The organism is Akkermansia muciniphila, from assembly GCF_002884975.1.
GTDB lineage: Bacteria > Verrucomicrobiota > Verrucomicrobiia > Verrucomicrobiales > Akkermansiaceae > Akkermansia > Akkermansia muciniphila_C.
In genome coordinates, this window is record NZ_PJKB01000002.1 from 684107 (window position 1) to 741777 (window position 57671).

Annotated in this window: 47 protein-coding genes and 2 tRNA genes (2 of these 49 running past the window's edge); 11 read left to right on the forward strand and 38 right to left on the reverse strand. The window is 58.5% G+C overall.

The window, feature by feature from the left end; genetic code table 11:
• From CXU21_RS09010 to CXU21_RS09020, 3 genes are all read right to left on the reverse strand, one after another.
• Window positions 1-682 carry the 5' portion of a hypothetical protein gene (locus tag CXU21_RS09010; protein ID WP_102725794.1) on the reverse strand. 377 nt of this gene lie to the left of the window's left edge, so only the first 682 of its 1059 coding nucleotides appear in the window; it begins with the start codon at window positions 680-682; its stop codon lies off the left edge, out of view.
• Window positions 679-1248, reverse strand: coding sequence for a hypothetical protein (locus tag CXU21_RS09015; RefSeq protein ID WP_102725795.1), 570 nt, complete (start codon window positions 1246-1248; stop codon window positions 679-681). Before CXU21_RS09015 ends, CXU21_RS09010 begins: the two co-directional genes overlap by 4 nt.
• A 117-nt stretch (window positions 1249-1365) precedes the next feature.
• Window positions 1366-2139, reverse strand: a complete 774-nt coding sequence (locus CXU21_RS09020; protein WP_102725917.1) for an Hsp33 family molecular chaperone HslO — start codon at window positions 2137-2139, stop codon at window positions 1366-1368.
• Window positions 2140-2347: 208 nt separating this feature from the next.
• Here CXU21_RS09020 and CXU21_RS09025 point away from each other — a divergent pair, with 208 nt between their 5' ends.
• A complete protein-coding gene (locus tag CXU21_RS09025) occupies window positions 2348-2851 on the forward strand; it encodes a peptidylprolyl isomerase (RefSeq protein WP_102715143.1) in 504 nt (167 codons plus the stop codon).
• Between the two features lie 83 nt (window positions 2852-2934).
• Window positions 2935-4929, forward strand: coding sequence for an ABC-F family ATP-binding cassette domain-containing protein (locus tag CXU21_RS09030; protein ID WP_102725796.1), 1995 nt, complete (start codon window positions 2935-2937; stop codon window positions 4927-4929).
• Window positions 4930-5022: 93 nt separating this feature from the next.
• Here the strand turns inward: CXU21_RS09030 and CXU21_RS09035 are convergent, their stop codons facing one another.
• The 8 genes from CXU21_RS09035 to lepA form a co-directional block, all read right to left on the reverse strand.
• Window positions 5023-5673, reverse strand: coding sequence for a PEP-CTERM sorting domain-containing protein (locus tag CXU21_RS09035; RefSeq protein WP_102715147.1), 651 nt, complete (start codon window positions 5671-5673; stop codon window positions 5023-5025).
• Window positions 5674-5984: 311 nt separating this feature from the next.
• Window positions 5985-6920: a DMT family transporter gene (locus tag CXU21_RS09040; protein ID WP_102715149.1), complete on the reverse strand. Its 936-nt coding sequence runs from the start codon at window positions 6918-6920 to the stop codon at window positions 5985-5987.
• Entirely contained in the window at window positions 6917-7261 is a 345-nt protein-coding gene (locus tag CXU21_RS09045) for a cupin domain-containing protein (RefSeq protein ID WP_180972499.1), read from the reverse strand. Before CXU21_RS09045 ends, CXU21_RS09040 begins: the two co-directional genes overlap by 4 nt.
• Window positions 7262-7266: 5 nt before the next feature.
• Window positions 7267-8682 (reverse strand): cysteine--tRNA ligase, encoded by a 1416-nt coding sequence (gene cysS, locus CXU21_RS09050; RefSeq protein WP_102725797.1) that lies wholly within the window; start codon window positions 8680-8682, stop codon window positions 7267-7269.
• 122 nt (window positions 8683-8804) lie between these two features.
• A complete protein-coding gene (locus CXU21_RS09055) occupies window positions 8805-10361 on the reverse strand; it encodes a beta-N-acetylhexosaminidase (RefSeq protein WP_102725798.1) in 1557 nt (518 codons plus the stop codon).
• Between the two features lie 99 nt (window positions 10362-10460).
• Window positions 10461-12209, reverse strand: a complete 1749-nt coding sequence (locus CXU21_RS09060; protein ID WP_257997383.1) for a sulfatase family protein — start codon at window positions 12207-12209, stop codon at window positions 10461-10463.
• A gap of 378 nt (window positions 12210-12587) precedes the next feature.
• Entirely contained in the window at window positions 12588-13562 is a 975-nt protein-coding gene (locus tag CXU21_RS09065) for a thioredoxin family protein (RefSeq protein WP_102715157.1), read from the reverse strand.
• 97 nt (window positions 13563-13659) lie between these two features.
• The gene (gene lepA / locus CXU21_RS09070) at window positions 13660-15459 is read right to left on the reverse strand and encodes a translation elongation factor 4 (protein WP_102715159.1); all 1800 of its coding nucleotides are present in this window, start codon (window positions 15457-15459) and stop codon (window positions 13660-13662) included.
• A 259-nt stretch (window positions 15460-15718) separates the two neighbouring features.
• Between lepA and CXU21_RS09075 the strand changes: the two genes are divergently transcribed.
• Window positions 15719-15922 carry a hypothetical protein gene (locus CXU21_RS09075; protein ID WP_102715161.1) on the forward strand — a complete coding sequence of 68 codons (204 nt, stop codon included), beginning with the start codon at window positions 15719-15721 and terminating at the stop codon, window positions 15920-15922.
• 19 nt (window positions 15923-15941) lie between these two features.
• Here CXU21_RS09075 and CXU21_RS09080 read toward each other — a convergent pair whose 3' ends face one another.
• From CXU21_RS09080 to tig, 17 genes are all read right to left on the reverse strand, one after another.
• Window positions 15942-16577 (reverse strand): GyrI-like domain-containing protein, encoded by a 636-nt coding sequence (locus CXU21_RS09080; protein WP_102725799.1) that lies wholly within the window; start codon window positions 16575-16577, stop codon window positions 15942-15944.
• A 96-nt stretch (window positions 16578-16673) separates the two neighbouring features.
• A complete protein-coding gene (locus CXU21_RS09085) occupies window positions 16674-17381 on the reverse strand; it encodes a PEP-CTERM sorting domain-containing protein (RefSeq protein ID WP_102725800.1) in 708 nt (235 codons plus the stop codon).
• 757 nt (window positions 17382-18138) lie between these two features.
• Window positions 18139-22335: a DNA-directed RNA polymerase subunit beta' gene (rpoC, locus tag CXU21_RS09090; protein WP_102725801.1), complete on the reverse strand. Its 4197-nt coding sequence runs from the start codon at window positions 22333-22335 to the stop codon at window positions 18139-18141.
• 74 nt (window positions 22336-22409) lie between these two features.
• Window positions 22410-26348, reverse strand: coding sequence for a DNA-directed RNA polymerase subunit beta (gene rpoB / locus CXU21_RS09095; RefSeq protein WP_102715171.1), 3939 nt, complete (start codon window positions 26346-26348; stop codon window positions 22410-22412).
• A 202-nt stretch (window positions 26349-26550) separates the two neighbouring features.
• On the reverse strand, window positions 26551-26922 hold the full coding sequence (gene rplL, locus CXU21_RS09100) for a 50S ribosomal protein L7/L12 (RefSeq protein ID WP_022396951.1): 372 nt from the start codon (window positions 26920-26922) through the stop codon (window positions 26551-26553).
• A gap of 158 nt (window positions 26923-27080) precedes the next feature.
• Complete coding sequence (gene rplJ / locus CXU21_RS09105; RefSeq protein ID WP_102715173.1) at window positions 27081-27584, reverse strand: 50S ribosomal protein L10; 504 nt, start codon at window positions 27582-27584, stop codon at window positions 27081-27083.
• A gap of 21 nt (window positions 27585-27605) precedes the next feature.
• Window positions 27606-28307 carry a 50S ribosomal protein L1 gene (gene rplA, locus CXU21_RS09110; protein ID WP_102715175.1) on the reverse strand — a complete coding sequence of 234 codons (702 nt, stop codon included), beginning with the start codon at window positions 28305-28307 and terminating at the stop codon, window positions 27606-27608.
• 50 nt (window positions 28308-28357) lie between these two features.
• Entirely contained in the window at window positions 28358-28786 is a 429-nt protein-coding gene (rplK, locus tag CXU21_RS09115) for a 50S ribosomal protein L11 (RefSeq protein WP_102715177.1), read from the reverse strand.
• A gap of 63 nt (window positions 28787-28849) precedes the next feature.
• Window positions 28850-29419, reverse strand: a complete 570-nt coding sequence (gene nusG / locus CXU21_RS09120) for a transcription termination/antitermination protein NusG (RefSeq protein WP_012420087.1) — start codon at window positions 29417-29419, stop codon at window positions 28850-28852.
• 27 nt (window positions 29420-29446) lie between these two features.
• Complete coding sequence (locus CXU21_RS09125) at window positions 29447-29674, reverse strand: preprotein translocase subunit SecE (RefSeq protein WP_012420088.1); 228 nt, start codon at window positions 29672-29674, stop codon at window positions 29447-29449.
• Between the two features lie 33 nt (window positions 29675-29707).
• Window positions 29708-29783, reverse strand: a tRNA-Trp gene (locus CXU21_RS09130).
• A 95-nt stretch (window positions 29784-29878) separates the two neighbouring features.
• Entirely contained in the window at window positions 29879-31063 is a 1185-nt protein-coding gene (gene tuf, locus CXU21_RS09135) for an elongation factor Tu (protein ID WP_102715179.1), read from the reverse strand.
• A gap of 44 nt (window positions 31064-31107) precedes the next feature.
• Window positions 31108-31182, reverse strand: a tRNA-Thr gene (locus tag CXU21_RS09140).
• A 205-nt stretch (window positions 31183-31387) separates the two neighbouring features.
• On the reverse strand, window positions 31388-32470 hold the full coding sequence (gene tsaD, locus CXU21_RS09145; RefSeq protein WP_102715181.1) for a tRNA (adenosine(37)-N6)-threonylcarbamoyltransferase complex transferase subunit TsaD: 1083 nt from the start codon (window positions 32468-32470) through the stop codon (window positions 31388-31390).
• A 16-nt stretch (window positions 32471-32486) separates the two neighbouring features.
• Entirely contained in the window at window positions 32487-33857 is a 1371-nt protein-coding gene (gene clpX, locus CXU21_RS09150) for an ATP-dependent Clp protease ATP-binding subunit ClpX (RefSeq protein ID WP_102725802.1), read from the reverse strand.
• A 33-nt stretch (window positions 33858-33890) separates the two neighbouring features.
• Window positions 33891-34547 carry an ATP-dependent Clp protease proteolytic subunit gene (locus CXU21_RS09155; protein ID WP_102715185.1) on the reverse strand — a complete coding sequence of 219 codons (657 nt, stop codon included), beginning with the start codon at window positions 34545-34547 and terminating at the stop codon, window positions 33891-33893.
• Window positions 34548-34672: 125 nt separating this feature from the next.
• Complete coding sequence (tig, locus tag CXU21_RS09160) at window positions 34673-35983, reverse strand: trigger factor (RefSeq protein ID WP_102725803.1); 1311 nt, start codon at window positions 35981-35983, stop codon at window positions 34673-34675.
• 300 nt (window positions 35984-36283) lie between these two features.
• Between tig and bamA the strand changes: the two genes are divergently transcribed.
• From bamA to CXU21_RS09185, 5 genes are all read left to right on the forward strand, one after another.
• Window positions 36284-38668 carry an outer membrane protein assembly factor BamA gene (bamA, locus tag CXU21_RS09165; protein ID WP_180972501.1) on the forward strand — a complete coding sequence of 795 codons (2385 nt, stop codon included), beginning with the start codon at window positions 36284-36286 and terminating at the stop codon, window positions 38666-38668.
• A gap of 20 nt (window positions 38669-38688) precedes the next feature.
• On the forward strand, window positions 38689-39438 hold the full coding sequence (locus CXU21_RS09170) for a cell division protein ZapB (protein ID WP_102715191.1): 750 nt from the start codon (window positions 38689-38691) through the stop codon (window positions 39436-39438).
• Between the two features lie 35 nt (window positions 39439-39473).
• On the forward strand, window positions 39474-40409 hold the full coding sequence (gene metF / locus CXU21_RS09175) for a methylenetetrahydrofolate reductase [NAD(P)H] (protein ID WP_102715193.1): 936 nt from the start codon (window positions 39474-39476) through the stop codon (window positions 40407-40409).
• A 53-nt stretch (window positions 40410-40462) separates the two neighbouring features.
• Window positions 40463-41200 carry a tetratricopeptide repeat protein gene (locus CXU21_RS09180; RefSeq protein WP_102715195.1) on the forward strand — a complete coding sequence of 246 codons (738 nt, stop codon included), beginning with the start codon at window positions 40463-40465 and terminating at the stop codon, window positions 41198-41200.
• A gap of 254 nt (window positions 41201-41454) precedes the next feature.
• Window positions 41455-41727, forward strand: a complete 273-nt coding sequence (locus CXU21_RS09185) for a hypothetical protein (protein ID WP_022396938.1) — start codon at window positions 41455-41457, stop codon at window positions 41725-41727.
• 90 nt (window positions 41728-41817) lie between these two features.
• Here CXU21_RS09185 and CXU21_RS09190 read toward each other — a convergent pair whose 3' ends face one another.
• The 8 genes from CXU21_RS09190 to CXU21_RS09225 form a co-directional block, all read right to left on the reverse strand.
• Window positions 41818-42444 (reverse strand): TetR/AcrR family transcriptional regulator, encoded by a 627-nt coding sequence (locus CXU21_RS09190; RefSeq protein ID WP_102715199.1) that lies wholly within the window; start codon window positions 42442-42444, stop codon window positions 41818-41820.
• A gap of 133 nt (window positions 42445-42577) precedes the next feature.
• Window positions 42578-45736: an efflux RND transporter permease subunit gene (locus CXU21_RS09195; RefSeq protein WP_102725804.1), complete on the reverse strand. Its 3159-nt coding sequence runs from the start codon at window positions 45734-45736 to the stop codon at window positions 42578-42580.
• Between the two features lie 48 nt (window positions 45737-45784).
• Entirely contained in the window at window positions 45785-47203 is a 1419-nt protein-coding gene (locus CXU21_RS09200; RefSeq protein ID WP_102725805.1) for an efflux RND transporter periplasmic adaptor subunit, read from the reverse strand.
• A gap of 23 nt (window positions 47204-47226) precedes the next feature.
• The gene (locus CXU21_RS09205) at window positions 47227-48516 is read right to left on the reverse strand and encodes a TolC family protein (protein WP_102725806.1); all 1290 of its coding nucleotides are present in this window, start codon (window positions 48514-48516) and stop codon (window positions 47227-47229) included.
• A 144-nt stretch (window positions 48517-48660) separates the two neighbouring features.
• The gene (locus CXU21_RS09210; protein WP_146017036.1) at window positions 48661-49089 is read right to left on the reverse strand and encodes a hypothetical protein; all 429 of its coding nucleotides are present in this window, start codon (window positions 49087-49089) and stop codon (window positions 48661-48663) included.
• Between the two features lie 83 nt (window positions 49090-49172).
• Window positions 49173-50198, reverse strand: a complete 1026-nt coding sequence (locus tag CXU21_RS09215) for an ankyrin repeat domain-containing protein (protein WP_102725808.1) — start codon at window positions 50196-50198, stop codon at window positions 49173-49175.
• 12 nt (window positions 50199-50210) lie between these two features.
• Complete coding sequence (locus CXU21_RS09220) at window positions 50211-51692, reverse strand: MFS transporter (RefSeq protein WP_102725809.1); 1482 nt, start codon at window positions 51690-51692, stop codon at window positions 50211-50213.
• A 122-nt stretch (window positions 51693-51814) separates the two neighbouring features.
• Window positions 51815-52459 carry a hypothetical protein gene (locus CXU21_RS09225; protein WP_146017037.1) on the reverse strand — a complete coding sequence of 215 codons (645 nt, stop codon included), beginning with the start codon at window positions 52457-52459 and terminating at the stop codon, window positions 51815-51817.
• Window positions 52460-52567: 108 nt separating this feature from the next.
• On the opposite strand from CXU21_RS09225, the gene CXU21_RS09230 reads away from it, so the two are divergent.
• Both CXU21_RS09230 and CXU21_RS09235 read left to right on the forward strand, forming a co-directional pair.
• Entirely contained in the window at window positions 52568-54736 is a 2169-nt protein-coding gene (locus tag CXU21_RS09230; protein ID WP_102725811.1) for a sulfatase-like hydrolase/transferase, read from the forward strand.
• A gap of 131 nt (window positions 54737-54867) precedes the next feature.
• Window positions 54868-55491 carry a hypothetical protein gene (locus CXU21_RS09235; protein WP_102725812.1) on the forward strand — a complete coding sequence of 208 codons (624 nt, stop codon included), beginning with the start codon at window positions 54868-54870 and terminating at the stop codon, window positions 55489-55491.
• 15 nt (window positions 55492-55506) lie between these two features.
• On the opposite strand, the gene CXU21_RS09240 is transcribed toward CXU21_RS09235, so the two are convergent.
• Both CXU21_RS09240 and CXU21_RS09245 read right to left on the reverse strand, forming a co-directional pair.
• The gene (locus CXU21_RS09240; protein ID WP_102725813.1) at window positions 55507-56265 is read right to left on the reverse strand and encodes a tetratricopeptide repeat protein; all 759 of its coding nucleotides are present in this window, start codon (window positions 56263-56265) and stop codon (window positions 55507-55509) included.
• Between the two features lie 72 nt (window positions 56266-56337).
• The gene (locus tag CXU21_RS09245) at window positions 56338-57255 is read right to left on the reverse strand and encodes an ArsR/SmtB family transcription factor (protein WP_102715996.1); all 918 of its coding nucleotides are present in this window, start codon (window positions 57253-57255) and stop codon (window positions 56338-56340) included.
• A gap of 37 nt (window positions 57256-57292) precedes the next feature.
• On the opposite strand from CXU21_RS09245, the gene metK reads away from it, so the two are divergent.
• Window positions 57293-57671, forward strand: partial view of a methionine adenosyltransferase gene (metK, locus tag CXU21_RS09250; protein ID WP_102725814.1) — the beginning only. It continues 806 nt past the right edge of the window; 379 of the gene's 1185 nt are visible here — the first part of the coding sequence; its start codon is at window positions 57293-57295; its stop codon lies off the right edge, out of view.

Genomic DNA, 57671 nt, shown 5'->3' on the forward strand with positions numbered 1-57671 from the left:
CGGAGGCCATGTCCGCCTCTGTCCTCCTCGCCAGGGAGATCATGGCTTCAATGAGTTCGTCCTGCGGGTGGGTGAAGCGGGAGGCGTCCTGCTTTACCTGGTACAGGAGGTCCCGGCGGCCCGCATCTCCAAGCTGGGCGCTGAGGTCCGGGTCCAGCGCGATCTGGGCGCTTTTAATGTCACCCATGTGGAAATGGAGCAGCAGGTTGCGCTCCTTGTTCCTGAAAATCTGGCGGGCGATGGTGGGAGCATTGACGGAGGGGGGGACCTTCTGCCCGGCGGCGAAGATGCTGACAAACAGGTTGACGTTGTAACGGGACTTGATGAGCTTGATGAGTTCAATGACGTCATTGCTCTCCACTTCCGTGAGAAGCTTTTGGGGGTCGATCAGCCCGGTGGAGGTCCGGATGTAATCCGGAAGAAAATATTCGTTCACATCCGTGAAGTCTTCCGGAACGGGGTCCACGGCGGGGGAATCCGCACTGGCGGCGGGTTCCGGCACGGAGGGGGACGGGGCCGCCGCCGCGTCCACGGGGGGAAGCAGGGGGGCGTGGGCGTCCCACCAGGTTCCCTTCATCAGGGATTGCTGGTCGCGGGGCGTCCATTTCAGGGCCGGGAGCTCCTGGGCCGTGGCTGCACACACGGCCGCCGTCAGCAGGAAGGGGAGGAACGGGAATTTCATGCGCCGCCTCCTTTCCGGTCCGCGGGGGGAGGGGGCATCAACCCGTAGCGCATGGGGTGCCTGACCTTGGAGCGCGCTTTCCGGGCCACGAGCTGGACGGCATCCTTCATGATGGAACCCACGGCCTGGAGCAGCATGCTTTCCCGCAGGGGAATGCGGGCCTTCATGATGGATTTGTTGATCAGGTCCGGTTCCACGTACGGGTCCAGTTCATATCCCCACATGAAGCAGGCCGTATCCGTGCGCACGTCCAGCACCAGGATCAGGAGCCACTGCGGGTCCAGGGGACCCCGGTGGTTGGGGAAGCCGGCCTCGTCCACCGTCAGGTGGTTCATCATCCAGAAGCTGTGCGGGATGAGGGAGAAGGGCTCCAGGATGTTGGGGAAATAGACGGAAAGGAGGACGGGGGGGATGCGCCGTTCCAGCTTCTCCAGCAGGGCGTTCAGCTTCACGCGGTCCTGCTGCCGGAGGGCTCCGGCGTTGTCGCATACGCGGCGGTAGGGGATGGAATCCCTGCCGTATTTCCTGTCCAGGTTCTCCAGGGAAAAGCCGCAGTGAGGGCACAATGATTCCGCCCCGCGGTGGAAATTATGTAAACACTTCGGACAAGTCGGCACGGGGAAAGTTTAAGCACGAAATTCGCTGCCGAAAAGGCTAATTGTCAGAAAGAAATCATGTATGTCTCAATCTTCCAGATTTTCTTTTGTCACACGGTAAATGGCGGCGCACCTGGGACACGTGACTTCCAGTTCCTCTTCTCCCTGGAACAGGTCTTCCTCCCGTTCCTGAAGAGCCTTCAGCGTCGGCAGGATGCGGTCCAGCGTGCAGCCGCAATAAAAGCGGAACCTGCGCGTTTCAAGCACGCGCGTGTCTTCATTCTCTTCCAGATGGGCCAGTTTTTCACAGGTGAGGGAGGCCAGCCACTCTTCATCCGCGTCCGGCTGGGCCGTCACCATGGTGTAGCATTCATCCGGCAGTTCAATGCAGCGCGCGTTCCTCTGCTCGCTCTGCCTGTAGAATTCCTCCACCCACTGGGCCGGAGTGGTTCCGGGAATGGGAACCACGGAGTAACGCGGTTCAAAGCCCTTGCGGAGCATGGTGGCGTAAAGGGTGTTTTCCTCCGGCTCCTTGATATCCTGCGTGAAGATGCGCCCCACCACGGATTCCGTCAGGGAGGAGCCCGTGACAAACAGGTTGGCCACGGCGGGCGTCTTCAGGTTCACCGTCCAGGCGTGCTGTTCCGCCCAGGGGCGCGCCACCATGTAGAGGGTGAAATAGGCCATCAGCTCTTTCAGGAGGCTGTCGTAAGGCTCCTCGTTCCGCAGCCCGTACTGCATGAGATGGAGGTAGTAGTCCGTGAACAGGGGGGAGAATTTCGCCTTCAGCACCAGGCAGTTGCGCTCCCGGACAAAGATGGATTCAACCGTAACGAATTCTTCTACCAATTCTTCGCTCATATCATATAAATTCAGCTCTTTCCCGCAGAAAATCAACCGTTCCTCCTGTCATTAGCGGGGATCATGACAGGTAGCCGCCGCGCGGCTGTTCCCTTTACGTACCCGGTAAAAGAGTAAAAGGAAACTGGCGCGGAAATAACGGCGCAGGCCCGGCGACTGCACGCAATACAGTCTTTACCATGCCTTTCCGCGCGTTTAACATGCACCCATGGCAACCGACAAGAATATCACCATCCATACTTCCAAGGGCGACATCAAGCTCACGGTGTTCGCTTCCAAGACGCCCGTGACGGCGGCTTCCTTCCTGAACCTGGCTTCCAAGGGATTTTATGACGGGCTCAAGTTCCACCGCGTGATTCCGAATTTCATGATCCAGGGCGGCGACCCCACCGGCACGGGCATGGGCGGTCCCGGCTACCGTTTTGAGGACGAATGCCGTCCGGACCTCAAGCATGACGGCCCCGGCGTGCTTTCCATGGCGAACGCCGGCCCCGGCACCAACGGTTCCCAGTTCTTCATCACTCACGTGCCCACTGACTGGCTGAACGGCAAGCACACCGTCTTCGGCAAGGTGACGGAAGGACAGGACGTGGTGGACTCCATCGAGCAGGGGGATACCATTTCCGGTATCACCATGGAAGATGCTGCGGACGACTTGTTCACGGAGCAGGCGGACCGCATCGCCGCATGGGACAAGGCCCTCGGCAAATAAGGCTGCCTCCAACTCATTCAGGCGGCGGAAAGGCGTTTTTAACCGCGCCTTCCGCTGCTTTCTTCTCTCTACTCTTCCGGTACATGGTTCTGGCCGTTCAAAATCTGCGCGTACAGTATGGCGCGCGCGTTCTGTTTAATGATCTCTCCTTTACGATTGAGGATGGGGAAAGAATTGCCCTGGCGGGCCATAACGGCGCGGGCAAGTCCACGCTGATGAAGTGCATCGCCGGACTTAATGAACCGGATTCCGGGTCCATCATCAAGGCCAGGAACTCCCAGGTGGGTTATCTGCCCCAGGAGGGCATCCACGTCCGCGGGCGCAGGCTCATTGATGAAGCCATGTCCGCCTTTGCGGATTTGATGGAACTCCAGACGCGCATTGACGCGCTGACGAAGGAGATGGCGGAGCTGGACCCGCGCTCCGCCGCGTATTCCGAGGTGCTTAATGAGATCGGGGAGCTGGAGCTGGTGCTGCACGCCCATGATTCCGCCCGGCTGCGTCCCCGCACGGAATCCATCCTGCGCGGGCTGGGGTTCAAGGACCGGGACTTTGGACGGGACTGCGGGGAATTTTCCGGCGGCTGGCAAATGCGCATCGCCCTGGCCAAGCTGCTGCTCCGGGAGCCGGAAGTACTGCTGCTGGATGAACCGACAAACCACCTGGACATTCAGTCCCAGCGGTGGATGGAACAATATCTGCGTACCTACCGTGGCGCCATCATCCTTATTTCCCACGATGTGGCGCTGCTGGATTCCCTGGTTTCCCGCACCATCGCCTTTTACCATGGCCGGGCGGAGGAGTACGCGGGCAATTTCTCCTATTTCCTGAAGGAAAGCGTGCTGCGGAAGGAGATCCTGCTGCGCCAGAAAAAGGCCCAGGACCGGGAAATAGCCAAGACGAAGGAGTTCATTGACCGCTTCCGCTACAAGGCCACCAAGGCGTCCCTGGTGCAGTCCCGCATCAAGCAGTTGGAAAAAGTGGAGCTGATTGAGGTGGAGGAGGATGACGCCGTGATGAATTTCCATTTTCCCACCCCTCCCGCCGGAGCTCATTCCGTGGTCAGGCTGGAGAAGGTTTCCAAGCGTTACGGCCCCATTTCCGTCTTTGAGGATGTGGATTTTGAAATCGTGAAGGGGGACCGCATCGCCATTGTGGGGGTGAACGGCGCGGGCAAGTCCACGTTTTCCCGTCTTATTTCCGGCGGGGAGGAGCCCAGCTCCGGCAGCGTGGCGATGGGGCGCCATACGCAGATCGCCTTCTTCTCCCAAACGCATGCGGATGACCTGGACCCGGAAAAGACGGTCCTGGAATGCGTGGAGGCGGCCGCTACGCGGGAATCCGCGCCCATGGTGCGCAACCTGCTGGGCTGTTTCCTGTTCCGGGGGGATGACGTGCACAAGCGCGTGGGCGTGCTCTCCGGGGGTGAACGCTCCCGCGTGGCGCTGGTGTGCATGCTGCTGCATCCGGCCAATTTCCTGATTCTGGACGAACCGACGAACCACCTGGACATCCAGTCCCAGCAGGTGCTTCAACAGGCGTTGTCCGAATATCCGGGTTCCTACTGCATTGTTTCCCACAACCGCAGTTTTCTGGACCCCATCGTGACGAAGGTGCTGGAATTCGTGCCGGGAGAGAAGCCGCGCATTTACATAGGCAATGTTTCCGATTATCTGGAAAAGGTGGAGCGGGACCAGGCCCTGGCTTCCTCCGCCGCGTCTTCCGCCTCCGGGGCGGCTGACCCGGGAGCCGGAGTGGACCGCAGGGCGCGCAGGCGCCTGGAAGCGGAAATACGCCAGAAAAAGACGCGCCAGCTCCGCCCCCTTCAGGAGAAACTGGAACAGCTGGAAGCGGAGATAGCGCGTCTGGAAATGGAAAAGACGGAGATTACCTCCCGGCTGGAATGTCCGGAGGTGGCGGCTGATACGGAAGCCGTCATGGAACTTACTACCCGCTTCCAGCAGGCGGACCGCCAGTTGGAAACCTGCTTTACGCAGTGGGCCGATCTTTCAGAGAAGATTGAAGAAACGGAAGCCCGCATTGAAGAAGAGGCGGAAAGAAACTTTTCCGGAAGCTGAGGGAATTTTCAATGAAAAACAGGACCGTTTCCCGGTGGGGGAACGGTCCTGTTTTGATGCAGGAATCAATCGGAGATGAAGTGATGCCTGCGGCTATGCCCGGCGGCGCAGAAGCAGGGCGGCCAGACCGAGCAGGCTGAGGGAAGCTGCTGCCGGTTCCGGCACCACGTCCCCTTGCAGGCCCAATTGGGAAAGCCCCAGGAAGGTGCCTCCGGTATTGGGAGCCTTGGCGTTCACGGTAAGGGTGAAGGTTTCTCCCGCCTTGACGGTGACCGGGGTATTGAAGGAAGCTTGCTGGATATCCGCTGTCGGCGTGCCGTCCTTGTCGGCCTGGACGCGCTCGAAACTCAGGTCAGCCGTGGCGGAAGAATCTCCGGCGGTTAGCGTAACGGTAGCGGTTCCAGTCTTGGAGTCCGTATTGCCATGGCGTGCGCCGGTTCCGGTGACGAATTGGAAGCCCAGGTTAAGGGAAGAGAGGGTGATGTCCTGCGCGGCCGTGAAGGAAAAGGTGACGGTCCATCCGGCGTTGTTATTCTGCATCTGGGCATTGGGAACCAGGAGGTCCGCAGCCAGGTTGCCGGAAAGGGATGTGGAGGGATTGGAGAGCGTAACGGAAGCGCCGTCCAGAAAATCACTATCCACATTGATGGAGGTTTGGTGAAACCGGGTTTCATACAGGGTAGTCGCTGCCTGTACCCCGGAAATGCATACTAAAAAAGCTGAGATGGAAAGGAGCTTTTTCATGCATTTTATATTAGCGGATTAGATATCCGGTAAATGGGAAAAGGAAAATGGGAGTAAAGGAAGGAACACATTATCAAGGATTCATGAAAACGGAACTTCATTGCATCTTGGCCGTATTTCTGATTCTCCCTCTTTGCCTGCGGTGAAACTCGTTTTTTCTTAAAAAATTTTGTTGTCTGCGGATATCTAATCCGGTAACGGGAACCTTGCCATGGTGTAACAGAATGAATGTTTGGCTGAAACGGGGCATCGTGCGCCCGGAATGGGAAATTCTGCAATACTGGGAACGTCCTATCCGGGAGTGGGCGGAATCAGCTTTTTTGCAGGATGGCCTTTTCTTCCTTGGCTTTTGCGCTTTTCCGCGTTTTTTTCCTGTACTCGGAAATCATGACGCCGCAGAGGGTCAGCAGAATGCCCGTCAGGGAAATCCAGGTCAGGCGTTCTCCCAGGATGATGGAGGAAGCCACCACGGCCACGACGGGAACCATGTAGATGTAAACGCTGGATTTGACAGCTCCCAGGATTTCCACCACGCGGTTCCAGGACAGGAAACACAGGGCGGAGGCGAAGAGGCCCAGGTAGAGCAGGTTGAGCGCATTGACGGGCTTCACCATCAGATGCCAGTCCATGTTCACCGGAAGGACGAACAGGGCCGGAATCATCAGCACAATACCGTAAAAGAAGATACGCCGCGTGCAGATGATCATGTTGGACGTGTTGACGCCGATTTTTTTCATCAGGATGGAATACACCGCCCAGACGAAGGCCGCTCCCAGGGCCAGCACATCCCCCACCGGGTTCAGCTCCAGCACAAAGGCTCCGTTCGCCATGATGAGGAAGATGCCCGTAAAGGCAGCGGCGAAACCCAGGAAGAAGCGCCGGGAGAAACCTTCTCCTTTCAGCAGGAAGTGGGCCAGAAGGGCTGTGAAAAAGGGAACTACGGCCACGATGATGCCCACGTTGGAAGCGAAAGTGTACGTGAGGGCGATGTTTTCCAGCAGGAAGTACAGGGTAACGCCCGTAAGGCCCGCCCCGGCGAACAGGAGTTCCTTTTTCCACCCGGAGAGCGGAAGCAGCCGCGGCCTCAGGCACCAAAGGAAAGCGTACCCGATGACAAACCGGGTAAAGAGCACTGTGACAGGCGTAAAGTCCCGGAGAAGCACCTTGGTGGAGACGAAGGTGGTTCCCCAGATCAGGATGGTTATGAGGGCGGCGGCATGGCCCAGGGTGCGCTGGCGGGAGTTCATTGGTTTGACGGGATGGGGGGAGTGCAGGAGGCTTCCAGTGCCAGGCCTACGATTTCCGCCGGTTCCGGGCTCCTGTTCCAGACGGCGTGGAGGACGCCGCCGGGCACGAGCAGGGATTCATGCTCACGGACTGTTCTTTCCTCCTCCTCCATCAGGACGGTGACCGTTCCCCGGGTGACGATGAACAGATGGGCGTGCGCGTGGCGGTGCGGGGAGAGGGGGCCGCCTCCGCCGGGTTCCATTTTGGCGAAGGCTCCTTTCTTCAGGATTCCCTGCGCTTCCGCAAACAGGGGCCTGGCCGTGAAGCCGGCATGATTGGGGATAGGGGAAAAAGCGTCCATGCAGGTCAGTTGCGCGCCAGGTCGTACCCGTCCTTGCGGTCCTTGATGGTCCATCCCAGTTCCGTCACTTCCGCCCGCAGGCGGTCGGCTTCCGCCCAGTCCCGGTCCTGCTTGGCCTGCCAGCGCTGTTCCGCCAGGGAACGCACTTTTTCCGGGGCTTCCTCCTGTTCCTCTTCCGGCAGAAGGATGCCGAAGGCGGCCAGGATGAAGTGGAAGGCATTCCGCATGCGGCGCGCCTCCTCCGGGGCCAGGGAGGAAATGTCCGCTTTTTTAATGGCGCTGAAGACGTGGCCCAGGGCCTCCGGAGTGTTCAGGTCATCGTTCAGGCTGTCCCACGCGGGCTGGAAGATGCCTGGTTCCGGGGGGGCCGTGCAGAATTCCTGATAGGATGGAACGGAGTCCGTTCCGGAAGCGCTGCGGAGTTGCGCGTCGAATTTGGACAGGCGGTTCAGAGCGGCTTTGGCGTCATCCAGGGAGGAGAGGGTAAAGTTTAGCGGCCGGCGGTAGTAGCCGCCCGCCAGCACGTACCTGACGGCTGACGGCTTGTGGCCCAGTTTGTCCAGGTCCGCCAGCGTGTACATATTGCCCAGGGATTTGGACATCTTGCCGCCGTTTACCAGCAGGTGCGTGATGTGGAACCACAGCCGCGCGAAACCTCCGCCGCAGGCGCAGCGGGACTGCGCCACCTCGTTTTCATGGTGAGGGAACACCAGGTCCACGCCGCCGGAGTGAAGATCAAAGTCATTGCCGAAGTATTTGTGAATCATGGCGGAGCATTCCAGGTGCCAGCCGGGGCGGCCTTCCCCCCACGGGGAGGGCCAGAAGTTGTCCCCGTCTTCCGGACGGCGGCTTTTCCACAGGACGAAGTCCGCCACGGAGTCCTTTTCATATTCGTCCGCGTTGGACCGGGCGTTCGCGGTTTTGCCCAGGTCCAGTTCGCGTTCATCCAGGTGGGAGAGTTTCCCGTATTCCGGGAAAGAGGAAATTCTGAAGTAGACGGAACCGTCATCCGAGACATAGGCGTGGCCCTTTTCCACCAGCGCCTGCACCATTTGAATCTGTTCCGGAATGTGGCTTACCGCGGAGGGTTCCTCATGCGGGGGAAGGCAGTTGAGGGCCGTGCAGTCCTGGTGGAACCGGTCCGTCCAGCCGGCGGTGAATTCCGCCAGGGTGACGCCGGCCTTTTGGGAATCACGGATGGTCTTGTCATCCACATCCGTCAGGTTGCGGACGTGCATGGTGGGGGTTCCGCCCAGCTCCACGACGCGGCGGAAAATGTCCTGCATGACAAAGGTGCGGAAGTTGCCGATGTGGGCCGGGCCGTACACCGTGGGGCCGCAGCAGTAGAAACGCAGCCTTTTTCCATCCATGGGGGAAACGTCCTGTGCCGTTCTGGTGCGGGTATCGTAAAGGTGTAACATGGCGGCACGATTAGAAGGGAAGAGAGCCGTCCGGTCAAGCGGGAAAAAGAGGGCCGGGGACTGGCGGCTGCCCGCGTCCCCGGCCCTGAAAGAATCGGATGGTGCTGAAGGTTCAGGAAAGGTTATTTGCCCGCGTCCTGCTGGCCCTTCTTATAGTTCGCGTTAATGCGGTCTATTTCTTCCTGGGTGATGGAGGATTCCCGGTAGGGCTTGTTTTCCACCGTGCGTTCCAGGGTGTAGCCGAAGCGCTTCTGGAACCGCTTTTTGTGGGTTTCCATTTTCTTTTCAAAGTCCTCCAGGCTGGGGCGTTCCTTGTGGCTGCCCCAGGCGCTTTCAGATACGGCCATGGCGCGCGGATAGGTCATGTACATCAGCAGTTCCCCGGAGGGAATCCATTCCGCCCACATGCAGAGGTTGATGCCCTTGATGTGCTTGACGTCGTTCTTGTCACGCCCGTTGCGGGGGTCGAAGTTATAGCAGTCTTTCAGCAGGATGGGGCCGCCGCCGGGCCGGGCGCGCACGTCGTCCGCCGGGAATTTCATCTGGGTGCGGGCCAGGTAATACTTGTACTGGGGGGTGACGATGAGGTCGATGCCCTGTTCCTTCGTCTTGTCAATGCAGCGGGGGAATTCCCCCGGCAGCCAGGACATGACGGTTTCTCCCTTGTGGTAGTAGCTCTTGTTGATGTCGTACCACAGGATGGGCTTTTTCTTATTCTTGGCAAGCATGGCGCCCAGGCTCTTGGTGAAATCGCTCATCTGGGCTTCCACGTCGTCCCCCTGGCCCTTTTTGGCGCGGGCGGCCTGGCAGTCCGCGCATTTTTTCCAGTCGCCCATGGGGCATTCGTCACCGCCGATGTGGACGTACCCGAAGGGGAAAATCTGCTGGAGGGTGTCATAGGTGTCCTTGAGGAATTTCTTGGTGCCCGCTTTCTGTGGGCAGATCAGCTTGGAGGAAACGCCTCCGTGCGTCCATAACTGGGCCCGCTTGGTATTGCAGCAGAATTCGGGGTAGGAGGCCGCCAGCGCCATGTTGTGGCCCGGCATTTCCACTTCCGGGAGCACCTGGATGCCGCGCGCCTTGCAGTAGGCCACCAGGTCCTGGAGTTCTTTCTTGCTGTACATGCCTTCATTGGCCAGCAGGGAGTTGTTCTGGCCTTCCGGAGCGGAGGGGCGCACGGAGCCGATGGTGCGGAGCTTGTCGTAGCCCGGCACGGGGAGGCGCCAGCCTTGGTCTTCCGTCAGGTGGAGGTGCAGGACGTTGTACTTGTAGTAGTGCATGGCGTCCACAAAGTTGTAAAGCTCCTTCATGGGGTAGTGGTAGCGGCCCACGTCCACCATCATGCCGCGCCAGCCGAAGTCCGGAGCGTCCTGGATGGAGCCGCAGGGGAGCCCTTCCGGGGAGTCCGCGAGCTGGTCCTGAAGCTGGAACAGGGTTGCCATGGCCATGGCTTTTCCGTTGGGGGTGGTGTAGCGGAGCTCCACGCCGCCGGGCGTGAGCTTCATGGAGTAGCCTTCATTACCCAGGCCGGAAACTTTTTGCTCGTTCAGGATTTTGAGGTTCTTGGTGGTGCCGGAGGCCGTAGTTACCTTGACGGGTTCCGGAATGATATTGTAGGGGTTGGTCCCGGCCCAGCAGAGGGAGCTGAGGAACGCTGCCGCTAATAAAAGCGCTTTCATATAATGGGGGATGTGGTGTTGATTATTGTTTAGGATGAGGATGTTTTCTTTTACCGCCCTCCGGCGTTACGCGCCGGAGGGCGGATTCATGGTGTGTTTTCAGTTTTTGGCGGGGGCGCAATCCCATTGCGGTTTGACGGAGAGCTTGCCCGTGGCGCCGGGAAAGCCTTCCGGCACCTGGCAATCCTTGCGGAGTTTGCCGTACAGTTCCTTGAGTTCCTTCAAGGTTGCCGCATATTCCGGCTTGCCGGCTACGTTGTGCATTTGGGCCGGATCCTTCTGGTTGTCAAAGAGCATCCATTCGTCACTGGTCCAGAGGTAGGACAGGGTATAGCGGTCCGTCCGCAGGCCGTCATGGCGCGGGGCATTGTGTTCCCCCGGGTTTTCATAAAAGGCGTAATAAAGGGGACGGTCCGTGAATTCCTTGTGTTCCCCCGTCTTGAACAACGGAGCAAGGCTGCGGCCCTGGAAGGTATTCATGTTTTCCGGGGTGGCGGCTCCGGCCACTTCACAGAAGGTGGGGGCGTAGTCCAGTTCCTGCACCATCGCGGCGGAGCGCACGCCGGGCTTGATGTGGCCGGGCCATTTCATGATAAGGGGCATGCGGAAGGATTCCTCAAAAATCCAGCGTTTGTCATACAGGCCGTGTTCCCCCATGTAGAAGCCCTGGTCCCCGCAGTAGAGAACCAGCGTGTTCTTGTCCAGGCCGTTCTGCTTCAGGTAGTCCATGATCTGGCCGATGCTTTCATCCACGGAGAGCACGGTTCCCAGGTAGTCTTCCATGTAATGGCGCCAGCGGCGCAGCAGGATGTCCCTCTGCGTCTTGATTTTTCCGCTCCGAATGTCCTTCACGAGCTGGACGGTGCGGGCCTTGTGGTAGTTGTACCAGGCTTCCTTCTGCTGCGGGTCCATGCGAACCCATTCCGGCATTTCCCAGTCATACTTGGTATGCAGGGTCTTGGATTCCGGGCAGGAGAGCATTTTCTGGATGTCTTCCGGCACCACGTCCTTGATCAGGTGTTCGTCAGACCAGACGTTGAAGTGGTTGAGCAGCGTCTGTTCCGTCATTTTCAGGAATTCCGGGCGGTCCGCAAAGTCATCTTCCAGATTGGCGGGCGGGTCAATGGCATCCGCGTACTGCTTGGCGCGGCCCAGGTTCTGGATGGAGGGGCACCAGCAGCGGTGCGGAGCCTTGTGGCCCACGACGAGCATGAAGGGCTTGTCCTTGTCCCGCTGTTCCAGCCATTTGAGGCTTTTCTGCGTGACCAGCTCCGTGGCATAGCCGGGTTCCGTCTTCACCACGCGCTTGCCGTCTTTGCCGGGGGTGATGAAATCCGGATTGAAATAGTTGCCCTGGCCTGGGAAGATTTCCCAGTAGTCGAATCCGGTGGGGTTGGATTCATATTTGGACGTGTCTCCCTTGGCGTCCGGCGGAATAGCTTCCAAGTGCCATTTGCCTACAATGGCAGTCTGGTACCCGGCCTTCTGGAGCATCTTGGGGAAGGTTGGCTGGGAACCGTCAAAAGGAGCCGCGTGTTCATTGAAAAGGTAGCCGTTCATGTGGGAATGGCGCCCCGTGTAGATGCAGGCGCGGGAGGGGCCGCAGAGGGAATTGGCGCAGTAGCTGCGGTCAAAGACCATGCCTTCATCCGCCAGTTTGCGGAAGTTCGGATACGGCATGGGGGAATCCTTGTCACAGGTGCCCAGAGTCTGGTAGGAGTGGTCATCAGTAACAATAACCAGGATATTGGGGCGCTGGTCCGGCGCCTGCTTCTGCGGCTGGTCCGCGGAAGCTGGCAGGGAACAGGCCGCGAGCATCAATGCGGTGACGGCATGGCGGTTCATCATTGGAATTATGAATTAAACAGGTGAATGGTTGAACAGGGGCGGCAGGATTTGTCCGGAAGAACATTGATGCCAGTGTGGAAAAAGACCACATCCCCGAAAGAAAAAACTGACAAAAGAGAGTTTTAGGAAAAATAAAACATCAGTTTTATATTTCAATACAAAAATAGGAGTAATGCCGGGGAGCGGGAAAAGAGCTCCCTGCCAATGGAGCGGCAGGAAGAGGTACGGCCTAGCCCGAATACAGGGCATGAGGGCGAATTCCACCTGACGGAAGGGCCCGCCTGGATGCCTGATAGCGTGGCCGGAATGCAGGAATTCCCAGGTTACGGCATTCCTTTACGGGTGGGAAAAGGGCAGTGGGGCCGAAGGTCAGGCGTCTCAGGGAGCGTGGCGCCCGTTCCTTCTGTTGTTTTCATGCGCTTTTTTCTGTTCCAGAAGCCATTTCCTGTCCTGGGGGCTGATTTTTTGCAGGGACGTCCTGCTCTGGTGGCCGTCCAGTTCCTGGAGCCAGAGGGCATGGTCTTTCTCCGAGTAGCGTGAGAGCTTGGCGAAGACCGTGTTCCCGTTGAGCCCCGTCCAGACGCGGTATCCCTTGGGTATGAGCGTCTTCTTGAATTCCTCATACTGCTGCCCGGCCAGTTTGACGCTGTTTTTAATCTGGTCAAAGTAAAGGGCGTTTTGGCCCGTATAATAACCGCGTATGGTGTCCACCTTGGTTCCGTCCGGAGACATCACCAGCAGCACGGGCGTGCCCCTTACGCCGAACAGGGAGGGGGCCTTTTGCACGTACTCCAGCATTTTCCTGCGCTTTTTGAAAATGGGTTCGTTTTCAAACTTTTCCGCCTGGTCGTAACAGACCCGGACGACGTTGCTTTTCGCCCAGTCTTCAAATTCCTTCGTATGGAGAAGTTCCGCCGCCAACTTCCGGCTGGGAGGGCTGCCTGTGGAATGATGGAACCAGATCAGAATGGGTTTTCCGGTGCTCTGGGCTTCCCGGAGAGCGGAAGGGTAGCTCTGGATCCAGCGTTCGTTTTCCTTGCGCTGGGCGAAGGCTTCATCCAGTCCGGGGATGGGGGCTTCCGGGTCATGCGCATCCGTATAGTAGACGGCGCCGCTGTCCGCCCTGGTCATTTCCTCCTGTGTGGAGGCAGTGAGCTGGTGGGCCTGCTGCTGGCCCGGCGTGGTGCCCATCAATCCGGTTGGAACGTTGGCGATGGAGTTGGCCATATTGTCCTGCATGTATTCCGAAAGGCTTTTTTTCACCTTCGGTTTTCCTGATTCCGGAGAGGTTCCCACGCAGGAGCACAGGGCGGCGGAGACAAACAGAAGCATGGATAGCCTGAGCAGACTCATGCCCGATCTGATAGCATAACCGGGAGCGGTTCGCAACCGGGAATTTGCAGTCTCCGGCCCTTCTTTCCGCAGAAGGAAGGGGCGTGTGGCGCCGAAATCAATCTCCCGTTTTCAGCACCTTGATAAAGGCTTCCTGCGGGATGTTGATTTTTCCGATGGCCTTCATGCGCTTCTTGCCTTCCTTCTGCTTTTCCAGAAGCTTGCGCTTGCGGGTGACGTCACCGCCGTAGCATTTGGCCGTCACGTCCTTGCGCATGGGGGAGATGCTTTCACGGGCAATGATCTTGCCGCCAATGCAAGCCTGGATGGCTACGGTGAAGAGCTGGCGGGGGATGACGTTTTTCAGGCGTTCCGCCAGTTCGCGGCCGCGGGAGGCTGCCTTGTCCTGGTGGACGATCATGGAGAAGGCGTCCACCGGTTCCCCGGCAATGAGCATATCCATCTTGATGAGTTTGGCCGCCTGGTAGCCTGCATATTCATAGTCCATGGAACCGTAGCCGCGGGTCATGGATTTGAGCTTGTCGTTGAAATCCACCAGAATTTCCGCCAGAGGCACGGTACAGGTGAGCATCACGCGCGTGTCGTCAATCGTTTCCGTGTTGGTCACGCTGCCGCGTTTTTCCAGGACCAGCTGCATGATGTCTCCGATGTATTCTCCGGGGAGCATGACGAACACCTTGACAATGGGTTCCCGGATTTCCTGAATTTCCTGCTGTTCCGGGAGCAGGCTGGGGTTGTCCACGCTGATTTCCTCCCCGTTGGTTTTGGTGACCTCGTAAATCACGGAGGGGTAGGTGGAAATGATGTCCATGTTGAATTCCCGGCGCAGGCGCTCCTGGATGATTTCCATGTGGAGCAGGCCCAGGAAGCCGCAGCGGAACCCGAAGCCCAGGGCTACGGAGGATTCCGCCTGGAAGGAAAAGGCGGCGTCATTGATCTGAAGCTTGGCCATGGCGGCCTTCAGGGCTTCAAAGTCCGAGGAGTCCACCGGATAAATGCCGGAGAAGACCATGGGGCGGATTTCCTTGAAGCCGGGCAGGGGGGAGGGGCACGGGCGCATGTAGTCCGTATAGGTGTCGCCAATCTTGACGTCCGCCGCGGATTTCATGTTGGCGATGATGTAGCCCACGTCGCCGGCTTCCAGGGAGTCCGTCCGGGTCATCTTGGGGGTGAAGATGCCCACTTCCTTCACTTCATACACTTCATCCGTGGCGAAGAGCTTGACCTTCATGCCGCGCTGCACGCTGCCGGAAATGACGCGCACATAAGAAACCACGCCGCGGTAGGCGTCATAAACGGAGTCGAATACCAGGGCGCGCAGGAGACCGTCTTCCTGCGTCTTGGGGGGGGGGATGCGCTGGACGACGGCCTCCAGAATGTCGTCAATGCCGATGCCCATTTTGGCGGAAGCATGGATGGCTTCCTCATGGGGGATGCAGACAATGTCCTCCAGCTGGCGGTACACGTTGGGAAGATTGGCGCTGGGAAGGTCGATCTTGTTGATGACGGGGATGATGGACAGATTCAGGTCCATCGCCAGGTGCATGTTGGCGAGCGTCTGGGCCTCCACGCCCTGGGCGGCGTCCACAATGAGAAGGGCGCCTTCACACGCGGCCAGGGAACGGGACACTTCATAGGAGAAGTCCACGTGGCCGGGCGTGTCCAGCAGGTTGAGCTTGTAGGTTTTTCCGTCCTTGGCCTTGTAAAAGATGGTGACGGGGTGGGACTTGATGGTAATGCCCTTTTCCCGTTCCAGGTCCATGGCATCCAGAAGCTGATCCTGCTTTTCCCGTTCGGAAATGGTATTTGTCTTTTCCAGTAGCCGGTCGGAAAGGGTGGTCTTTCCGTGGTCAATGTGAGCGATGATGGAGAAATTGCGAGTCAGTTCAATGGACATGGTGGTCTCTACCCTTCTAACGTGAGTGCCCTGTGCGCGGGGAGGGTAACACAGCCCATGCGGCGGTCAAGACCGGAGCATGACTGCCCGCCGTTCCTTGTCGGCAGACCGTGCCGCGCCGGTTCCATCCGTTCCGGAAAAACCGTCATTCATGACAAGAGCGGAACCGGGAGATTGAACGTGAAGGGGGAGGTAGGGCTCTCAACTGGTGCAGGCACGCGAGTTCCTCTCCGTGCAGCCACTTTTACTTTGTCAGCATATGAAATCCTTTTTAGCAGCCATTTTAAGTCTATTCGTTCCCGGCCTTGGCCAGTTGTACAAGGGCCACTTTGTCCAGGCCATCATCTGGTTCCTGGTGGTGGGCGCGGCATACGGCCTCCTGTACTGGTTCATCTTCGCCCTTGTTCCGATTGTCCTGCATATCATCTGCATTCTGCAGGCGTACTTCATGGACAACGAATGAGATTGTCCGGAGCATGGGCTTAACGCCTCTTTACCGGAAGGCGAAGAACCGTTTTCAGGCGGTCCGGAGACGTTTTCCGGGGATCGGAAAGGTAAATTTCATGGTGGGTGCGTGAACCTTCCATATCCGGAAGGAGCTCCGCCTCTTCCATGAAGGCGTGCATGCGGGCCAGCGTGGCTGGTTCGTCGTCATAGGGGCCCGTATGCAGGCATTGCACGCAGAGGCCTTCCCGCAGGGAGTCCAGGCGGGCGGCTTCCGTATTCAGGTGAGGTTTTTTCCTGGCGACCTGCTCCTGCGCATAAGACAGGGTCTCCTGCGTTACAAATCCGGGCTGGCGGATCATGGATACCCACCGGAAATCCTTTTTGCAGGCAGGCGCGGTGGAACCGCAGCTCCACCACAGGCTTTCCAGAGGGGGAACGACGTATTCATGGTAATCCGGAATGGGAAAAGTCCTTTTTTTGCCTCCCATGCGCACGGCATAGGACAAGGCGTACAGCAATTCCACGGCGTGCTGGTAAGCTCCTGCCGGATCATTGGGGTCCCCCTCTCCCTCCACCATGAAAAAGTTCATTTCAGGAACGTTCGCCAACACGGGGTGTGAAGGGGGAAGGTAGAAGCGCTTTTCTTCTTTTTTAAAATCCAGAGGAGACATGGGTGCAGGCTATCAGGAAAGGGGGAAACGTGCACGAATAAAAAGGCTGTTCCTTCCGGGGGAGGAACAGCCTTTTTAAGAAGAGTGAAGAATGTGTCAGGCCCTGCGGCGGCGCATCATCAGCGCAGCCAGCCCCAGCAATCCCAGGGAAGCCGTAGCCGGTTCCGGAACGACAGCCAGCGTGCCTTCCAGGGAGATGTCCGTAACAACGGCGTTGTTTCCGTCATTGCCTCCCACACTGCCCAGAACGGCATAAACCTTGCCGTTTCCGTTCGCCTTGAGAGCGGACATCTGCTCGTCCGTCAGGTCATAGGAAACATTCCATACGGAACCGTTGTTGCCTCTGGAACCCTTGCAAAGCTCCACAACGTCTCCGGTCATGGTTTCATACCACAGGGAATACGTGAAGGTGGGGCCGGTGCCGGGAGGCGTAAGGCTGAAGCTGAAGGTCAGTCCGTCATAGGCCTGCATATTGTCAATGGTCATTTTCAGGCCTGCACAGACGCCTTTGGTTCCGTTCATGTTGGGCAGGATGATGGACTGGGTCTCTGTATTGACGGAAGCTTTCCCCCATTTCAAGTCGGCATTTCCGGTGGTGGTGTACCATCCGTCGGTCCGGGAGGCGTTTCCCAGCCAGCCCTTGACATCGGCTTCTGTAATTCCGTTTCCGGTTAAACGTCCGGCTGTGTTGTAGCCCTGGCCCGTGATGCTTTCGATGCCGGGCATCAGCTCAACCGTGGCCGCAAAAGCTGTAGTTGCCAATCCCGCCAGTCCGAGGAAAATGGTGCAGAGTGTTTTCTTCATATCCTTTTGATGGTGTTAAACGGTGTTTACAGTTACGGATTAGCAATCCGGAGTCAAGTTCTAATTCTAAGAACAAGGAATTTGTGTTGAACAATGTTGTAATTATCAAAAGGCATTTCCCGGTGAAAGGAGACTTTCCGTAATCGCCAGACTCTCCCAGGGAGCGCCGCTGGCTTCTGCGGCAGCCAGACATGAAGTTGAACGGAAACTTACTTTATTCCCTGAAAGCCAGTGCATCCTGACGAACGTCTGTATTTCAGATGCCGGAGGGGCCTGCGGCGCTCCTTGGAAGGATGGAAATCCATGCTCCGTTTTTCATTCATAACGGATTGCTAATCCGGTGGAGACCTTGTTTTTGACTGGATAGAGATGCAAGGTGTTCTATGTGAAAATCTTGCATCTTTATCCATTTCCCGGCAACTGCAATTTTTCTAAAAAAGGAGGGCTCTTATCAGATTTGGCGGTGAGTTCCGGGCGGGGTGTTTCCTTCCAACGGTTATAGAGAGAATGGCCGGAATCCCGTGTTCCCCGCCAGGCAGGGCGGAACGTGGAGAGTTGCGGTTTCCCATCCCCTGCCGGGGCTTGAAATGGCGGAAAACGGAACGTTTATTGATCCGGGGGAGATGCTCCGGACGAAGCTGGAAGGAAGGGACGCCAGTTTTTGAAGCCCATTCAGGCTTCCCTTGCTCCTGGCATAAAAAATGCGGGGCCTTCATCCAGAAGGCCCCGCAGGTTGAGGTGTTTTGCCGGGAACGGCTTAACGCTCGTTGTCGAAGTTGATGGTATCGTTCAATACGTCTTCGGCAAACTCAGCCGCTTCCTCATCTTCCCCGTCCAGCGCGATTTCTTCAGCGCCTTCCGCGGGTTCCACTTCAATCTTGCTGTACAGGGGGAACCCGGTACCGGCAGGGATGAGATGGCCCATAATGACGTTTTCCTTGAAGCCTTCCAGCATGTCGGTCTTGCCGAGGGTGGAAGCTTCCGTCAGCACGCGCGTGGTATCCTGGAAGGATGCGGCGGAGATGAAGGATTCCGTTTCCAGGGAGGCCTTCGTGATGCCGAGCAGAACGGGCTTGGCGGCGGCAGGCTGGCCGCCCTGGGCTACGGTCTGTTCGTTGATGCGGTCGAAGGTGGTCTTGTCCACCTGGTCGCCCCACAGGAATTCGGTGTTGCCGGGTTCCGTGATGACTACCTTGCGGAGCATCTGGCGCACGATGATTTCCACGTGCTTGTCATTGATTTCCACACCCTGGAGGCGATAGACTTCCTGAACTTCGTTGACGAGGTGTTCCTGAAGGCTTTCCTTGCCGCAGACGTCCAGGATTTCTTCCGGAGAGACGGGGCCTTCCGTAAGCTGGTCACCCAGATGCACATGGTCGTCTTCGTGAACGATGACGTGCTTGTTCATCGGCACCAGGTGATCCACCAGTTCACCTGTGGGGGTTTCAATGGTGATGACCTTTTTGCCGCGGGAGGTGTTCTTGCTGCTGAGGCGCACGATGCCTTCCACGCGTGCAATGGTGCAGGCGTCCTTGGGCTTGCGGGCTTCAAACAGTTCCGCCACGCGGGGCAGACCGCCGGTGATGTCCTTCGTCTTGGCCACCTTGCGGGGCGTCTTGGCCACCATCGTGCCGGCGGAGATGGTTTCTCCGTCTTCCACGGTGAGGTTGGCGCCTGCGGGAATGGCGTGGTGGGCCAGAACTTCACGGGTCTTGGCGTCACGGATGACGACCTGGGGGTGAAGTTCCTGCTTGTGTTCCATCACGACGAGGGAGGAGGTGCCGGTTTCACGGTCCGTTTCCTTGGAGACGGTGATGCCGACGATCATGTCCTTGAATTCGACCACGCCGCCCTTTTCTGCAATAACGGGCACGTTGTACGGGTCCCAGGTGGCAAGGGTTTCATCCTTCTTGATGGAGCCGCCGTTGGGCACGTACAGGATGGTGCCGATGACGGGCTGGTAGGATTCCAGTTCACGGCCCTGTTCGTTTTCAATGCGGACGGAGCAGTTCTTGTTCAGTACAACGAAGTTGCCGTCTGCGTTTTCTACCGTGCGGAGGTCTTCCGTGTAGATGACGCGGCCGTCGTTCTTCGCTTTCACGATGGGCTGCTTGAACGCCGTGGTGGCGGTACCGCCCACGTGGAACGTACGCATGGTGAGCTGCGTGCCGGGTTCACCGATGGACTGGGCGGCAATGATGCCGACCGCTTCCCCGATCTTCACTTCCTGGCCGGTGGCCAAGTTCAGGCCGTAGCACTTGGCGCAGCAGCCCTTCTTGAGTTCACAGGTGAGCACGGAACGGATTTTCAGCTGTTCAATGCCGATCTTTTCCAGTTGTTCCGCCTGCTTTTCATTAATGAGGTCGTTGATGTCCACGATGATTTCACCGTTGACGGGGTCAACGATGCGTTCGCAGGAGGTGCGGCCGTAGATGCGGGAGGCCAGGGACGCCACTTCTTCATCACCGTCATAGATGGCATGAACGGTGATGCCGTTGCTGGTGCCGCAGTCTTCCGCGTGGACGATGACGTCCTGGGCCACGTCTACCAGCTTGCGGGTCATGTAGCCGGAGTCAGCTGTCTTCAAGGCGGTGTCAGCCAGGCCCTTGCGGGCGCCGTGGGTGGAGATGAAGTATTCCAGCACGGACAGGCCTTCACGGAAGTTGGCCGTAATGGGCTGTTCAATAATTTCACCGCTGGGCTTGGCCATCAGACCGCGCATGCCGGAGAGCTGCTTGATCTGCGCCTTGTTGCCTCGGGCGCCGGAGTCCACCATCATGAAGAGCGGGCTGGCCATCTTGGAGCCTTCGTTGTGTTCCAGCTTGCGGTACAGGGCCGCCTGGATCACGTCCGTGGTCTGGGTCCAGATGTCCACCACCTTCTGGTAGCGTTCACCGTCCGTGATGATACCGTTCTTGTATTGGCGGGTCACCTTGTCCAGTTCCGCATACGCCTTCTCGATCTCCGTCTTCTTCTGGGACGGAACGACCATGTCCACAATGCCGATGGAGCAGCCGGAACGGGTAGCTTCCTTGAAGCCCAGGTTTTTCAGGGAATCCAGGGTCTTCACGGTGCGTTCCTTGCCCACGGTCTGGTAGCAGCGCCAGATGATGTCGCCCATCTGCTTCTTGCCCACGTTGCGGTTGATGTAACCGAGCTCCCGGGGCCAGATTTCATTGAAGCGAACGCGTCCGGCGGTGGTGACGAGGACTTTCTTGGTCACATCCCCGTACACCACTTCGGAAGGCTTCTTGCCGTAGTCCGGGTTGTGCAGGCGGATCCAGTCATGGTAGCCGATCTTGCGGGCGGCAATGGCGTATTCCACTTCATCAATGGATTCGAAGAGGGGGAGGTGATGATGATTGTCCTGGTTGTTCTGCACTTCCGCGGCACGGGTATGCGTCAGGAAGTACGCTCCCAGAATAATATCCTGCGTAGGCGTGGCGATGGGTTTGCCGGAGGCCGGGGAGAAGATATTGTTGGGAGCCAGCATGAGCTGACGGGCTTCCATCTGGGCTTCCACGGACAGCGGCACGTGCACGGCCATCTGGTCACCGTCGAAGTCCGCGTTGTACGCGTTACAGACGAGCGGGTGCAGGCGGATGGCGGAGCCTTCAATCAGGACCGGTTCAAAGGCCTGGATGGAGAGGCGGTGCAGGGTGGGGGCGCGGTTAAGCATTACCGGGTGGCCCTTGGTGACTTCTTCCAGAATGTCCCACACTTCCGGCGTCTTGCGGTCAATGAGCTTCTTGGCGGAGCGCACGGTGTGCACGTAGCCCAGCTCCTTCAGGCGGTGGATGATGAAGGGTTCAAACAGGATGAGGGCCATCTTCTTGGGAAGGCCGCACTGGTTGAGCTTCAGTTCCGGGCCAATCACGATAACGGAACGGCCGGAGTAGTCCACGCGCTTGCCGAGCAGGTTCTGGCGGAAACGGCCTCCCTTGCCCTTCAGCATGTCGGAAAGGGACTTGAGGGGGCGGTTGCCGGCACCCGTAACGGCGCGGCCATGGCGGCCGTTGTCGAACAGGGCGTCCACGGCTTCCTGGAGCATGCGCTTTTCATTGCGGATGATGACTTCCGGGGTTTTGAGGCTCAGGAGGGTCTTCAGACGGTTGTTGCGGTTGATGACGCGGCGGTACAGGTCATTCAGGTCAGACGTGGCGAAGCGGCCGCCTTCCAGCGGAACCAGCGGGCGCAGGTCCGGGGGAATCACGGGCAGCACGTTCAGGATCATCCATTCCGGGCGCGTGTTGGACTGAAGGAAGCCTTGGGCCAGCTTCAGACGCTTGGCGATCTTGCGCTTGTTCTGCTTGGAGTTGGTGTTGTCCAGCTGTTCCTGCAGGTCCGTGACGAGGGAGGCCAGGTCAATGGAGGAAAGCATCTTCTGGATGGCTTCCGCGCCCATGCCGGCTTCAAAGCTGTCATAGCCGTATTCGTCTTCCGCATTGCGGAATTCTTCTTCCGTCAGGATGGCTCCCTTTTCCAGGGGAGTGCTGCCGGGATCCACCACGATGTAGTCTTCATAGTAGATCACGCGTTCCAGATGGCGGGCGGTCATGTCAAGCATGAGGCCGATGCGGCTGGGCATGCACTTGTAAAACCAGATGTGGGAGACCGGAACGGCCAGTTCAATGTGGCCCATGCGTTCACGGCGCACGCGCGCGTTGGTTACTTCCACGCCGCAGCGGTCGCAGGTGATGCCCTTGTGCTTGATGCGCTTGTACTTGCCGCAGGCGCATTCCATGTCACGGGTGGGCCCGAAGATGCGTTCACAGAACAAGCCGCCTTTTTCCGGCTTGAACGTGCGGTAGTTGATGGTTTCCGGGTTAACGACTTCACCGAAGGACCAGCTGCGGATGGTATCCGGGTCCGCCACGGTGATGGCAACCTGGTCAAAGGTCCGCGGTTTGTCGCTCAGGCCGTGCATTTCCCTGATGGTGGGGGTATCAGACATATAATAAAAGTTTTGAAGAATGTTTGATGCCCACTCCCGCGTTTTGCGGCACGGGAGTGGAATACGGTGGATGTTTAGAATTTGAGGTCGGAGAAGTCGACGTCCGCCAGTCCGGCCATGTCGTCGCTGTCGAAGCCTTCCGTCATGCCGTCCACGGGGGTGAGGTCCGTATCGCCGAGCTGCAGGGAGGGTTGTTCATCCTTGCTGCCGGGGCGCACGTTCAGGCCCAGGGACTGCATTTCCTTCATCAGAACGTTGAAGGATTCCGGAGTTCCGGCTTCCAGGGTATTGTCACCCTTCACGATGGATTCGTAAATGCGGGTGCGGCCCTGCACGTCGTCAGACTTCACAGTGAGGAGTTCCTGGAGGGTGTAGGCGGCGCCATAGGCTTCCAGCGCCCACACTTCCATTTCCCCGAAACGCTGGCCGCCGTACTGGGCCTTGCCGCCCAGGGGCTGCTGCGTGACCAGGCTGTACGGACCCACGGCGCGGGCGTGGATCTTGTCCGCCACCAGGTGGTTCAGCTTGAGCATGTAGGTCTGGCCTACCACCACCGGGTTGTGGAAGGGTTCACCGGTCAGGCCGTCATAGAGGGTGCTCTTGCCGCCCACGGTGCCGTCCTTGCCGTCGCCGATCCAGGTGAAGCCGTCCACCTGCTTGGCTTCGGACATGTAGTTCCAGATGGCGTCTTCACTGATGCCGTCGAACACCGGAGTGGCCACCTTGAAGCCGAGGGCCCTGGCAGCGATGCCGAGGTGGGCTTCAAGAACCTGCCCCACGTTCATTCGGGAAGGCACGCCCAGGGGGTTCAGAACGATGTCCACCGGAGTGCCGTCCGCAAGGAAGGGCATGTCCTGTTCCGGAACGATCTTGGCTACCACGCCCTTGTTGCCGTGGCGCCCGGCCATCTTGTCACCCACGCCGAGCTTGCGCTTGGCGGCGATGTACACCTTGACTTCCTTCAGTCCGCCGGGTTCGGATTCGTCACCGGATTCCATCTGGTCCAGCCTGTGTTCGCGTTCGTCATCCAGTTCCGTGAAGCGGCCTTCAAAGGAGGTGATGATTTCCAGTATCTTGTTGCGGATCGGGCTCGGTTCGATTTCGATGTGGTCGTGAACCAGGGCCAGCTTGCGCAGCAGGGTCTTGGTGATCTTGCGGTTGGCGGGGATGATGATTTCACCGGTCTGTTCGTTGACCACGTCCAGCGGGATTTTTTCACCCAGAAGAATGTCGGAGAGCTTCTTGGTCAGCTGGTCAATGAGCTGTTCCTTCTTCTTCTTGTGCTCGTCATTGATCTTCTTGAACTGCTTCTTCTTTTCCGCGCTGTCCACCACGAGGTCGCCGCGGTGGTGGCCGGAGCCCGTGGAAGAGATGCGCACGTCCATCACGATGCCGGTGCAGCCGGAAGGGACACGCAGGGAGGTGTCTTTCACTTCCGCAGCCTTTTCACCGAAGATGGCGCGCAGGAGGCGTTCCTCCGGAGCCAGTTCCGTTTCAGACTTGGGAGTGATCTTGCCCACGAGGATGTCGCCGGGCTTCACTTCCGCGCCGATGCGGATGACGCCGTCATGGTCCAGGTTCTTCAGGGCTTCGTCACCGGCGTTCGGAATGTCGCGGGTGATTTCTTCCGGGCCCAGCTTGGTATCGCGGGCCTGCACTTCAAACTCGGAGATGTGGATGGAGGTGAAGGTGTCTTCCTTCACGGTCTTTTCAGAGATGACGATGGCGTCTTCGAAGTTATAGCCGTTCCACGGCATATATGCCACCAGCACGTTGCGGCCAAGGGCCAGTTCGCCCTGGTCCGTGTTCGGGCCGTCGGCCAGCACGTCACCGGTCTTGATCTTCTCGCCGCGGCGTACGATCGGACGCTGGTTGATGCAGGTTCCGGCGTTGGAACGCATGAACTTGCGCAGGGGATAGACGTAAACGCCATTGTCGCGGTCCGTGCGCACGCTGTCCGGGTCGGACAGGAACACTTCCGGACGCACGGGCAGTTCCCCGTCTTTCGTCGTGATGATGACTTCCGCCGAGGCGGCGGCTACCACGCCGTCCGCTTCCGCCAGAACGACGGAACGGGAGTCCCTGGCGCACTTGCCTTCAATGCCGGTCCCCACGTACGGGGATTCCGCCACCATGAGAGGCACGCCCTGGCGCTGCATGTTGGAACCCATGAGGGCGCGGTTGGCGTCATCATGTTCCAGGAAGGGAATAAGGCCTGCGGCGATGGAGACGAGCTGCTTGGGAGACACGTCCATGTAGTGCACGTCGGCGGGGTCCACTTCAATGAACTCGCCCTTTTCACGGGCGGTCACGCGGGAGGTGGTGAAGTTGCCCTGTTCGTCCAGGGGGTTGTTGGCCTGGGCGATAAGGTAGCCTTCCTCCTGGTCGGCGGTGACGTATTCGATGGTGTTGGTGACCCGGCCGTTTTCCACCTTGCGGTAGGGCGTTTCAATGAATCCGAATTCATTGATGCGGGCGTAGGTGCACATGGAGTTGATCAGACCGATGTTGGGACCTTCAGGGGTCTCAATCGGGCAGATGCGGCCATAGTGGGAGGGATGCACGTCTCGGACTTCGAAGCCGGCGCGGTCACGGTTCAGGCCGCCGGGCCCCAGGGCGGAAAGGCGGCGCTTGTGCGTCAGTTCCGCAAGGGGATTGATCTGGTCCATGAACTGGGAGAGCTGGGAGCGGCCGAAGAAGTCGCGCACGACGGCGCTGAGGGCCTTCGGGTTGATGAGCTTGCTGGGCGTGACGCCTTCAATGTTCTGGTCAATGAGGGTCATGCGTTCCTTCACCAGGCGTTCCGTGCGGGCGAGACCCACGCGGCACTGGTTGGCCATGAGTTCACCCACGGCGCGCACGCGGCGGCTGCCCAGGTGGTCAATGTCGTCCACCATGCCTTCACCTTTCTTGAGGCGCAGGAGATACTTGAGAGCGGCCAGGAAGTCGTCCGCGGTCATCAGGCGCTGGTCCAGGCTGGTGTCCAGCCCAAGCTTCTGGTTGATCTTGTAGCGGCCCACGCGGGTGAGGTCGTACTTCTTGGGATCGTCAAAGAGCCTCTTGAGCAGGGTGCGGGCCTGGGCGGCCGTGGCGGGATCGCCGGGACGGAGGCGCTTGTAGATTTCCTTGAGGGCGGATTCCTCGTCATGGGCGGGGTCCTTCTTCAGGGTCTTGATCAGCACATCGTCTTCAGTCTGGTCAATGACGTCGATTTCCTTGATGCCGAACTGGAGGAGCTGGCGCACCACGCCCATATTGAGCTGTTCAAACGCCTTGGCGAGGACCAGGTCCTTGTCCTTGATGGTGTCCACGGCCACGAGGTTGTGCAGGTCTTCCTCCGTCATGTCTTCGCTCAGGGGAAGCGTGCGGATGTCATAGAACTGGCTGACGATGTCGCGGTCCGTCTTGAAGCCCAGATAACGCATGAACGTCGTCGCAAGGAACTTGCGGCGGCGGCGGCGGCGGTCAAGGTAGACGTAGAGGAGGTCGTTGGTGTCAAACTGGACTTCCAGCCAGGAGCCGCGGTCCGGAATGATGCGGAAGGAGTGGAGGAGCTTGCCGTTCAGGTGCTGGGCGCTTTCAAAGCAGATGCCCGGGGAACGGTGGAGCTGGGACACGATAACGCGTTCGGCGCCATTGATGACAAAGGTGCCGCGATTGGTCATCATGGGGAGTTCACCCATGTAGACCGTTTCTTCCTTGGATTCGTTGTCAGACTTGAGCTTGAAGGTGACCTGGAGGGCGGCGCTGTAGGTTTCCCCGGCGCGGATAGCCTCGTAATCGCTCATCTTCGGCTGTTCGATGTCGTAGGAGACGAAGTCGAGCTCAATGTTTTCGTCATAGCTCTTGATAGGAAAGATTTCCTTCAGAACGCCGTGTAACCCGATGTTTTTCCTGGCCGCGGCCGGTGTGTCCTGTTGTAGAAAATCGAAGTATGATTGAAGTTGAATCTCAATAAGGTTCGGAGGTTCGATGACTTCCTTGATATTCCCGAAGTAGAGTCGCTTTGACATGGGCTGCTGTGGCGGAGATGTTATGGGTTTGCATCCTGAAAAACCCGGATGCTGGGCTGATTGGTTCCTTCCTTGGGAGACGGAACCGACTGGAAGCGTTTTGACGGGTAAAAAGCCTCTAGTCGGTCACGCGGGATGTGAAGACGAGGAAGCGCAACAGGAGAAAAACGGGTCTTCTCCTGTTGCGCGGGAAGTAAAAAGCTTACTTGACGTCAACCTTGGCGCCAGCTTCTTCGAGCTTGGCCTTGGCGGCGTTAGCTTCGTCCTTGGAGACGGCTTCCAGGATGACGGCGGGGGTGCCTTCAACCAGTTTCTTGGCGTCCACCAGGCCGAGACCGGTCTTCACTTCGCGGACGGCCTTAATCACGGCGATCTTGTTGGCGCCGGCTTCCGTCAGAACGACGTTGAATTCGGTCTTTTCTTCTTCAGCTTCGGCAGGAGCGGCAGCGGCAGCGGCAGCTACGGGAGCAGCGGCGGAAACGCCCCACTTTTCTTCCAGGAGCTTGACGAGGTCGGCAGCTTCCAGGATGGTGAGGGTACCGAGTTCTTCAGCGATTTTGTTAATATCAGCCATTGTATTGTTTTCTAGTTTGGTTTCGAGTCGCGCCAAGAGCCAACTTGGCATTTCAGTTCTCCGGCTGGAGTTCCGACAAGGAACCTGTAGGAGAGTCAGGCCCGGTTTTCACACATTTGGCTAGAGTGCAACCGGGCCGTCCGGTCAAGGGGTTAGTATTAGGCGGCGGGTTCTTCGCTGCCGCCGTTTTCTTTGTCCACATATGCCTGAATAACTCGGGCAAGAGCGGAACCGGCTGCATTGATGGTGCCAAGGAGCTTGGCCAGCAGCTGATCGCGGGGGGGCAGTTCACCGATGGCGCGGATCTGGTCCGCGGAGAGGACGTCACCGTCCAGGATCGCCACCTTGTATTCAGCCTTCTTGGAGGCCTTGGCAAAGGTGTTGATAGCCTTGGCGGCGGCAGCCACGTCGGACGCGCCGGTCACGAAAGCGGTCTGGCCGACGAGGTGTTCACCGATGTCGGGAAGGCCGGCGTCCGTCAGGGCCGTACGCATGAAGTTGTTCTTGGCTACGTGGCACTGGGCGCCGCAGGCGGCCAGGGCGGAACGCAGGTTGGTGAACTCAGGCACGGTGATCGAGGTGTAGTCCACGACGATCAGGAACGGGGAGGCGTTGACGCGGGCGGTCAGGTCGTCAATGATGATACGCTTGTCAGGATTCATGGTGTGCTAAATCGGTTCGGGTTACAGTTTGGCGATGGAAGCGGTGTCAACCGGCAGACCGGGGCACATGGCGCATGAAACGGTGACGGATTCAATGTAGGCGCCCTTGGCGGAAGCCGGGCGGGCCTTGACGACGGAATCAATCAGAGCAGCGATGTTTTCAGTGATGCCTTCGTTGGAGAAGGAGAGCTTGCCTACAGCGGCGGAGATGTTGGCGTTCTTGTCAACCTTGTAGTCAACACGGCCGGCCTTCACTTCCTTCACGGCCTTGGCCGTGTCATCCGTAACGGTGCCGGTTTTCGGGTTGGGCATCAGGCCGCGCGGACCCAGCACACGGGCAACCTTGCGGACCTCCGTCATGGCGTCGGGGGTGGCAATGGCCGTGTCAAAGTCAACGAAACCGTCCTGGACCTTCTTGATCAGGTCTTCAAAGCCCACGAATTCGGCTCCGGCTTCCTGGGCGGCCTTGGCGGCATCACCCTGGGCGAAGACGAGGACGCGGACGTTCTTACCCGTGCCGTTGGGCAGGGAGACGCTGCCGCGGACCATCTGGTCGGATTTGCGGGGGTCCACGGTCAGGTGGAAGGAAACGGTGACAGTCGGGTCAAATTTCGGGGCCGGGAAAGACTTCATGGTTTCCACGGCTTCCGTGATGCTGTAGTTCTTGTTAGGGGTAACAAGCTTGGCTGCTTCTTGATATCGCTTGCTGCGTTTGGTAGACATGTGTGTATTTGGCAGTGCGTTCGGATTGGTTAATCCTCCTGCGGTGAGTGTTACATACCTTCAACTTCGATGCCCATCTGGCGGGCCTGGCCGGCAAGGATGCGGGCGGCGCGTTCGGGGTCCTTCGTGTTGAGGTCCGGGAGTTTGGTGTTGACGACTTCCATCAGCTTGGCCTTGGAAAGAGTGGCGACCTTCTTTTTGTTCGGTTCGCCGGAGCCGGAAGGAATGCCGGCGGCCTTCTTGAGAAGCACGCTGCCCGGGGGCTGCTTGGTGATGAAAGAGAATGACTTGTCCTTGTAAACCGTGATGACGGTCGGCAGGAGGTCGCCAGCCTGCTTTTGCGTGGCGGCGTTGAACTCCTTGCAGAATGCCATGATGTTTACACCGGCCTGACCAAGTGCCGGACCCACGGGCGGGGAGGGGTTAGCAGCTCCGGCATTAATCTGGAGCTTAATGATTTTGGTTATTTCTTTTGCCATGGTTTTGCTTTGTTAGCGGAGAAAATGAACGGGAGAAGCCTGCGGCTTTCCGGATGGGGCGGTTCAGGCTTTTTCAACCTGCCAGTATTCCAGGTCCACCGGGGTAGCGCGGCCAAAGATGGAGACGCTGACGCGCAGCTTGCCTTTTTCGGGGTCGATTTCTTCGATGGTGCCTTCCTGGCTTTGGAACGGGCCTTCGCAAACACGTACGGGATCGCCGACGGCAAATTCCACCTTGGGGCGGGCGGCTACGGCTTCCGCGTCCAGCAGGGGCAGAAGGTCTTCCACCTCGCGCTTGCGCATGGGAAGGGGTGCATTGCGTGAACCGGCGATGCTGATGACGCCGTCAATCTGCTGAATGAAGTACCAGAGGTCTTTGTTCAGGGTGCCGTCCGCTTCCAGCAGGTACATGTTGGCATAGACGTAGCCGGGGAAAAGTTTGCTGTGGCGTTCCGTCTTTTTGCCGTTGCGCACTTCGGAAATGAGCTCCGTGGGGACTTCAACGCGGTAGATGAAGTCGGAAAGTTCGGCGTCCTTTGCCTTGCGGATGATGCGGTCACGAACGCTGTTTTCCTGTCCGGAGAGGACGTGAAGAACATACCATTGTTCGTGAGGCTCTGGGGTACTGGGCATGATCGGAGAAAGAAAGTAGGAGTAAAACTAGATAGCCAACTGGATGAGGTAGTTGACCACGCTGTGAAGAAAGATGTCGAACGATGCAACAAACGCGCCAAGGAAGACCATGGCAATCAGTACGACGAGAGTGGAACCCCAGAGTTCGCGGAATTTTTTGAAACCTTTCACCTTGGGGTCGCTTTCCCAGGGCCAGGTGGTCTTCTTAAGTTCGCCCTTAACTTCGGCGATGAATTGAGAAATCTTGCGAAACATGCTTCAAGGTGGGGTGATGTATTTGGAAAGAAGTGGCAGGTCAGGAGGGACTCGAACCCCCAACATTTGGTTTTGGAGACCAACGCTCTACCAATTGAACTACTGACCTGTTGAAGTCTCTTCTTTCGTGGGAAATGAGGGGGCCTCCGGGGAGACCCCCTCATTAAACCTGATGTAGATTCCTCTACAAGTTCCCAAGGGAACTTAGTCAAGGATTTCGCTCACACGACCGGCACCAACGGTGCGGCCGCCTTCGCGGATAGCGAATCGCATGGCTTTTTCCATGGCGATCGGAGTGATGAGCTGGACTTCCAGGTTGACGTTGTCACCAGGCATCACCATTTCCACGCCTTCGGGAAGGGTGCAGCAACCGGTCACGTCCGTCGTGCGGAAGTAGAACTGCGGGCGGTAGTTGTTGAAGAACGGGGTGTGACGGCCGCCTTCTTCCTTGGTCAGGACGTAAACTTCAGCCCTGAAGTTCTTGTGGGGCTTCACGGTGCCGGGCTTGATGATTACCTGGCCGCGTTCGATGTCTTCCTTCTTCAGGCCGCGGAGAAGCAGACCAACGTTGTCACCGGCCTGACCTTCGTCAAGCAGCTTGCGGAACATTTCAATGTCCGTAACGGCGGTCTTCTGGGTGTCCTTGATGCCGATGATTTCAACTTCTTCCATCTTCTTGACGATACCGCGTTCGATACGTCCGGTAGCCACGGTGCCGCGGCCGGAGATGGAGAACACGTCTTCCACAGGCATGAGGAAGGGCTGGTCAACGGGGCGTTCAGGCTGCGGAATGTAGGAGTCAACAGCGGCCATGAGTTCCATGATGGAGTCTTCAGCGGCGGTGTCGCCTTCCAGAGCCTTAACGGCGGAACCCTTGATGATGGGGGTTTCATCGCCCGGGAATTCGTATTCGTTGAGGAGTTCGCGGATTTCCATTTCCACGAGTTCGATGAGGTCGGGATCGTCAACCAGGTCGCACTTGTTCATGTAAACGACGATGGCGGGGACGCCCACCTGGCGGGCAAGGAGGATGTGTTCGCGGGTCTGCGGCATCGGGCCGTCGGAGGCGGCGACCACGAGGATGGCACCGTCCATCTGAGCAGCGCCGGTGATCATGTTCTTCACATAGTCGGCGTGTCCGGGGCAGTCAACGTGGGCATAGTGACGGTTTTCCGTTTCGTATTCAACGTGGGCCGTGGAGATGGTAATGCCGCGTTCGCGTTCTTCGGGGGCGGCGTCGATCTGGTCATAGCCGCGTGCTTCGGCGAAACCCTTCTTAGCGAGCACTGAAGTAATGGCGGCGGTAAGGGAGGTTTTGCCGTGGTCAACGTGACCGATGGTGCCCACGTTCACGTGGGGCTTGTTGCGCTGGAATTGCTCTTTAGCCATAATGTTTTGTTTAGGTTTGGGCTGCTATGGGTCTAGCTTGAAGATGGAGCTTCTGGCGGGAATTGAACCCGCGACCTCATCCTTACCAAGGATGCGCTCTACCCCTGAGCTACAGAAGCATAGACTTCTTCCGCCTTTCGCTGCTCTTAGAGAGTTGTAAATCCGCCCAAACCTGCGGTTCTAGCGGATAGATAGCATCCTCCCGTGTTGCCTGACGAAAAGCGGACGCTAGGTTACGTTTTTTAATACCGGATGTCAATGAAAACATGAACATTTTTTTATCTTTATGCCGCAAATACGGGGTGTTCATGTATAATATATTTATCAGGAATGCGTTGAATATTTAGATCTGTTTAGATCTTCCGTCAATTTGAGATTGGGGTCAACGTCTTCATCCAGAGAGTGGAACAATCCCCTGCGGGCTTTGAGGCAGGTGACATAGGCGATCATGGCGGCATTGTCCGTCGTCAGGTCGAAGTCCGGCAGCACCAGTTCCACCTTTTCACGGGCACAAGCGGCTTTCAGCCGGGAACGCAGCTCCCCGTTGCAGGAGACGCCGCCGGAAACGGAAAGGGTGCGGTGGCCGGAGACGCGCAGGGCATGCAGGGCCTTGTGAATCAGAACGTCCGTTACGGCGCGCTGGAAGGAGGCGCAGATATCCCGCAGGGTCTGTTCCGGCAGGTCATGCGGATCGCCGCTTTCCGTCAGCTTGGGCAGCGTGTAGAGAACGGCGGTTTTCAAGCCGGAGAAGGAGACGTTGGCCGTGTGCTCCTTCATCAGGGCACGTGGGAAGGAGAAGGCTTCCGGGTCTCCTCCCGCAGCCATGCGGTCTATTTCCGGGCCTCCGGGGTACGGAAGGCCGAGCATTTTTCCCACCTTGTCAAAGGCTTCCCCCGCGGCGTCGTCCAGGGAACGGCCCAGCAGGCGGTAGTCCCCCACGCCGCGAACATCCACAAAGAGGGTGTGGCCGCCGGAGACGACCATGCCCAGATGGGGAACGGGGCCTCCTGGACGTTTGACGAAGGGGGAGAGCAGGTGGCCTTCCAGATGGTTGACGGAGACGAAGGGTCTGCCCGTCGCCAGCGCCAGCGCCTTGGCCGTACTGTTGCCCACCAGCAGGGCGGCTACCAGGCCCGGGCCTCCCGTAGCGCCGAAGACGTCAATGTCCGCCGGGTTGACGCCGGCCTCACGGCATGCGGCCCGGATGACGCCGGGAAGGTCCGCCGAGTGGTTGCGGGAAGCCAGTTCCGGCACCACGCCGCCGTGGCGGCGGTGAATGGCAATCTGGGAGGAGATGATGGAGGAGAGTATTTCCGGAGCTTCCTCCTCTCCGGCGGAACGCAGGATGGCTACTGCCGTTTCGTCACAGGAGGATTCTATTCCCAGAACGGTGAGGGATTCCGGCATGGCGGAGCAGGTGGGGTTAGGAGGCCTGGCGGATTTGCGCCGGTTTCTTGTCAGTAACCGTTTCCCTGGTGATGGTGACGGAGTCCGCATCATCCATGCTGGGCACCTTGTACATGACGTCCAGCATGAGGGTTTCAAAGATGGAGCGCAGGGCGCGGGCGCCGGTGCCGCGTTCCATGGCTTCCGCGGCCATGGCCTTCAGAGCGTCCGGCTGCACGTCCAGCCTGGCGCCGTACATGGCGAGCAGCTTGGAGTATTGCTTGACCAGCGCGTTTTTCGGTTCCGTAAGCAGGCGCACGAGCTGGTCTTCATCCAGCTTGGCAAGCGGGCAGAAGATAGGCAGGCGTCCTACGAGTTCCGGAATCATGCCGAAGGAGAAGAGGTCTTCCGGCATGGCCTGGGCCAGGATTTCCTCTTCCGAGTATTCCTTGCGGTCACGCTGTTCCGTGATGGCGCCGAAGCCCATCTGGGTGGAACCGAGACGCTTGCGGATGATTTCCTCCAGTCCGACGAAGGCTCCCCCCACGATGAAGAGGATTTTCTCCGTGTTAACGCGGATGTATTCCTGCTGCGGGTGCTTGCGGCCTCCGGTGGGCGGGACATTGCAGATGGTGCCTTCAATGATTTTCAGCAGGGCCTGCTGCACGCCTTCCCCGGAGACGTCCCGCGTGACGGAGACGTTCTGGGTCTTGCGGCCTATCTTGTCGATTTCATCCACATAGATGATGCCCTGTTCCGCCTTGGCCACGTCAAAGTTGGCGGCCTGGAGAAGGCGCAGGATGATGTTTTCCACGTCTTCCCCCACGTAGCCGGCTTCCGTCAGCGTGGTGGCGTCCACAATGCAGAAGGGGACGTTGAGCATTTTTGCCAGCGTTTTCGCCAGCAGGGTTTTTCCGGAGCCGGTGGGGCCGGCCAGCAGGATGTTGGATTTTTCAATCTCCACGTCGTCCAGGGATTCGTCTTCCAGCATCACGGCGCTCTGGCGCAGGCGCATGTAGTGGTTGTACACGGCTACGGAGAGCACTTTTTTGGCGTAGTCCTGGCCGATGACGTACTGGTTGAGCGTGGCGCACATTTCTTCCGGCGTGGGCAGCGGGCCTTCGTAGGCGGCTGTCTCGCCGGCGGTATCCTTGAGCATGTCCGCGGCGGCGGCCTTGCGGGCCTCCGCCTGGCACATGGCATAGGCGGAGGGCTCCATGTTCAGGATGCCCTGGATGAAGCGGGTTGCCAGCGGAAGGCCGGTATCCTTCACAATCATGTTGACACAAATTTCAACGCAATTGTTACAGATATAGAAGTCTTCCGCAATCTGGATGAGCTTGTCCACCTTGTTCCCGGGCTTGCCGCAGCAGGAACAGGCAGGAATATGGGGGCTGGAACCGGACATGGTTTTGCTAGTAGAGAGAAATACGCCGGGGGCTTAGGCCTTGCCCTTCTTTTTGTCGTCCTGGCTTTCGGAATGATGGGTCAGCACCTTGTCCACCAGGCCGTAGGCGGCGGCTTCCTCGGCGGTCATGTAATTGTCACGGTCGGCATCCTTTTCAATCTGCTTTTCCGTTTTTCCGGTGTGCTTGGCCAGAATGCCGTTGAGGCGCTTCTTGAGGTTGAACATGAAGCCGATGGTGCGTTCCACGTCGGAAGCGGTGCCCTGGGCGCCGCCGGAAACCTGGTGGATCATCACATGGGAGTTCGGCAGGCAGAACCGCTTGCCGGGCGTGCCCGCGGCCAGCAGGACGGAACCCATGGAGGCGGCGATGCCCAGGCAGTACGTGTTCACGTCACAGGAAACGAACTGCATCGTGTCGTAAATCGCCAGGCCCGCGGTGACGGAACCGCCGGGGGAGTTGATGTAAACGTGAATGTCCTTTTTCGGATCAGCCATCTGGAGGAACAGAAGCTGGGCGATGACGGAGTTTGCTACATCGTCGTCAATGGCGGAGCCGATGAAGATGACGCGGTCCTTCAGGAGGCGGGAGTAGATGTCAAAGGCGCGTTCGCCGCGGCCGTCCTGCTCCACCACCATGGGAACGTAATAGGCGTTCACAGGGTTTGATTTGGAAGATTGGTTTTGAAACATAATGTTGTTAAAGATGTTGATGTTGTCTTGTTCAATGTGTTTTCCCCGCCTGCCGGATACAAAACGGGGGAGTCGGGCATATGCGCGCCAACTCCCCCTGGTAAGGTGTCTTGTGCAGAGGAGGGTTATTGCTCGTCTACCGTTACTTTGGCTTCTTTTGTCAGGAAGTCCAGTACCTTGGCTGTCAGCAGGCTCATTCTGATGCCATGCACGCGGCCTTCGCGCTGGAGTTCGCGGATGTAGGATTTAAGGTTCTTTTTCTGCTGGCGCGCCTGGCGTGCCACTTCATTGTAAAGTTCCATTTCCGTGACGGCGATTTTTTCCACCTGGGCCACTTCCTGAAGCATGAAGAATACCTTGAGGTTGCGCTTGGCTTCCTTTCTGGCTTCTTCACGGGCTTCTTCCACAAACTTGTCCATGTCCGCCGGGGCGTTTCCGCTGTACATGGCCTGCTGCATTTTCTGCTGAAGGATGCCGTACACTTCACGTTCCACGACGGCTTCCGGCAGGTTGAAGTCCAGCAGGTCCGCCAGCTTTTCCGTGATCTGGTCAGCCTTGGCTTCGTCAATCTGCGCGGTCTTGCGCTGGGCCAGGTTTTCCTTCAGGGCGGTTTTCAGGTCTTCCAGGTTCTTGCCGGGAAGCACTTTTTCCGCAAAGGCGTCATCCATGGCCGGGAGTTCCTTTTCACGGACTTCCTTGATGGTGGTGTGGAATACAAGTTCCTTGCCGCGCAGGTCTTCAATCGGGAAGGTGTCCGGAATGGTGACGGTAATGTCCTTGCTGTCCCCGGCCTTCAGCCCTTCCAGGGCGGAGGCGAAACCGGGCAGGAACTGGTCGTCCTCCACTTTCATCCACTGGCCTTCACGGCCTTCCAGGAATCCTACGGGCTTGCCGACGGCTTCCGCCACGGGCTTGCCTTCCAGCGTGGTCTTGAAATCAATGATCGCCACGTCGTCCTTCTTGGCGGCGCGGTCCACGGGAGTGAATTCCGCGATTTGTTCGGCCAGGGACTTCAGGGCTTCCTCTACTTCCGCTTCCGTCACCTCGGAGGAGGGGACCTTGACTTCAATGCCCTTGTACTCCGGCAGCTCGAACTCGGGAACCACGGTCATCGTGCTGGTAGCGGTGTAGTTGCCCTTGTCATCCAGGGACTGTTCCGGCTTGCCGAAGTTGAGCACTTTCAATTTGGGGTTTTCTTCCAAGGCTGTGGAGCAGGCCGTTTCAAAAAGGTTGTCCAGCAATTCTTCCTCAATTTCCTTCTTGAAGCGCTTTTCAATGATGGACTTGGGCGTTTTGCCGGGACGGAAGCCGGGCAGCTTGGCTTTGCCGGCGTAGGAGTCCACAATGGAGGCGCGGCGTGCAGCCGTGGTTTCTGCGGGGATGGAAGCTTTCAGCGTGGCTGTGCAGTCCGGTTGAATATCAACGTTGATTTCCATAAATAATACGGTCAGTGTTAATTGAAAGTGGTTCTGTCTCGGCTCCGGGATGACGGCAGCGGTCAAAACACGGGCGGCGGTAAATGTAATGAGAGGGTATATGGAGTGCAAGCTATTGCACAGGAATGACACAATTGCCTTTCCCGGGCGCCTGTACGCGCGCAACGTAAAAATGCGGGGCAACTGCGTTCTACGCGGAATCACGTCTTGACTATGCAGGAGGAAAAGTCCTTTATATCCCAAGCATTAAGTTCAGCTCTCATGATTCGACCCGTTTTTTTGTGTGTTTCCTTCCCCCTGATGGCATGTTCGGCTGCTTTGGCCCAGGATAAGTCTTCCCTTAACAGAGGCGGCTATGGTTCCGTAATGACGCCGGACCAGGTGGTGAAGGAATTGGGCCCGGAAACGGGGCTTCTGTCCGGGGACCAGGCGTATGAAGGCCGTCCCGTGAAGAGCGTTTCCGTGCGCTACAGGAGCACTGGCAAGACCGTGTCTGAAGACCGCCTGAAAAACCTGCTGGCTACGCAGCCGGGCACCAATTATTCCCCGGAAGTGGTGAACAAGGATTTGGAACGCCTGCTGGAAAGCGGCCTGGTGGGAGGCAATACGACGGTGGCCGTGGAGCCCTCCGGTGACGGCGTTTCCGTGGTGTTTGAAATGGCGGCCCAGAACCTGCTGGGCGGTGTGGGCTTCCGCGGCAACACAGCCTTTGACAACCGGGACCTTTCCGAGGAATGCGGCTTGAAGGGAGGGGAAGCCCTCAGTGACAAGGCTCTCAGCAGCGCTATTACCAAGCTGCGCACCTATTATCAGGAAGCCCGGTATCCGGATGTGCGCGTTTCCTATTTTTACCAGAAAACGGAACGCCCCGGCTTTGTGGACGTAGTCTTTGATATTAACGAAGGCAAGAAGGCCAATATCATCAACATTGATTTTGTCGGCAACGACCACATCAGCTCCAAGGACCTTCGCCAGGTGATGAAGACCAAGGAAAAGGGCTGGCTGACGTGGATTACCAAATCCGGCCGCATTGACCGTGAACAAGTGGAGGATGATCTGGCGGAACTGGTGACCTACTACCGCAACAAGGGTTATCTGCGCGTCAAGCTGGACAAGGTGGAATATTTTGACGCCGGCAAGGGCAACGAGCAGAAGCTCACCATGAAGATCACCCTTACCGAAGGGCGCCGCTACAAGGTTAACCAGGTTGCCTTCGGCCCCACCAAGGTGTTTACGGCCCAGGAGCTGATTCCCGGCCTGAGCATGTACAACGGGGATACCTATTCCGCCCAGAAGGTGGCTGACGATGTGACGATGATCCGCCGTTATTACGGCTCCCGCGGGTATGCGGACGCCGCCGTGCGCCCGGACATCCAGGAAGTGGGCATTGATCCCAAGACCGGCTACGGACAGATCAACATCGTTTACCATGTGACGGAAGGCAGCCCCTACCGCGTGGGCAACATTCGCCTGACCGGGAACAACCGCACGAAGGATTACGTGATCCGCCAGGAACTTCCCCTCCAGTCCAACGACCCCATGAACTCCGTGGACCTGGATACCGCCCAGAAGCGTCTCCAGAACCTGAACTATTTTGACATGGTGGACGTGGCCCAGGTGGGTTCCACCCGGCCGGGCTACCGTGACATCAATATTGAAGTGGCGGAAAAACGCACCGGGTCCCTGAACATCGGCGTGGCGTTCTCCTCCATTGAAAGCGTGTACCTTTTCGCGGGCATCACCCAGTCCAACTTTGACATGTATGACTGGTCCTCCTTCGTAGGGGGCGGCCAGCGCTTCGCCATCAACACCCGCGTGGGTTTTGAAACGCAGGACGCCAGCATCTCCTGGGTGGACCCGTGGTTCCTGCACCGCAAGCTGGCCTTCGGCACGGAAATCTTCTACAGCAATTCCACGTATTTCTCCGACTATTACGACCAGCAGAATTACGGCTTCGCCGTTTCCCTGCGCAAGCCGATCGGCGAGCTGGATTACGTGAAGCTGGAATACCGCCTGGAACAGTACCAGATTGACGCCAAGGGGAATGCTCCCATCTTCTTCTGGCTGCAGGACGGCGATTACCTGCGCAGCCACGTGGAACTTTCCTACACCATTGATACCCGTGACGCGCAGATATTCCCCCGCAAGGGCGGCAAGTTTGAAGTGCTGGCCGGCTATTCCGGCCTGGGCGGCGATGTGAAGACTTACAACTTCGGCATTAACGGCTCCTATTACTGGAACCTGCGCGGAGACACCATTTTCAGCATCAATGCCGGTGCGGCCACCGTGGATTCCTACGGCGACCATGACGTGCCCATTTTTGAACGCCTCTACCTGGGCGGCCCGTACAACATGCGCGGCTTCCGCTTCCGTGACGTGGCCCCGTACAATCCGGCTCTGAGCGGTGATGAAACGATGGGCGGCCGCTCCTCCTTCTTCTGCCAGTTTGAATATTCCATTCCGGTGATTGAAGAAGTGCGCGTCGCCGTGTTCTATGACATCGGCTTCGTCAACGGAGACTCCTTTGACTTCAGCGCGTCCAAGATCGTTTCCGACTACGGGATCGGCCTGCGCCTGAATCTCCCCATCGGCCCCCTGGCGGTGGACTATGCCATCCCGATCCAGAAGAACAACGCCATTGACCGCGGCGGACAATTCCAGTTCTATCTCAACTACTCCTATTAATCTCTCCATCATTAGACGACATGAGCAACTTCCGCATTCTGATTCTAGCATTCCTGGTGGTGGTGCTGGGCGTTCTGGGGATTATCTATGTGAACATCTCCTCAAGAATGGACGTGATCCAGCAACAGCAGCAGCTGGCTCCCGCGCCTGTTGCGGCGCCTGCCAACCCCACTGCCTATCTGCCCATGCCTACCCAGGTTCCCAGCACGGCCGCCCAGCCGGTGGTGGTGGCGGACCCCGTGGTGAGCGAGGAACTGGCTCATGCCACGGCTGAGCTGGAACGGATGAAAAAGGAAAATGAAGATTTGAAGAAACGCCACGCCATGGCGGAGGAGGAACGTGCCCTGCTGGAACGCCGAAACATTGAAAAGGGTGACCCGCGCCTGCAATGGCTCAATGAGATCAAGGATGCGGAGCAGGTGGGCCGTGTGACGGAATACTACCGTGACGCCAATCTGGTCCTGTTCCAGGCCATCGGGCAGCCGGAGTTGAAAGTGGGGCAGGAGCTGGGCATCCGGAGGCGCGGAAGCATTTTTGTATCCCTGATTATTGATGGGGTTGATCCGGACGGCAAGGTGTTCCAGTCCTATGTGAAGCGCAATACGCTTTTTGACAACAATGACAAGGAAACCATCAAGCCGGGGGATGAAGTGATTGTCCCGCCCGCCAGCTGGCAGGAGAACATGTCCGGAGAAGGTGATGCCGGTGCGGCTCCGTCCGCCGCTCCTTCTCCCGCACCCCAGCCGGTAATGATTCCCATGGAGCCGTAAGCGGATCCGGATAGAGCCAAGCCAAGTAAAAAGAAGTGCATCTGAGAGAAAGATTGCAGTCGGCCGCAGGCCCCAGCCTGTCCTTTGAATTTTTCCCGCCCAAAAACGAGCAGGCCGCGGCGGCCCTGTACCAGACCATCCGTGAACTGGAGCCGTACCACCCCAGCTTTGTCAGTGTAACGTATGGCGCGGGCGGTTCTACCCGTGAGCTTACCCGCGAGGTGGTGCTGCGCATCCAGCATGAATCCCGCATACCCACGGTTCCCCACCTCACCTGCGTGGGGCACAGCCGGGATGAAGTATGGAATATTCTGGACCAGTACGCCCAGGCAGGGGTGAGGGCTGTTTTGGCCTTGCGTGGAGATCCTCCGCGCGGCGCGGCGGATTACAACCGTGATGCGGACGCCTTCCGCCATGCGGCGGATCTGGTGACTTTTATCCGTGAATATAATGAATCCGGGCGCCATCCTGACCCGGACGGGTTCGCCATAGGCGTGGCGGGTTTCCCGGAGGGCCATCCGGCCACCCCCAACCGTCTGCGTGAAATGGACTTTCTGAAGGCAAAGGTGGATGCCGGCGCGGATTACATCTGCACCCAGCTGTTTTTTGACAACCACTCTTTTCTGGACTACCGGGAACGCTGCCTCCTGGCCGGCATCAAGGCTCCCATTCTGGCCGGCATCATGCCGGTGACCAGCCTCTCCGGCATGAACCGCATGGCGGAGCTCTCCGGGGGTACCTGCTTCCCGGCCCGGCTGCTCAAGGCGCTGAAGCGCGCGGGCTCCAATCCGGACGCCATTCAGGAAGTGGGTATTCAGTACGCCTCCAGCCAGTGCGCGGAGCTGCTGGATTCCGGCGTAGCGGGCATTCATTTTTATACCCTCAACCAGAGCCGCGCCACCCGAGAAATCTACAGGAACCTGGGCCTGAAGGATTCCCTTCAGCTACTGGAACATGGCGAAGATAAGTAAAAAGCTGATTGATTTGACCGGGACAACACGGTAGAAACCTCTTCAACAATATTATGGATATCAAGGATATTAAACGGGCTATGGACAACATGCCCATGGGTGATGGAAGCGCGTTTGCGGAAATTTCCGTCGGACCGGCCAAGCATGAACAATTTTTGGATGAACACTACGGCAAGGTTGCCCTGGTTGTGCTGTTGTGCGTTCTTGGCGCTGCCGGCTGGATCATTTACAACGGCATGCAGGATTCCATGGAGAGAAAGGCCGGCGCTGCCCTGGTTGCCGCCATGCCGGAATCCCCTGCCACTGGAGAAATCTCCCTGAATGAACAGGGACTTCAGCAGGTGGTGGCGGACTTTGACGATTCCCGCGCCGCCGTTACCGCTACCTACCTCCAGGCGGTCGCCCTGTGGAACGCCGGCAAGGAAGACGAGGGCGTAGCCCGGATGAAGACTTTTATTGATTCCGCTCCCACGGAAGAATGGAAAGCCCAGGCTTCCGTTACTCTGGCATGCCGCCTGATGAACCGGGGGAAGGGGGATGAAGCGGAAGGCCTGTTCCGTTCCGTGGTGGACGCGGGGGACCCCACTTTTTCCGGTTTTGCCACCATGTGCCTGGGGGACATTGCCAGGGCGAAGAAGGACAATGCCGCCGCTGGAGCCTTTTACCGTGAATTGGCGGAAAAGTTCCCGTCCAGCGCGTTCGTCCTTCAGCGCGGAGGCTACCTTCTGCGCAAGAGCCTGTTTGATATTCAGAGCCCCGTCCGCATCGAACCCGCTGCGGAGCAGAAATAATCCGGGCGGACTTTTCCGGGGCTTTCCGGAAGATGAACGCTTTCTAAATCCGCATGTCTGTTCTTTTGCAGGCATGCGGATTTTCGTGTCCAGGAGCGCCGGAACAGGGCGTTCCAAAGGGTCCGCTGTGCACAATAGGCGTCATGATTCCGTAAATTCCTCTCCGGGCTGTGACATGCTTAAACAAATCATGCGGGCACACCGCGCTTACTGGATGTAAGCCGGGCTGACGGCATTACCAATATTTTCACACCATGAACAAGCATATCAAATCCCTCTGGCTCCTTCCCCTGGCCGGGCTGTCTCTTTCCCTGATGCCGTCCTGCACGACGGACAGTTACGGAAACAGTACCGTGACGCCTGGCGGTGCTGCCGCCATCGGCGTGGGCGCGCTGGCCGCCGGGGCCGCCATCGGCGCGGCTGTCCAGCATGACCGTGACAAGGACAGGTATCGCAATGACTGGCATCACCACAATCCTCCGCCTCCGCCGCCCCGTCCGCCCCACCGCCCCCATTGGCGGCGGTAAGGGAAAGCCCATGGCCGCAAATCCTGCGGCGCTCCAGCTTTGCGGGAAGAGCGCGGCGCAACGTGGTATTTCCGGAGTCCCGTAGAGTTCTCAGGACTGGCGGATGCCGCGGAGCGCCCAGGTCATGCGCTGCCTGGCGCTCTCCGGGTCATTGAGGATGGAGCCCAGCAAATCCAGCACGGGCCGCACGGCTTTCGGGTCGTGCACCTGGAGTTGTCCGGAAAGGATAAAGGGAGCCCCGCCGCAGCAGACGAGGTAAATGAGGATGTTCATGGGGTCTCCCTGGAGCACGGAGCCTTCCTCCTGGGCTTCCCGTATGGTTTCCAGCAGGACAAGGGGGTGGCGCGTATGGATTCCTGAAATGAAGCGGATGGCCGCCCGTTCTCCCGCCAGGGCGTCCAGCACCAGCTGGGCAATGAATTGGCCGTGGCGCAGCAGGAATTCCATGACGTCTCCCAGGATGGCTTCCAGTTTTTCAAAGGCCGGAAGGTGAATGTTGGCGTGGGTCCTGACGCCGGTGAACAGAGGTTCATACCAGCGTTCCAACAGTTCGTTCAGAAAAGCTTCCCGGTTGCCGAAGTGATAGACAAAGCTCCCCGTATTGGTGCCTGCACGCAGGGAAAGGCCTCGGACAGTGAGAGCGCGGAGCCCGGATTCTCCGACGATCATGGCTCCCGTGTTAAGCAGGTGCTCTCTGGTGGATTTCCGTTTGGGCATGAAAGTGAAGCTTAAGCACCCATGTGTGCTCCTTATCCGTCCGGAAGGCAAGGACTTGTTACGTCTGTTACTGTAAAAGGCGGAACCGGGGCCTCGTCCATTCCCCGGTTCCGCTGCTGGAATCCCGAAGGAATCAGGATTTTGCTTCCAGTTCTTTCCGCCGGGAGGAAATCCAGCGGGAGAAAAGTTTGGCCGTGGCCGGAATGATGAGCAGATTCAGGATGGTGGCTGAAACCAGGCCGCCGAACTGGACGATGGCCAGCGGGCCGAGCAGCTCGCCGCCGGGTTTGTCAATGGCCCAGATCAGCGGGAGCAGGCCCAGCACCGTCGTCAGGGAGGTCATGATGATCGGGACTACGCGTTCCAGGGAACCTTCCCGGATGGCTTCCGCGGGTTTCAGGCCCTTGTGCTCCAGGGCGCGGTACCTGTTGAGCAGGATCAGGCCGCTGCGGATGGCAAAGCCGATGACCGTCACGAAGCCCACGATGGAAGCCACGGAGAGGATGGGCGGAATGTACGTGTCTCCGAACAGGGAGGACAGCGTGCCGGGAGAAGCCAGGAACACGGCCACGATGCCGCCCACCAGGCACAGCGGAATGTTCACCAGCGTCAGCATGGCGCGGCGGACGCTCCCCAGCGCGGAGGAAAGCAGCAGCACAATGAGCACCATGACGATGGCTCCCAGCACGTAAAGCCGCTCGGAGGCGGATTCCCGCGCCTTGATGGTTCCGTCATAGTCCACCGTGCAGCCCATGGCGTTCATCACCGGGTCCAATTGTTCCCGGCAGGCTTTTGCCAGGTCCCCCAGGTTGGAATTGGGGGAGGGGTTGCAGGAAATCATGGCCTTCCGCATGGTGTTGTCCCTCAGGATGAGGTTGGAGACCTCCTCCCGGTACACCTGCGCCACGTCATCCAGGCGCACGGTCTTTTTATTGGGGGAAATGAGTTCCAGGTTCTTGATGTCTTCCATGGATGTCTTCAGCCTGGGGTCAATGCGCAGGACAATGTTCCAATGGTCCTGGTTCTTGATCACTTCCCCCAGCTTCTGCCCGTTCATGGCCGTGGAAACCTGTTCCGCGGCATTCGCCATGGTCAGGCCGTGTGAGGCCAGGGCTTCCTGGTTGTACTGCACGCGGATGGTGTCCACCATGATTTCCCGGTTGGCGCGCGCGTCCGCCACCTCAGGCATCTTTGCCAGAATCTCCTTGGCCTTCTGGGCCGCCAGGCGGAGCTGGGGCAGCTCCGTGCCGTAGATGTTGATGGCGATTTCCGAGTTGGAGCCGGAGAGGGCGGAGCTGATGCGGTGCGCCAGCGGATAGCCGATCATGGAGCTGGTGCCGGGAATGCCGTCAATGCGTTCCTTGATGGCGGAGCGCAGTTTCTTCTGGTCCTTCTTCAAGTCCACGCGCACAAGGAGCTCGGAGGCGCTGACGGGTTCCGCGTGTTCGTCGTTTTCCGCGCGTCCCGTACGCTGGGTGACGCTGAGGACGCCCGGAATTTGTTCAATGTCCTTCATCACCTTCCGGGAAATGCGCTCCGTTTCATCCAGGGAGGTGCCGGGCACGGTGCTGACGAAGACCGTATAGCAGTCCTCGTTGAACGGCGGGAGGAAACTGGTTCCGAAGGTGGACCCCAGCCACAGGGCCAGCAGCGTAATGGCCGCCATGATGGCGCAGACCGTCTTGGAGAAGCGCAGGCAGAACTCAAGGATGGGCGCATAAATGCGCTTGATGAGGCGGGAGCTGAAGGAATCCCCGCTTTCCAGCGTGGCGGCGTTTTTGCTCTTCTTGAACCACATGTAGCAGAGAACCGGGGTAATGGTCACGGCCACGATGAGGGAGGAGAGCAGGGCCAGCATGTAGGAGATGCCCAGGGGGCGGAAAAACTGGCCTTCCAGCCCGGACAGGAAGAGCACCGGAGTAAACACCAGCAGGATGATGACGGAGGAGAAGGAGATGGACCCCACGATTTCCCCCTTGGCCTTCATCAGCACCTCATACTTGCTCTTGCGCTTGTCTTCCGGCAGGGCGGCGTTCCGGTTCAGGTGCCGCCACGCTATTTCCACAAAAATGATGGCGTTGTCCACTACGTCCCCCACGGCTACGGCCAGGCCGCCCAGGGTCATGATGTTAATGGCCAGCCCGAAAATGGGGAACATCATCATCCCGAACAGGACGGACAGGGGCATGGAAATCAGCGTGATGATGGCCGTGCGCAGGTTCAGCAGCGTCAGGAAGATGACGATCATGACCACCGCTCCCGCAATGAGCAGGGTTTCCGTTCCGTTGTCCAGGGACATTTCAATGAAATCCGCCTGGCGGTAGGCGGTGGTGTGCAGTTTCATGCCCTTGGGAAGCTGGCTCTGGCTGAACTCCTTGACGGCTGCGTCCACAGCCTGCGTCAGGGCCAGCGTATTGGCTCCCGGCACCTTCTGCACGGAAAGCACTACGGCGTCTTCCCCCATGAACCCGGCGTCGCCCCGTCGCGGCGCGCCGTCTATCTTGACCTCCGCCACGTCCTGAAGCCGGAGAATGCCGGAGGCATGGTCCAGAACCAGGGCGCGGTTCAGTTGTTCAATATTGGCGGTGCGGGTATCCTGCTGGATGGGGAGTTCCTGCCCGGCCACGTCCTCCAGGTACCCGGCGGGAACGGAAGACTGGGATTCCTCAATGGCCGTTTTCAGGCTGGAAAGGTCCACCCCGGCCAGCTTGAGCTTGTTGGGATCGTAAACCACCTGGTATTCCGGCAGGCGGCCGCCCAGCACCGTGACCTGTCCCACGCCGGGGATGGCCAGCAGGCGCGTGCGCAGCTTGTATTCCGCCAATTGCCGCATGTCCAGCGTGGAGGTGTCCTTGTCTCCCGTCAGGGCGATCAGCATGATTTCCCCCGTTACGGAGACGATGGGCGCCAGCTCCGGGGACGTACCTTCCGGCAGGGACTCCCGGACCGCGCCCAGGCGTTCCGTAACGATCTGGCGCGCCTGGTAAATATCCTTGTCCCAGTCAAAGTCCACCCATACGAAGGAGAGGCCGCTCCCGGAGGAGGAGCGTACGCCCTTGACCCCGGCGGTGCCGTTCATGGCGGACTCAATGGGAATGGTGATATACTGCTCCACTTCCTCCGCGGTAAGGCCGGGGGCTTCCGTCTGGATGGTGACGCGCGGAACCTTCAGTTCCGGAAACACGTCCACGGGAATACTCTTCACCACGAAAATGCTGATAACCGCCAGCGCAATTGTCAGCAGAATCACGGTGATTCTGTTATTCAGGCAGAATGAAATTAGAAAGTTCATCGAATTCCTGTTTCTATTAACCGTTCTCTAATCACGTTGAGCTGAAAATCAATGTTCCCCTTCGTGGAACTGGCCGTCCGCGTGGAAGTGCCCGGCCGCCTTTTTGCTGCCGGCGTCTCCCGTGGGCAGGATGTATTTCAATTCATATCCCCCCTTGGTCACGATGGTCTGTCCCGGCGTCAGCCCCTTGACAGGCGTCTTTCCCTGCCGGGCGGGCAGCGTTTCCACCTTCTTCATGACGAAGGTGTCGTCCGCCGCCTTGATGAAGACCACGTCGTTCACCCCCACCTTGACGACGGCGCTGTTGGGAACGGGAATAAATCCGTCCGTGGCGGCGTCATGGGAATACAGGTCCAGCCGGGCAAGCTGTCCGGCATGCGTCCCTTCCGGCATGCGGTCCGGAACGAAGTACAGGGCACGGGACTGCGTGGCGGGGTCTACCTGGTCCGCCACCCGCAGGGCGCCGTCCAGCACTTCCGTATTTTTTCCACTGGTCAGGGCCAGCTGGGCCTTCGCGTAATGGACGGGGTCAGCCCCGTAAATGGTGGTGGCGAATTCCAGTTCTCCCTTGTTGGTCATGACGAGGGCGGGCGCGCCCTGTTCCCCCCAGGAACCCTGGGTCATGTTCACGGACTGGACGGAGCCGTCTGCCGCGGCGTACACGTAAAGGAGGTTGTTTTTCAACGCTCCGGAATCCGTCACCAGCTTCAGTTTATTATTGCTGGCGTCCAGAGCGGCCCGGAGGCTGTGGATTTCCGCTTCCTTGAACTGGATGGAGGTGTTCAATTCACTGTTACGGGTGCCTATTTTTTCCAGTTGGGCCCGGCGTTCCTTGAGGGTATTGAGTTCCGCCGCGGCGCGGTCTAGAGCGGCCTGCGCCTGGGAGGCGTTTCCCTCCATCTCCACAATATCCGGAGAGGCCAGCGTGTACAGCAATTCCCCCTTCCGTACCTGCTGGGCGGACTTGACGTTGAAGGTGACGCGCCCGGCGGCGGGAAGGGCGTATGTAGTCACCGCATGGGGAGGGATGACCATCTGCCCGTGAAGGGTCTTTTCCGCGCCGTGGGAGGCTTCCGTCACCTTCTCAAAGCGCATGTCCAGGGAATGGCGCGCTTTTTCATCCACATGCACGGGAATCATATCCCCGGGCTGGCCGGAACCTTTCTCCGCGGCCTCTTCATGTTCGTGGTCGCCCGTGCAGGCTTCCCCCTCTGCATGCTGGTGGCCCTCAGGCTCGTGGTCGCCTGTGCAGACGGAGCCGTCCGCGTGCTTGTGTTCCTCATGGGCGTGTTCTTCGGTGCAGGTTTCCCCTTCCTTGTGCTGGTGGCCGTCATGGTCGTGGTCCGCCGTGCACGCAGTGCCGTCCTCGTGCTTGTGTTCTGCGGGGGCCTGTTGTTCTCCGCGTGCGGGGGTGAGGCCAAAAACGGGAGCGAAGCCCAGGATAATGGAAAAATAAAGACGTTTCATATTCGTTAACAATGGTGGCAAGTTTATTTGGATTGAAGGTTGGCGTGGGTGAGGTAGCGGAGCTGGGCTTGAATGGCCAGCAGCTTGTCCAGGTTGTCCAGGAAGGCCAGGCGGCTTTCATAAAGCTGGTGGCGGTTTTCAGCCAGTTCCAGCAGGGAAGCTTCCCCAATGCCGTGCAGTTTTTCCATGGTACGGACGGAAGAGGCGAAGGACTCCATGCGCTGAAGCTCCGTCCGGCAGTGGCGCAGCACCATCTGCTGGCTGGCGTCAAGCTGGCGCGCGTTGAATAATTCCGTCTTCCAGAGCTGGATGGTTTCCTGTCTGGACATATCCCGTGCTCCGCGGGATTCCGCAACGGCCTTGCGGTTGCGGTTCCAGAGGGGGATATTGAACCCTATTTCCCCGCCTACTTCCTTTTCACCGTCGTCACGGGTAAAGGAAGGCCCCAGTTCCAGTTCCGGATACTGGCGGCGGATTTCCGTCTTGAATAACGTTTCTGTGGTGGCGTAGGTTGCCAGCTGGGCCTTGATTTTGGGGGCTGCCGTCAGGGCGGAGGGCCCCGGTGCCGGAACAGCGGGGGGAAGCTGGAAACCCTGTTCCGTGCGGAAGCCGAGCTTCCGGGCCGCAGAGGGGTGCAGCCCCATCAGCCTGACCAGTTCCATCTTCTGTTCCAGCTCTGTTTCCGTCACAGTCTGGAGTTCCCGGATGGCGTCATTCATACGCTGGGAAGCCACCTGGCGGGAGGAAAATTCCACTTCCCCTGCTCCGATGAGCTTTTCAATCGTACTGTTTTCATTCCTGACCGCCGCCAGGCGTTCCCGGATGACCGCCTGTCGGCGCCGGGTGACGGCGAGTTTGCTCCAGGCCTGGTCCAGGGAACTGAGAAAATCCAGTTCCGCCTGGCGGAGGGTCCAGAAGTCCGCCTCCTTGTATTGTTCCGCCACCTTCTTTTCCAGGGCGGGGAGACCGGTCACGGGAATGGTGAAGCCCAGGCTGCCGGACATGTTGAGCGTGTTCTCCTGGAGGACTTGTTCGATATCCCAGGAAAAGGACGGATCATTCCACCAGCCCGATTGTTTGGCGGCTTCATTGCTGGACGCCAGCTTCAGGCGTGCCTTGTTCAGGTCCGGATTCATGACCAGGCCGATCTGGCGTGCCTGGTTCCGGGTGACGGAGGTGTGTGAGTCCACGCGGGACGCCTCTTTCCAGGAGGCTTCCTCCGCGTTCAGGTCAATGGGGGCGCTATGGTAGACGCTGCATGAGCTGAGGAAGGCGGTCAGGCCGAGCCCAGCGAAAAATGGTATGGATTTCATGATGAAAAAGAAAATGGAGATAGTTCGTCTCAATCAGGTTTGGACAATGCGGCAGATCATTCTGCGGAAACAAACAAGGCCGGACGCAATTAAAAAGTAGCGTTCAGCTGGAAACGTCCCGGGACGTTCCTGAAAAAGGGACCGTTAAATCAGCAGGGGAAGCTGAAAGCCTTCATGTACCGGGCCGTCGTCCCTGAAGGGGTCGGGGGTATCCGGTATGGCGGAATCCGATGTTTGGCTTGTTAAAAGAAGAGGCTGCGCCAGATGGTGGAAATCCGGTAACGTCTGCCAGATGATGCAGGGCTGGGGAAGCGGCGCGTGAAGGACGGGCAGCGCCAGGCCGTCAATTTCCAGCCGCTGGTGCTCGCAGAGGTGCCCGGCCAGGGGGCTGGAAGTGCTGCTGCCGGGGGCATGGTCCCCGCGGCATTCGCATGGGGCCGCATCCTGATGGCAGGAGCAGGAAAAGAGGAAGACCTCTTCATGGCACGGACATACGGAAACCATGCCCGTTCCGCCTACGACGACCAGCAGAAGGGTGAGCAGCATAATGCCGTTGCGCAATGCTCTAACCATGGTATGCCGCGAATCCTAGAAAGGAGCGGGGGAAGCGTCAAGAGCAAAGTGGCGGATGTCGGAACCTTGAAGGAACCGGGCTGTTATTTCCCAGCCGCTTTACGGAGCAGGTCCACGGTGTGTTCAAAGGCTACGCCGCGCACGTCAATGATCTGGGAGTTTTCCGCTACGGCTCCGGTGATTTCCTCCTTGAATTTTCCGGCCTGTTCCTCCGTGAGCAGGTTTTTAGAGATCAGGGAGCGCGTAATGAGCTGGAGAACGTACTCCGTTTCCACAAAGGACTGGCGGCCTACCGCCTTTTTCATGGCTTCCATGAATTCGGGGGCGTGTTCAGGCGAGAGGGCCGCAACAGCTTTTTCATAAGCCTGTGCAAAGGTGTTCACCGGGGCCTTGGAAACTTCCGTCTTGGTCAGGTCAAAGCTGGATTGGTAGGCAAGGGCCCCTTCCTCCGCCAGTTGAAGGGCGTTCTTGCCGAATTTGTTGACGGCATTCATGTCCGCCCCTTTTTCCAGCAGCAGGGCTGCCACCTGGAAGTTGCCGCGCATGGCCGCCAGCATCAGCGGCGTAAAGCCGTTGCCCTCCCGGTTGTTGATGTCCGCCTTCTTTTCAATCAGCATGTCGGACAAGCGGTCCAGGCCGCTCCAGGACGCCCAGTGCAGGGCGGTCCATCCGTCCTTGTCCTTCTGGTCGATTTCCACGCGGGTATCTTCCAGCAGGCGTCCCAGGTAGGGCGCGCGCTTGGCTTCCAGCTTCAGTGTGGTTTCAATGTTGTTGTAGTTGGCATAGCACACCCACATGACGGGCGTCCTGCCGTGGGGGTCCGTCATGTTGACGAAGGCTTTTCCTTCCTTCGCCGCCAGTTGCTCCCCTTCTTCCAGAGTTTGGTCGAATTCCTTCATTCCCTTGACCCTGGCTTCCTGTTCCTCCTGTTCGGAGGAGGCATTGACTTCCTTGGCCTCCGCCTTTTTCATCACGGTGATGAGGTCCAGGGCCGGATTGGGGTCTCCGGAGAAGGATTTGGAAACCACCAGGCTGATGCCGCCCAAAATGGAACTGAAAGCCACCAGGATGAGGGAGTCCACAATGATGTTGCGCGTGTGCTGGTTCATCGTCTTGAGAGGTTAGGAGTTGGCTTCCGTGAGTTCTTCCGCCGTAACGGCGGGGTCCATTTCCGTTTCAATGGCCGCAATGAGCGGGGAGTCCGCATCTTCCTCCGGGTGGTCGGAGGTGATGGTCTTGCGGGTCATGATGATGGCAATGGGGCTGATGACGGCCATGGCCAGGTAAATGGTCCACATGAATTCGGGTGAATCCCAGAAGCCGATGTGCCCGGTATCCATTTTGGCGCAGATGCCGTCGTAGCAGAGGTAGGCGACCAGCAGGCCACCGATGATGCCGTTGATGGGCTTGGCAATGAACATGGGCAATGCCGCCAGGGACATGTAGGAGGCCACCTTGTCCTTGGGCGCCACACGGGCCACATATTCCGAGAAACGGGGAGAGAAAAGCAGTTCCCCGAACGCGAACACCAGAATCTGCGTCACAATGGCTACCAGATACGCCTGGGAGCGCGTTTCAATGCCGGGCACCACATAGTACCATTCAATGGGAATGGCCATGAAGACAAGGGAGAAAGCGGAAATGGACATGCCCACGATCATGAGGCTGACGGTGGAGAAGCGTCCCAGCACCGGAATGAGCAGGATAAGCCCGGAAACGATGATGGCCGGGTTGATGGCATTGATGGAGCCGATGGCAAAGTCATCATACAGGGTGCGAACGTAGTATTTGGGCATGACCAGGAATTGCAGCGTGAAGACGATGCGCACGCCCATGGTCAGCACCAGGAAGAGGATGAGCTTGCGGAAGGCTGATTCCTTCCACACTTCCCGGAAAAGCTGCAGGGGACGGCGGAGGGGCGCTTTCAGGTTAGCCTCCTTTTCACTGGGTTCCGCGTAATTGTCTTCGTCAATGAAGCGGGTGGTGATGCAGCCCAGCAGCACCATCAGCGTGCCGAAGTTGATGATCCAGTAGCCGCCGTCCACGGCGCCGAAGTGCTTGCGGAAGAATTCAATCAGGAATACGTTCGCGATCACGGCGGCGATGTTCATCAGCAGGTAATAGATATTGAACCCCGTGGCGCGCGCATTCAGCGGGGCGAAGCGCCGGATGGAGGTCTGGATGACGGGTGACATGAACGCCGTGCCGAAGGACATGATCAGAATCCCCGTCATGACCACCAGCCTCCCGGAGTCCACGGTGGGGCTCAGATCCGGCCCGAATCCCATGATGAGACGCCCGGCGATGAGGATGATGAAGCCGATCAGGTACGTGCGCCTTATGCCGATGATGTCGCAGATGGAACCCACCGCAAAGACGAAGGCGGAGATGAACAGGGTGTACAGCCCCACCCACAGGGCCGCGTCCGCATCGTTGAAACTGCAATAGTCCGTCAGGTAGAGGACAAATACCGTAATCAGGGAGAAGTAGGCCATGCCGTCAAAGAACTGGACGACGTTGGTGAGCCAGAAATCTTTGGATACGGTTTTTAGGATTTTGAACTCGGAAAAGTACTTGATGATAGGGTTGGCGGACTCGTTCATGCAGAAGAGAGTAAATTTTGACGACGGTGGAAGAGTGAGTTACCCGCACCCCCGTTTCAAGTTTTTTTCTCTCAAAAGCCGGATTAACCGGAAAAATGCGCGCCGCCGCCACGGCGCGTCCCCTATCTGGGCAGAATGCGCCGGAAGCCCGCCACATTGCACCATGACAGCGCCTTCAGGCATTGTTCCACGGCCATGGCGTCAGAGGGTAGCAGGGGCCACAGTCCGGCCTCTTTCAGCCCTGATTTGGCTATTTCCGCCGCTTTCCATTCACGGAACTGGGTAGGAAGGGCGGAGAAGGTGAAGAAGGCCCAGCAGGCCAGCCCGATAGCCAGCGCAATCTGGAACTTCAACAGCCCGGTGGCCAGCATCCCCAGCAGGATAAGAGCCGTGAAGAATGGAATCATCATGGCGCGGCCGGAGGCTGTCTTGCGGGCTTTGGCCGCCGCAGGGTCTTCCCTGACCAGGCTGCTCATGGCCCAGGTGTGGGCCACGCAGGCCAGGCGCCCCGCTGTCACCTTGCCCTCCCAGGCGGGGGGCAGGCTGATGAGGCCGTTTTCATCCACACCGGGAAAGCGGGCCTCCGCCAGTTTCCTCTGGCGCTTCTCCGCGCCGTCCAGGCGGTGGACCAGCCCCGCCGGACCCGGAAATCCCGGCAATTCCCGCGATTCGTAGGTACGCAGCGGAATGACCCCCTTGGTGAAGCGCAACGCGGCAATGACGCCGAGCACGACCACGGAAAGGAATATCACTACTGCGAATAGCATAGACGGCTTTTTCGCATACGTCCGGATGCCCGTCAATCTCCCCGGATGGCATGAAGGCGGTCTTTTCAGCTTGATTAACACGGCAGGCGTTAAGTACAACAATCCGTCATGTTTGCGCCGTTCTCCCGTTTTCTTGCCTTGCTTCTGATGTTTTCGGGCTGCCTGGGATGGGCGGCCCCCGCTCCTGCGCTGGGACGGCCCAACATTCTCTTTATCCTGGTTGACGATCTGGGCTGGGGGGATCTTGGGGTGTTCCACCAGAACCGCCGTGCTCGTGAAGGGAAGCCCGCCATTCAGACTCCGGCCCTCGACCGGATGGCTGCGGAGGGAATTCAGTTGTGCAGGCATTATGCGGGTTCTCCCGTCTGCGCCCCTTCGCGCGCCTCGCTGTTTTCCGGTGTCCATCAGGGGCATGCCCGCGTGGTGAGGGACAATACGTTTGACATGCCCCTGGAGGATGCGCTGACGTTGCCGGCCATGTTGAAGAAAGCCGGATATGCAACGGCGCTGATCGGCAAATGGGGGATTGGAGGCGGAACGGAATGCGGAGGCAATCCCGGAGAGTCCACGGCTTTTCCCGACAAAAGGGGCTTTGATTATTTCTTCGGCCATCTGGACCACATCGGAGCGCACCGGCACTATGCGGCGGATGATCCCGCGGACCGCCGTTCCCAGACGGGTACCAACGTGATCTGGGACATGCATGAAAACATCACCAAATCCTGTACGAATTCCTATTCCACGGATTTGTTTACGGCCCGTGCCAAGAAATGGATCGTGGACCACAGGAAAAAATCAAGGGGCCAGCCGTTTTTCCTTGCGCTGACTTTTACCGCTCCCCACTCCGCGCTGGAAGTACCCACGCAAGCCTATCCCGCCGGCGGCGGCCTGAACGGCGGATTGCAGTGGCTGGGTAAAAAGGGGGAATTAATCAATACGGCCAACGGCGTGCGCAATTCATACGTTTATCCCCGGTATGCCTCCCAGAAATGGCCGGAGGGAGCAAAAAAGCATGCTTCCATGATAGCCCGGATTGACGATGCCGTGGGGGATTTGCTCAAACTCCTCTCCGATTTGAAAATAGATAAAAACACGATCGTGGTTTTTACCTCCGATAACGGCCCCCATAATGAAGGCAGTTTCATAGGCCCTACGCAGGACCCCAACTTTTTCGAGTCTTATGGCCCGTTTGACGGAATCAAAAGGGATACCTGGGAGGCCGGCATCAGGGTTCCGGCTATTGTGCGCTGGCCGGCGGCCATTCCTTCAGGCCGCGTTAGCCATGCTCCCAGCCAGTTCCATGACTGGATGGCCACGTTTGCAGAGGCCGGAGGGATGCCGGTTCCGGCAAAAACGGATGGAGTCTCCATCCTGCCCACCCTCACGGGGAAAGGTAAGCAGAAGCCGGGCATTCTTTATGTGGAATATAACGTGAAGGGAAAAACGCCCAATTATAAAAACTTCCTTCCGGAGCACCGGAACGTTTCCAGGCTCCAGCAGCAGATTATTTATGCAGGCAGGTACAAGGGCGTCAGGCAGAATATCCGTTCCCACGAGGATCCCTTCCAGATTTATGATATTGAAAAAGACCCCAGGGAATCCCGCAATCTGGCGGAGACGCCGGAGGGCAGGAAATACGGGGACTATTTCAGGAAAAGGGTATTGCAGGTCAGGAGGATTTATGACTATGACAATTCCGTCCGCGGCTGTCTGGCTGGCAGGCCTTATGATTCCGTCCCCGTGCCGCCTCTGGAGAAGGGCGGGGAAATAGGCGGAAAACTGGCGTTCAGGCTTCTTTCCTCCAAGGCGTGTCCCTGGGTGCCCAAGCCGGAGGCGGTCAGGGGGTATGAAAACCTTGCGGTGACGGAGACTTCCGGTTGTCTTGTTCCGGACGGCATTTCCAGACAGCCTTTTTGCGGGGAATGGAAGGGGTTTCTGAGCGTGCCGGAAACGGGAGTTTATACCTTTTTCCTGGAAACGGATTCCAATGACGGTTCCAAATCCTTTGTGCGCCTGCATGACATGCAATTGGTGGATGCCGATTTTCATTATAAGCCGGGAGACCGGGCGGATTCCTCTTCCGCCGTGGGAACGACGGAATGCAGCCCGGAGACCGGCAAGAAGGGAGTGCCCCTGGCAAAGGGGGCGCACCCCGTCAGCATCGGGTACGTGCATGGGGCGGGCGCTTCAAAGGCCGGGCTCAAGCTGATGTGGTCGCGGGACGGGGGCGCCCCGGAAGAAATTCCGGCATCCTGTTTCTCCATGTCCGCAAAGTAACCGCCGGGAATTTTCCGCCTTCCCGGCCGGGAGGCGGGGAAAAACAGCCGTGATGGAGCCGGCTCTTTTATCTGCGGAGCCGTTGGATTGGGATTGCTTTCCCGGAGCTTTTCATGTAATTGCTGACCGCAATGGTCCATATCCGGGAATGCATGAGGAAGTGGCTGCCGTTCGTTCTGATGGCGGCGGCTCTCGGAGTGTCTCCGGCCCAGGATGTGGCGAGCCCGGATGCCGCAGAGCTGGACTTGGACCTGGTTAAATTGAAGAAGGGGCCCAAGGGCAGGCAGAGGGAAGCCATGCGGAAGGCCCTCCTGCTGGTGAACCTGAAACAGAAGGAAACGTGGCTGGCGGAATCCACGGGGGAGGACGCCCTTCACCTGAAGGCGGAGATTTCCTTCCGGCGGTACCTTGCCGCGGTGGATATGGCCGGATGCCCGGAGGAATTCAAACGCGCCTTCCGCAATTATGCAAAGCTTCTGAATTCCTTTGAAGAAAAAGATTTGAAAAGCGTGCGGGATTTTCCCTCCGTTCCCTTGCAGGAGGCCGGAAGGGAGCTTTTCCGGGTATTGCTCAATTACCGGCTGGAGCCGGAGCATCTGCTGGAGGAAATGAAAGCGCTGGTGGATGAAGAGGTGGAAGGTAAAGAGGAGCTTTCCCCGGAGCAGATGATGGACATTGTCCGGGAAGTGAGGGAAGCCCTCCAATCCGGCAAACGCCCTTTTCCCGCGGAAAGGGTTCTGGAGGACAGGGAATGAGGCATGGCCTGTTTTTCACCTGTAGTTTTGTTGAATCCATTCAACGGCTTTCAGGTTTTGCGGCAGGTAGGTTTTTAAAACTTCCCTGATACGCTCCCTGGATTGACGGTTCGCGGGGACCTCTCCGTCCATGGCGGCAGGCATGATCGGGAACGCTTTCTGCCGCTGCGCCTGTTGAAGATAGCGGGCATAGGCGTCCGGGTGCCGTTCCGCTTCCTCCCTGGACGGAATTTCCAGTTTTCCCATCACGTAGAGCAGGTAAAGGGCTTCCGGGTTATTCAGCGCGGCGGCTTTTTGGTAAAACTCCATGGCTTTCCGTTCATCCCGCATGATGCCGTATTCTTCGTCTCCGCAGGCATACAGCCGTCCCAGTTCCAGGGAGGCGGGAGCGTAAGACTGCCTGTCCGCCTGTATCAGATAAGCGAGGACCTCGGAAGGGTTTTCGGAAATGCATTCCGTGAAAGCTTCATACTGGGCCTGCGGGCTTCCATGGTCCGCCGCTTTTTTGATCCAGTAATTGTATTCCTCGGCTTTGAGATCGTTTTTGGAGATGAAGTTATGATCCGCCATTTGGCGCATGGCGGGAACGCAGCCAGCCTGCGCCGTTTTTTTCAGCAGTTTCTCCTTCTGGTCAAATTGCTCAAAGGGGGAGAGCTCCATGTATTGCCGGTACAGTTCCTCGGGGGAGGCTTCCCGCGGGGCGGCTATCCAGTAAACGCCCAGGGCGGCAGCGAGAACGGCTCCTGAAATGATTAGTGCGGATTTAATGCTCACAGTAGGTGAGCGGCTGCCCGGCAGAATTTTGTCTGAAAAAACGGTCGGGAAAAGAAGTGGGCCTGCTTCCGGTTACGGTTTCCAGGCAGCGGCCATCAGGGTCTGGAAATGGGGCGGTTCCGGTTCCCTGTCCACAATGTCCGTATGGATGTTCCGGAATCCGGCTTCCTTGAGCATGCTTTCCAGCGCGGCGGGCGTGAAGCCCAGCCAGCGGTCCGCGTACAGGTCCCTCGCCTCCTCCTGTCCGTGCTGGAGGAGGTCCAGCACCACCAGGCAGCCGCCCGGTTTCAGGATGGTCCAGGCGGCTTCCAGCGCCTTGACCGGCTTCTGGGCATGGTGCAGGGCCTGGCTGAGCAGGGCCAGGTCCACGGTGCCGGGATCAATGGGCGGCGTTTCAATGTCGCCCAGGCGGTATTCCAGATTATCCAGCCCGTGCTTTCGCGCCAGTTCCTGCCCCAGCTCCACCATGCTGGGGGAGTTGTCCACGGCGATCACCTGCTTGGCGCTGGGGGAAATGAGCTGGGAGACGAAGCCTTCCCCGGCGCCCAGGTCCGCCACCACGTCATAGTTCAGGATGCGGAGCAGGGCTCCGGCCAGCGCCTTCCAGGAACGGCCCGGCGCGTAGTTCTTGCCCAGCCGGCACACCACTTCGTCAAAGTAGGCCTGCGTGCGGTTCTTGCGCTTGTCCAGAATGACCTGGAGCGCTTTTTTATCCGTTTCCGCCTCCGGTAGTTCCTCGCAGGCTTTCAGGGCCACGTTGTGCAGGTCGTTGGCCAGGGAGAGGGTGTAAAAAACGTTTTTCCCGGAGCGGGTGTCCTCCACCACTCCTTCCTGCCGGAGCTGGGCAAGCTGCGTGGAGATGCGGCTCTGCCCCATGCCGAGAATTTCCTGAAGCTCCGCAACGCTCAGGGATTCTTCATTCAGAACGTTGATGATGCGCAGGCGGGTGGGGTCCGTCAGGAGTTTGAGCGTTTTTAGGATTGACTTCATGGTGGAATAATATATCAACGCATCGAGATTTATCGATATGAGTAAAAACAACCCTCACATCTTCACGTCGGAATCCGTTGGAGAAGGCCATCCGGACAAGGTGGCCGACTACATTTCCGACTCTATTTTAGACGCCTGCCTGGCTCAAGACAAAACTAGCCGCGTCGCGTGCGAAACTTTGGTGAAGAGCAACATGGTCATCATCGCCGGAGAGCTGACGACCAAGGCGGTGATTAACCCGGAAAAGATCGCCCGCCAAGCCATCCGGGAGATCGGGTATTGCAACCGGCAGGATGACGACGTGTTCCACGCGGATACCGTCTTTTTCACGAACCTGCTCACGGAACAGTCTCCGGACATCGCCCAGGGCGTGGACGCCCGGGAGGCGGAGGGCAAGGGCCACGCGGAACAGGGCG

Excerpts from the sequence above, each read along its gene's own strand:
- CXU21_RS09020 (WP_102725917.1), bottom strand. The coding sequence starts at position 2,139 with ATGAGCGAAGAATTGGTAGAAGAATTCGTTACGGTTGAATCCATCTTT.
- CXU21_RS09025 (WP_102715143.1), top strand. The coding sequence starts at position 2,348 with ATGGCAACCGACAAGAATATCACCATCCATACTTCCAAGGGCGACATC.
- CXU21_RS09030 (WP_102725796.1), top strand. The coding sequence starts at position 2,935 with ATGGTTCTGGCCGTTCAAAATCTGCGCGTACAGTATGGCGCGCGCGTT.
- CXU21_RS09035 (WP_102715147.1), bottom strand. The coding sequence starts at position 5,673 with ATGAAAAAGCTCCTTTCCATCTCAGCTTTTTTAGTATGCATTTCCGGG.
- CXU21_RS09040 (WP_102715149.1), bottom strand. The coding sequence starts at position 6,920 with ATGAACTCCCGCCAGCGCACCCTGGGCCATGCCGCCGCCCTCATAACC.
- CXU21_RS09045 (WP_180972499.1), bottom strand. The coding sequence starts at position 7,261 with ATGGACGCTTTTTCCCCTATCCCCAATCATGCCGGCTTCACGGCCAGG.
- cysS (WP_102725797.1), bottom strand. The coding sequence starts at position 8,682 with ATGTTACACCTTTACGATACCCGCACCAGAACGGCACAGGACGTTTCC.
- CXU21_RS09055 (WP_102725798.1), bottom strand. The coding sequence starts at position 10,361 with ATGAAAGCGCTTTTATTAGCGGCAGCGTTCCTCAGCTCCCTCTGCTGG.
- CXU21_RS09060 (WP_257997383.1), bottom strand. The coding sequence starts at position 12,209 with ATGATGAACCGCCATGCCGTCACCGCATTGATGCTCGCGGCCTGTTCC.
- CXU21_RS09065 (WP_102715157.1), bottom strand. The coding sequence starts at position 13,562 with ATGAGTCTGCTCAGGCTATCCATGCTTCTGTTTGTCTCCGCCGCCCTG.
- lepA (WP_102715159.1), bottom strand. The coding sequence starts at position 15,459 with ATGTCCATTGAACTGACTCGCAATTTCTCCATCATCGCTCACATTGAC.
- CXU21_RS09075 (WP_102715161.1), top strand. The coding sequence starts at position 15,719 with ATGAAATCCTTTTTAGCAGCCATTTTAAGTCTATTCGTTCCCGGCCTT.
- CXU21_RS09080 (WP_102725799.1), bottom strand. The coding sequence starts at position 16,577 with ATGTCTCCTCTGGATTTTAAAAAAGAAGAAAAGCGCTTCTACCTTCCC.
- CXU21_RS09085 (WP_102725800.1), bottom strand. The coding sequence starts at position 17,381 with ATGAAGAAAACACTCTGCACCATTTTCCTCGGACTGGCGGGATTGGCA.
- rpoC (WP_102725801.1), bottom strand. The coding sequence starts at position 22,335 with ATGTCTGATACCCCCACCATCAGGGAAATGCACGGCCTGAGCGACAAA.
- rpoB (WP_102715171.1), bottom strand. The coding sequence starts at position 26,348 with ATGTCAAAGCGACTCTACTTCGGGAATATCAAGGAAGTCATCGAACCT.
- rplL (WP_022396951.1), bottom strand. The coding sequence starts at position 26,922 with ATGGCTGATATTAACAAAATCGCTGAAGAACTCGGTACCCTCACCATC.
- rplJ (WP_102715173.1), bottom strand. The coding sequence starts at position 27,584 with ATGAATCCTGACAAGCGTATCATCATTGACGACCTGACCGCCCGCGTC.
- rplA (WP_102715175.1), bottom strand. The coding sequence starts at position 28,307 with ATGTCTACCAAACGCAGCAAGCGATATCAAGAAGCAGCCAAGCTTGTT.
- rplK (WP_102715177.1), bottom strand. The coding sequence starts at position 28,786 with ATGGCAAAAGAAATAACCAAAATCATTAAGCTCCAGATTAATGCCGGA.
- nusG (WP_012420087.1), bottom strand. The coding sequence starts at position 29,419 with ATGCCCAGTACCCCAGAGCCTCACGAACAATGGTATGTTCTTCACGTC.
- CXU21_RS09125 (WP_012420088.1), bottom strand. The coding sequence starts at position 29,674 with ATGTTTCGCAAGATTTCTCAATTCATCGCCGAAGTTAAGGGCGAACTT.
- tuf (WP_102715179.1), bottom strand. The coding sequence starts at position 31,063 with ATGGCTAAAGAGCAATTCCAGCGCAACAAGCCCCACGTGAACGTGGGC.
- tsaD (WP_102715181.1), bottom strand. The coding sequence starts at position 32,470 with ATGCCGGAATCCCTCACCGTTCTGGGAATAGAATCCTCCTGTGACGAA.
- clpX (WP_102725802.1), bottom strand. The coding sequence starts at position 33,857 with ATGTCCGGTTCCAGCCCCCATATTCCTGCCTGTTCCTGCTGCGGCAAG.
- CXU21_RS09155 (WP_102715185.1), bottom strand. The coding sequence starts at position 34,547 with ATGTTTCAAAACCAATCTTCCAAATCAAACCCTGTGAACGCCTATTAC.
- tig (WP_102725803.1), bottom strand. The coding sequence starts at position 35,983 with ATGGAAATCAACGTTGATATTCAACCGGACTGCACAGCCACGCTGAAA.
- bamA (WP_180972501.1), top strand. The coding sequence starts at position 36,284 with ATGGCATGTTCGGCTGCTTTGGCCCAGGATAAGTCTTCCCTTAACAGA.
- CXU21_RS09170 (WP_102715191.1), top strand. The coding sequence starts at position 38,689 with ATGAGCAACTTCCGCATTCTGATTCTAGCATTCCTGGTGGTGGTGCTG.
- CXU21_RS09180 (WP_102715195.1), top strand. The coding sequence starts at position 40,463 with ATGGATATCAAGGATATTAAACGGGCTATGGACAACATGCCCATGGGT.
- CXU21_RS09185 (WP_022396938.1), top strand. The coding sequence starts at position 41,455 with ATGAACAAGCATATCAAATCCCTCTGGCTCCTTCCCCTGGCCGGGCTG.
- CXU21_RS09190 (WP_102715199.1), bottom strand. The coding sequence starts at position 42,444 with ATGCCCAAACGGAAATCCACCAGAGAGCACCTGCTTAACACGGGAGCC.
- CXU21_RS09195 (WP_102725804.1), bottom strand. The coding sequence starts at position 45,736 with ATGAACTTTCTAATTTCATTCTGCCTGAATAACAGAATCACCGTGATT.
- CXU21_RS09200 (WP_102725805.1), bottom strand. The coding sequence starts at position 47,203 with ATGAAACGTCTTTATTTTTCCATTATCCTGGGCTTCGCTCCCGTTTTT.
- CXU21_RS09205 (WP_102725806.1), bottom strand. The coding sequence starts at position 48,516 with ATGAAATCCATACCATTTTTCGCTGGGCTCGGCCTGACCGCCTTCCTC.
- CXU21_RS09210 (WP_146017036.1), bottom strand. The coding sequence starts at position 49,089 with ATGGTTAGAGCATTGCGCAACGGCATTATGCTGCTCACCCTTCTGCTG.
- CXU21_RS09215 (WP_102725808.1), bottom strand. The coding sequence starts at position 50,198 with ATGAACCAGCACACGCGCAACATCATTGTGGACTCCCTCATCCTGGTG.
- CXU21_RS09220 (WP_102725809.1), bottom strand. The coding sequence starts at position 51,692 with ATGAACGAGTCCGCCAACCCTATCATCAAGTACTTTTCCGAGTTCAAA.
- CXU21_RS09225 (WP_146017037.1), bottom strand. The coding sequence starts at position 52,459 with ATGCTATTCGCAGTAGTGATATTCCTTTCCGTGGTCGTGCTCGGCGTC.
- CXU21_RS09230 (WP_102725811.1), top strand. The coding sequence starts at position 52,568 with ATGTTTGCGCCGTTCTCCCGTTTTCTTGCCTTGCTTCTGATGTTTTCG.
- CXU21_RS09235 (WP_102725812.1), top strand. The coding sequence starts at position 54,868 with ATGGTCCATATCCGGGAATGCATGAGGAAGTGGCTGCCGTTCGTTCTG.
- CXU21_RS09245 (WP_102715996.1), bottom strand. The coding sequence starts at position 57,255 with ATGAAGTCAATCCTAAAAACGCTCAAACTCCTGACGGACCCCACCCGC.